This window comes from Ornithinimicrobium murale, assembly GCF_003352835.1.
Lineage (GTDB): Bacteria > Actinomycetota > Actinomycetes > Actinomycetales > Dermatophilaceae > Ornithinicoccus > Ornithinicoccus muralis.
Genome location: NZ_QLVD01000033.1, coordinates 1 through 55482, shown reverse-complemented (window position 1 = coordinate 55482; position 55482 = coordinate 1). Strand labels below are relative to the sequence as shown.

The 55482-nt window shown below is 69.9% G+C and carries 56 protein-coding genes and 2 pseudogenes (1 of these 58 only partly in view); 39 read left to right on the top strand and 19 right to left on the bottom strand.

What is annotated here, in order from left to right; genetic code table 11:
• The 4 genes from DPQ65_RS15300 to DPQ65_RS15285 all read left to right on the top strand — a co-directional run.
• A protein-coding gene (locus DPQ65_RS15300; protein WP_114908212.1) for an ROK family glucokinase crosses the window boundary here: on the top strand, positions 1-411 show its final stretch. The gene continues 621 nt to the left of window position 1, outside the view; only the last 411 of its 1032 coding nucleotides appear in the window; the start codon falls outside the window, past its left edge; it ends in the stop codon at positions 409-411.
• Positions 412-415: 4 nt separating this feature from the next.
• Positions 416-1417, top strand: a complete 1002-nt coding sequence (locus DPQ65_RS15295; protein ID WP_202863177.1) for an ROK family glucokinase — start codon at positions 416-418, stop codon at positions 1415-1417.
• The gene (locus DPQ65_RS15290) at positions 1414-2112 is read left to right on the top strand and encodes an endonuclease/exonuclease/phosphatase family protein (RefSeq protein ID WP_114908211.1); all 699 of its coding nucleotides are present in this window, start codon (positions 1414-1416) and stop codon (positions 2110-2112) included. The genes DPQ65_RS15295 and DPQ65_RS15290 overlap by 4 nt, the downstream gene beginning before the upstream one ends.
• A 90-nt stretch (positions 2113-2202) precedes the next feature.
• Positions 2203-2751, top strand: a complete 549-nt coding sequence (locus DPQ65_RS15285; RefSeq protein ID WP_114908210.1) for a hypothetical protein — start codon at positions 2203-2205, stop codon at positions 2749-2751.
• Between the two features lie 33 nt (positions 2752-2784).
• Here DPQ65_RS15285 and DPQ65_RS15280 read toward each other — a convergent pair whose 3' ends face one another.
• Positions 2785-3870 carry an FUSC family protein gene (locus DPQ65_RS15280; RefSeq protein ID WP_114908209.1) on the bottom strand — a complete coding sequence of 362 codons (1086 nt, stop codon included), beginning with the start codon at positions 3868-3870 and terminating at the stop codon, positions 2785-2787.
• 161 nt (positions 3871-4031) lie between these two features.
• Between DPQ65_RS15280 and DPQ65_RS16375 the strand changes: the two genes are divergently transcribed.
• From DPQ65_RS16375 to DPQ65_RS15255, 6 genes are read left to right on the top strand one after another with little or no spacing between them, the layout of a single operon-like run.
• The gene (locus DPQ65_RS16375; RefSeq protein ID WP_272947655.1) at positions 4032-4157 is read left to right on the top strand and encodes a hypothetical protein; all 126 of its coding nucleotides are present in this window, start codon (positions 4032-4034) and stop codon (positions 4155-4157) included.
• 5 nt (positions 4158-4162) lie between these two features.
• Complete coding sequence (locus DPQ65_RS15275; RefSeq protein WP_114908208.1) at positions 4163-4438, top strand: DUF6343 family protein; 276 nt, start codon at positions 4163-4165, stop codon at positions 4436-4438.
• The gene (locus tag DPQ65_RS15270; RefSeq protein ID WP_238146900.1) at positions 4435-5106 is read left to right on the top strand and encodes a nucleotidyltransferase; all 672 of its coding nucleotides are present in this window, start codon (positions 4435-4437) and stop codon (positions 5104-5106) included. The genes DPQ65_RS15275 and DPQ65_RS15270 overlap by 4 nt, the downstream gene beginning before the upstream one ends.
• Before the next feature lie 5 nt (positions 5107-5111).
• Positions 5112-5366, top strand: a complete 255-nt coding sequence (locus tag DPQ65_RS15265) for a BON domain-containing protein (RefSeq protein WP_114908207.1) — start codon at positions 5112-5114, stop codon at positions 5364-5366.
• Complete coding sequence (locus tag DPQ65_RS15260; protein WP_114908206.1) at positions 5363-6151, top strand: metallophosphoesterase family protein; 789 nt, start codon at positions 5363-5365, stop codon at positions 6149-6151. The genes DPQ65_RS15265 and DPQ65_RS15260 overlap by 4 nt, the downstream gene beginning before the upstream one ends.
• Entirely contained in the window at positions 6148-6834 is a 687-nt protein-coding gene (locus DPQ65_RS15255) for a methyltransferase (protein WP_238146899.1), read from the top strand. The genes DPQ65_RS15260 and DPQ65_RS15255 overlap by 4 nt, the downstream gene beginning before the upstream one ends.
• Before the next feature lie 53 nt (positions 6835-6887).
• On the opposite strand, the gene DPQ65_RS15250 is transcribed toward DPQ65_RS15255, so the two are convergent.
• From DPQ65_RS15250 to DPQ65_RS15235, 4 genes are all read right to left on the bottom strand, one after another.
• Positions 6888-7109, bottom strand: a complete 222-nt coding sequence (locus DPQ65_RS15250; RefSeq protein WP_114908205.1) for a CDGSH iron-sulfur domain-containing protein — start codon at positions 7107-7109, stop codon at positions 6888-6890.
• Complete coding sequence (locus DPQ65_RS15245) at positions 7106-8011, bottom strand: iron-containing redox enzyme family protein (RefSeq protein WP_202863175.1); 906 nt, start codon at positions 8009-8011, stop codon at positions 7106-7108. The genes DPQ65_RS15250 and DPQ65_RS15245 overlap by 4 nt, the downstream gene beginning before the upstream one ends.
• Before the next feature lie 68 nt (positions 8012-8079).
• Positions 8080-8586 (bottom strand): hypothetical protein, encoded by a 507-nt coding sequence (locus tag DPQ65_RS15240; RefSeq protein WP_114908204.1) that lies wholly within the window; start codon positions 8584-8586, stop codon positions 8080-8082.
• 69 nt (positions 8587-8655) lie between these two features.
• Complete coding sequence (locus tag DPQ65_RS15235; protein ID WP_114908203.1) at positions 8656-9840, bottom strand: zinc-dependent alcohol dehydrogenase; 1185 nt, start codon at positions 9838-9840, stop codon at positions 8656-8658.
• 105 nt (positions 9841-9945) lie between these two features.
• Between DPQ65_RS15235 and DPQ65_RS15230 the strand changes: the two genes are divergently transcribed.
• Together DPQ65_RS15230 and DPQ65_RS15225 are read left to right on the top strand one after the other, a co-directional pair.
• Positions 9946-10917, top strand: coding sequence for an SDR family NAD(P)-dependent oxidoreductase (locus DPQ65_RS15230; protein WP_114908202.1), 972 nt, complete (start codon positions 9946-9948; stop codon positions 10915-10917).
• 146 nt (positions 10918-11063) lie between these two features.
• Positions 11064-11807, top strand: coding sequence for a GAF and ANTAR domain-containing protein (locus tag DPQ65_RS15225; RefSeq protein WP_114908201.1), 744 nt, complete (start codon positions 11064-11066; stop codon positions 11805-11807).
• Here DPQ65_RS15225 and DPQ65_RS15220 read toward each other — a convergent pair.
• Positions 11804-12457 (bottom strand): hypothetical protein, encoded by a 654-nt coding sequence (locus DPQ65_RS15220; protein ID WP_114908200.1) that lies wholly within the window; start codon positions 12455-12457, stop codon positions 11804-11806. The two genes, DPQ65_RS15225 and DPQ65_RS15220, sit on opposite strands and share 4 nt — an antisense overlap.
• The gene (locus DPQ65_RS15215; RefSeq protein WP_114908199.1) at positions 12447-13214 is read right to left on the bottom strand and encodes an alpha/beta hydrolase; all 768 of its coding nucleotides are present in this window, start codon (positions 13212-13214) and stop codon (positions 12447-12449) included. The genes DPQ65_RS15220 and DPQ65_RS15215 overlap by 11 nt, the downstream gene beginning before the upstream one ends.
• A gap of 108 nt (positions 13215-13322) precedes the next feature.
• On the opposite strand from DPQ65_RS15215, the gene DPQ65_RS15210 reads away from it, so the two are divergent.
• The 3 genes from DPQ65_RS15210 to DPQ65_RS15200 are packed head-to-tail and all read left to right on the top strand — an operon-like array spanning position 13323 to position 16847.
• Positions 13323-14387, top strand: coding sequence for a lysophospholipid acyltransferase family protein (locus tag DPQ65_RS15210; protein WP_114908198.1), 1065 nt, complete (start codon positions 13323-13325; stop codon positions 14385-14387).
• A 34-nt stretch (positions 14388-14421) separates the two neighbouring features.
• The gene (locus DPQ65_RS15205; protein ID WP_238146898.1) at positions 14422-15783 is read left to right on the top strand and encodes a class II 3-deoxy-7-phosphoheptulonate synthase; all 1362 of its coding nucleotides are present in this window, start codon (positions 14422-14424) and stop codon (positions 15781-15783) included.
• Positions 15780-16847 (top strand): threonine aldolase family protein, encoded by a 1068-nt coding sequence (locus tag DPQ65_RS15200; RefSeq protein WP_202863174.1) that lies wholly within the window; start codon positions 15780-15782, stop codon positions 16845-16847. The genes DPQ65_RS15205 and DPQ65_RS15200 overlap by 4 nt, the downstream gene beginning before the upstream one ends.
• A gap of 135 nt (positions 16848-16982) precedes the next feature.
• Here DPQ65_RS15200 and pknB read toward each other — a convergent pair whose 3' ends face one another.
• Both pknB and DPQ65_RS15190 read right to left on the bottom strand, forming a co-directional pair.
• On the bottom strand, positions 16983-18941 hold the full coding sequence (gene pknB / locus DPQ65_RS15195; RefSeq protein WP_114908196.1) for a Stk1 family PASTA domain-containing Ser/Thr kinase: 1959 nt from the start codon (positions 18939-18941) through the stop codon (positions 16983-16985).
• A 58-nt stretch (positions 18942-18999) separates the two neighbouring features.
• Positions 19000-20169: a LysM peptidoglycan-binding domain-containing protein gene (locus tag DPQ65_RS15190; protein ID WP_114908195.1), complete on the bottom strand. Its 1170-nt coding sequence runs from the start codon at positions 20167-20169 to the stop codon at positions 19000-19002.
• Between the two features lie 178 nt (positions 20170-20347).
• Here DPQ65_RS15190 and DPQ65_RS15185 point away from each other — a divergent pair, with 178 nt between their 5' ends.
• Positions 20348-20728 carry an Rv2175c family DNA-binding protein gene (locus tag DPQ65_RS15185; protein ID WP_238146897.1) on the top strand — a complete coding sequence of 127 codons (381 nt, stop codon included), beginning with the start codon at positions 20348-20350 and terminating at the stop codon, positions 20726-20728.
• Here the strand turns inward: DPQ65_RS15185 and DPQ65_RS15180 are convergent.
• The 4 genes from DPQ65_RS15180 to DPQ65_RS15165 form a co-directional block, all read right to left on the bottom strand.
• Positions 20725-20916: a Rid family hydrolase gene (locus DPQ65_RS15180; protein ID WP_238146896.1), complete on the bottom strand. Its 192-nt coding sequence runs from the start codon at positions 20914-20916 to the stop codon at positions 20725-20727. The genes DPQ65_RS15185 and DPQ65_RS15180 overlap by 4 nt on opposite strands.
• A gap of 84 nt (positions 20917-21000) precedes the next feature.
• Positions 21001-21624 (bottom strand): hypothetical protein, encoded by a 624-nt coding sequence (locus DPQ65_RS15175; RefSeq protein WP_162802296.1) that lies wholly within the window; start codon positions 21622-21624, stop codon positions 21001-21003.
• A 139-nt stretch (positions 21625-21763) separates the two neighbouring features.
• Positions 21764-22309 (bottom strand): SigE family RNA polymerase sigma factor, encoded by a 546-nt coding sequence (locus DPQ65_RS15170; protein ID WP_162802295.1) that lies wholly within the window; start codon positions 22307-22309, stop codon positions 21764-21766.
• Positions 22310-22400: 91 nt separating this feature from the next.
• Complete coding sequence (locus DPQ65_RS15165; RefSeq protein ID WP_162802294.1) at positions 22401-22961, bottom strand: hypothetical protein; 561 nt, start codon at positions 22959-22961, stop codon at positions 22401-22403.
• A 158-nt stretch (positions 22962-23119) separates the two neighbouring features.
• Here DPQ65_RS15165 and DPQ65_RS15160 point away from each other — a divergent pair, with 158 nt between their 5' ends.
• The 4 genes from DPQ65_RS15160 to DPQ65_RS15145 all read left to right on the top strand — a co-directional run bounded on the left by DPQ65_RS15160 (position 23120) and on the right by DPQ65_RS15145 (position 26655).
• Positions 23120-23656, top strand: a complete 537-nt coding sequence (locus DPQ65_RS15160; RefSeq protein ID WP_114908190.1) for a SigE family RNA polymerase sigma factor — start codon at positions 23120-23122, stop codon at positions 23654-23656.
• Entirely contained in the window at positions 23656-25860 is a 2205-nt protein-coding gene (locus DPQ65_RS15155; RefSeq protein WP_114908189.1) for a hypothetical protein, read from the top strand. Before DPQ65_RS15160 ends, DPQ65_RS15155 begins: the two co-directional genes overlap by 1 nt.
• A gap of 139 nt (positions 25861-25999) precedes the next feature.
• The gene (locus tag DPQ65_RS15150) at positions 26000-26320 is read left to right on the top strand and encodes a nucleotidyltransferase family protein (protein WP_114908188.1); all 321 of its coding nucleotides are present in this window, start codon (positions 26000-26002) and stop codon (positions 26318-26320) included.
• On the top strand, positions 26317-26655 hold the full coding sequence (locus DPQ65_RS15145) for a HepT-like ribonuclease domain-containing protein (protein WP_114908187.1): 339 nt from the start codon (positions 26317-26319) through the stop codon (positions 26653-26655). The genes DPQ65_RS15150 and DPQ65_RS15145 overlap by 4 nt, the downstream gene beginning before the upstream one ends.
• Before the next feature lie 12 nt (positions 26656-26667).
• On the opposite strand, the gene DPQ65_RS15140 is transcribed toward DPQ65_RS15145, so the two are convergent.
• The gene (locus tag DPQ65_RS15140) at positions 26668-27759 is read right to left on the bottom strand and encodes a polyprenyl synthetase family protein (RefSeq protein WP_114908186.1); all 1092 of its coding nucleotides are present in this window, start codon (positions 27757-27759) and stop codon (positions 26668-26670) included.
• A 190-nt stretch (positions 27760-27949) separates the two neighbouring features.
• On the opposite strand from DPQ65_RS15140, the gene DPQ65_RS15135 reads away from it, so the two are divergent.
• The 7 genes and pseudogenes from DPQ65_RS15135 to DPQ65_RS15105 all read left to right on the top strand — a co-directional run bounded on the left by DPQ65_RS15135 (position 27950) and on the right by DPQ65_RS15105 (position 38372).
• On the top strand, positions 27950-28363 hold the full coding sequence (locus DPQ65_RS15135) for a DUF6504 family protein (protein WP_114908185.1): 414 nt from the start codon (positions 27950-27952) through the stop codon (positions 28361-28363).
• A gap of 20 nt (positions 28364-28383) precedes the next feature.
• Positions 28384-28821: an SAV_6107 family HEPN domain-containing protein gene (locus DPQ65_RS15130; RefSeq protein ID WP_114908235.1), complete on the top strand. Its 438-nt coding sequence runs from the start codon at positions 28384-28386 to the stop codon at positions 28819-28821.
• Positions 28822-28826: 5 nt separating this feature from the next.
• A complete protein-coding gene (locus DPQ65_RS15125; RefSeq protein ID WP_114908184.1) occupies positions 28827-32750 on the top strand; it encodes a DNA polymerase III subunit alpha in 3924 nt (1307 codons plus the stop codon).
• 65 nt (positions 32751-32815) lie between these two features.
• Positions 32816-34129 carry a DNA polymerase IV gene (gene dinB / locus DPQ65_RS15120; RefSeq protein WP_114908234.1) on the top strand — a complete coding sequence of 438 codons (1314 nt, stop codon included), beginning with the start codon at positions 32816-32818 and terminating at the stop codon, positions 34127-34129.
• 186 nt (positions 34130-34315) lie between these two features.
• Entirely contained in the window at positions 34316-34744 is a 429-nt protein-coding gene (locus DPQ65_RS15115) for a DUF3040 domain-containing protein (protein ID WP_238146895.1), read from the top strand.
• 132 nt (positions 34745-34876) lie between these two features.
• Positions 34877-36877: pseudogene (locus DPQ65_RS15110) on the top strand (CocE/NonD family hydrolase); the annotation flags it as partial.
• Between the two features lie 61 nt (positions 36878-36938).
• The gene (locus tag DPQ65_RS15105; protein WP_114908182.1) at positions 36939-38372 is read left to right on the top strand and encodes an MFS transporter; all 1434 of its coding nucleotides are present in this window, start codon (positions 36939-36941) and stop codon (positions 38370-38372) included.
• Positions 38373-38382: 10 nt separating this feature from the next.
• Here the strand turns inward: DPQ65_RS15105 and DPQ65_RS15100 are convergent, their stop codons facing one another.
• On the bottom strand, positions 38383-38865 hold the full coding sequence (locus DPQ65_RS15100) for a DUF456 domain-containing protein (RefSeq protein WP_114908181.1): 483 nt from the start codon (positions 38863-38865) through the stop codon (positions 38383-38385).
• A gap of 115 nt (positions 38866-38980) precedes the next feature.
• A complete protein-coding gene (locus DPQ65_RS15095) occupies positions 38981-39211 on the bottom strand; it encodes a DUF7455 domain-containing protein (protein ID WP_114908180.1) in 231 nt (76 codons plus the stop codon).
• A gap of 221 nt (positions 39212-39432) precedes the next feature.
• Here DPQ65_RS15095 and DPQ65_RS15090 point away from each other — a divergent pair, with 221 nt between their 5' ends.
• Positions 39433-41511, top strand: coding sequence for a DNA gyrase/topoisomerase IV subunit B (locus DPQ65_RS15090; protein WP_114908179.1), 2079 nt, complete (start codon positions 39433-39435; stop codon positions 41509-41511).
• Positions 41512-41555: 44 nt separating this feature from the next.
• Here the strand turns inward: DPQ65_RS15090 and DPQ65_RS15085 are convergent, their stop codons facing one another.
• Complete coding sequence (locus DPQ65_RS15085) at positions 41556-42731, bottom strand: MFS transporter (RefSeq protein WP_238146894.1); 1176 nt, start codon at positions 42729-42731, stop codon at positions 41556-41558.
• Positions 42732-42948: 217 nt separating this feature from the next.
• Between DPQ65_RS15085 and DPQ65_RS15080 the strand changes: the two genes are divergently transcribed.
• From DPQ65_RS15080 to DPQ65_RS15055, 6 genes are all read left to right on the top strand, one after another.
• Positions 42949-44199, top strand: a complete 1251-nt coding sequence (locus DPQ65_RS15080) for an ABC transporter substrate-binding protein (protein ID WP_114908231.1) — start codon at positions 42949-42951, stop codon at positions 44197-44199.
• Between the two features lie 22 nt (positions 44200-44221).
• The gene (locus tag DPQ65_RS15075; protein WP_114908178.1) at positions 44222-45193 is read left to right on the top strand and encodes a carbohydrate ABC transporter permease; all 972 of its coding nucleotides are present in this window, start codon (positions 44222-44224) and stop codon (positions 45191-45193) included.
• Entirely contained in the window at positions 45190-46089 is a 900-nt protein-coding gene (locus DPQ65_RS15070) for a carbohydrate ABC transporter permease (protein WP_114908177.1), read from the top strand. Before DPQ65_RS15075 ends, DPQ65_RS15070 begins: the two co-directional genes overlap by 4 nt.
• Entirely contained in the window at positions 46086-47498 is a 1413-nt protein-coding gene (locus tag DPQ65_RS15065) for a GH1 family beta-glucosidase (protein ID WP_114908176.1), read from the top strand. Before DPQ65_RS15070 ends, DPQ65_RS15065 begins: the two co-directional genes overlap by 4 nt.
• A gap of 13 nt (positions 47499-47511) precedes the next feature.
• Entirely contained in the window at positions 47512-48519 is a 1008-nt protein-coding gene (locus DPQ65_RS15060) for a LacI family DNA-binding transcriptional regulator (protein WP_114908175.1), read from the top strand.
• Between the two features lie 91 nt (positions 48520-48610).
• Entirely contained in the window at positions 48611-49138 is a 528-nt protein-coding gene (locus DPQ65_RS15055) for a dihydrofolate reductase family protein (RefSeq protein WP_114908174.1), read from the top strand.
• An 86-nt stretch (positions 49139-49224) separates the two neighbouring features.
• On the opposite strand, the gene DPQ65_RS15050 is transcribed toward DPQ65_RS15055, so the two are convergent.
• Positions 49225-50070 carry a DUF4352 domain-containing protein gene (locus tag DPQ65_RS15050; RefSeq protein WP_238146893.1) on the bottom strand — a complete coding sequence of 282 codons (846 nt, stop codon included), beginning with the start codon at positions 50068-50070 and terminating at the stop codon, positions 49225-49227.
• A 170-nt stretch (positions 50071-50240) separates the two neighbouring features.
• Between DPQ65_RS15050 and DPQ65_RS15045 the strand changes: the two genes are divergently transcribed.
• The 3 genes from DPQ65_RS15045 (at position 50241) to gdhA (ending at position 53757) form a co-directional block, all read left to right on the top strand.
• A complete protein-coding gene (locus DPQ65_RS15045) occupies positions 50241-51569 on the top strand; it encodes a sensor histidine kinase (protein WP_114908173.1) in 1329 nt (442 codons plus the stop codon).
• Positions 51566-52258, top strand: a complete 693-nt coding sequence (locus DPQ65_RS15040) for a response regulator (protein WP_238146892.1) — start codon at positions 51566-51568, stop codon at positions 52256-52258. Before DPQ65_RS15045 ends, DPQ65_RS15040 begins: the two co-directional genes overlap by 4 nt.
• A gap of 155 nt (positions 52259-52413) precedes the next feature.
• Positions 52414-53757, top strand: coding sequence for an NADP-specific glutamate dehydrogenase (gene gdhA / locus DPQ65_RS15035; RefSeq protein ID WP_114908172.1), 1344 nt, complete (start codon positions 52414-52416; stop codon positions 53755-53757).
• Here gdhA and DPQ65_RS15030 read toward each other — a convergent pair.
• Complete coding sequence (locus tag DPQ65_RS15030) at positions 53742-54377, bottom strand: DedA family protein (protein ID WP_114908171.1); 636 nt, start codon at positions 54375-54377, stop codon at positions 53742-53744. The genes gdhA and DPQ65_RS15030 overlap by 16 nt on opposite strands.
• A 204-nt stretch (positions 54378-54581) precedes the next feature.
• Here DPQ65_RS15030 and DPQ65_RS15025 point away from each other — a divergent pair.
• Both DPQ65_RS15025 and DPQ65_RS15020 read left to right on the top strand, forming a co-directional pair.
• Positions 54582-54965, top strand: a pseudogene (locus DPQ65_RS15025) (amino acid permease); the annotation flags it as partial.
• A 62-nt stretch (positions 54966-55027) separates the two neighbouring features.
• Positions 55028-55482 (top strand): IS607 family transposase (locus tag DPQ65_RS15020; protein WP_114908170.1); only part of this gene is annotated, 455 nt, incomplete at its 3' end.

Below are 55482 nucleotides of genomic sequence, written 5' to 3'. Positions count from 1 at the left end.
CTGAGCGACCTGTGCGGTGGTGACCCCGAGCAGCTGACCGGACTCTTGATCACGCAGGCGGCGACCGACGGCGACGCGGCCGCCACCGAGCTGTTCGCCGATCTCGGCCGCTGGCTGGGGGAGGGCGTGGCCAGCCTAGTGGCGGTCCTGGACCCCGAGCTGATCGTCATCGGAGGCGGCGTCAGCGCAGCCGGTGACCTGCTCCTTGAACCCACCCGTGCCGCGTTCGCACGCCAGCTGACGGGGCGTGGCCACCGGCGACAGGCGGAGATCGTCCTGGCGCGGTTGGGCAACGATGCCGGCATGATCGGCGCCGCCGACCTGGCCGCGCGTCGTGCCGGAGTCACACCGGTCCCCGCCACCCAGCCGGCCACCGACCGCCCCGCAGGCTCCGCGCCGGCCGGCGACTGACGGCATACCCGTGCCTGTCGAGCAGTCCCTGGCGATCGGTGTCGACGTCGGTGGCACCAAGGTCGTCGCCGGCCTGGTCGACTCCTCGGGATCGGTTCTGGCGCAGGCCCGTCGGAGCACTCCGGGAAGCACGACGAGGCCGTCGGTCGTCGAGGACGTCATCGTGGACGCTGTCGCGGAGATGCAAGAGGCCGCCGGTGCGCCGGTCCTGGGCGTCGGTCTGGGCGCAGCGGGCTTCGTGTCCGCCGATCGCCGCACGGTCGTCTTCGCCCCGCACCTGGCCTGGCGGGACGAGCCGATCCGGGACCGACTCGGGGAGCGGCTCGGTCTGCCGGTCGTGCTGGACAACGACGCCAAGGCCGCGGCCTGGGCGGAGTTCCGCTTCGGTGCCGGACGGGAGGAGCCGCGGCTGCTGCTGGTGACACTGGGCACTGGCATCGGTGGGGCGCTGGTGCTGGACGGCCGGGTGGAGCGGGGCCGGCACGGGCTGGCGGGGGAGTACGGCCACATGCAGGTCGTCCCCGACGGAGAGCGCTGCGAGTGCGGCAACCGCGGCTGCTGGGAGCAGTACTCCTCGGGGCGGGCGATGCAGCGCGAGGCACGGGAGATGCTCGAGCAGGACAGCCCGTATGCCGCGGGGCTGGCTGCCTACTGCGACGGTGACCCGACGCGGGTCGAGGGACATCACGTGACGCAGGCCGCGCGGGCCGGTGACGTCGCCGCCCTGGAGCTGCTGGGCGATGTGGGGCGGTGGCTCGGACTGGGCCTGGCCAACCTCGCCGCTGCGCTCGACCCGGGGCGGATCGTGGTCGGTGGCGGGGTCAGCGAGGCCGGTGACCTGCTGCTCGAACCGGCCCGGGAGATGTTCGGTCGGCGGCTCACGGGTCGCGGGCACCGGCCGGTCGCGCCGATCCTGGCCGCCGAGCTGGGCCCGTCTGCCGGGATGATCGGGGCCGCCGACCTGGTGCGGGTGGAGGCGGGACGCGCAGGGTCGGGACCGGCATGACACCAGGGATCAGGGTCGTCAGCTACAACCTGCGCGGGCTCAAGGACGACTCCGCGGCCGTCGCCGAGGTGGTCCGGCGCCTCGACCCCGACGTGCTGCTGCTCCAGGAGGTGCCCCGTCACCTGTTCTCGGGCTGGCGGATCGCGGCGTTCGCGCGGTCCTGTGGGCTGCGGTGGTCAGGGCGGACCAGGCGGCTCTCCGGCACCGGGATGATGACCAGCCACCGGATCCGGGCGACCGACTCCGTCGACCGCAAGCTCCCGGTGGCGCGGTGGGCCAACCCGCGCAGCTACACCGCCGCACAGGTGACCGGCCCGAGCGGGCACGATCTCACCGTGGTCTCGGTGCACCTGTCCCTCCTGGCCGACGAGCGGGTCGCGCACGCCCGGCAGATCCTGGACGAGCTCACCGCCGACCCGAGCCTGGCCGACGGGCCGTTCGTGGTGGGTGGTGACCTCAACGAGAACGACACGGGCACGGCATGGCAGCTGCTGGGGGAACGATTGAGCCTCGCCTCCCCGGACCGGCCGACCTTCCCCTCGGCCGCCCCGAAGAGCTGGATCGATGCGATCTTCGCCAGCTCGGAGCTGTCCGTCCTGCCACATGAGGACGTCGCGCTCGAGCGGGAGCTGCTCGCGGCAGCGACCGACCACCTGCCGGTGTGGGTCGACGTCGCCCTGCCCGCTCACGAATAGAGGTGTCGCCCACCGGCCCATCGCTCTGGCCTCGCCTGCCCGGGGGAGTGCTCCTACCGTGGGAGGGGACCCCGACACAAGGAGGCCACCGTGACGTTCACGATCTCGCAGGACTGGCCGCAGGAGTCCCGGGAGGCCGCACAACTGGTCCTCGACGCACACGGCGACCCGGACGAGGTCACCGAGACCCAGCTGGTGTGGCACCGCCCCGGTGCCTGGAAACGGATCATCGCCGCCAAGGAGTTCCACCAGCACGACTTCCCGGCACCCCACATCGACTGTGTCGAGTCGGTGCTGGACTACCAGGTGCCACCGGAGAAGGCCACCGAGCTCGCTCTCTTCGACGGAAGCGTGATGATCGACCGGACGGCGGGCGAGATCTCGGCCCGGTGCCACGACGAGCAGGCGAACTTCCTGGCGCTCAACCTGTCCCATGACATCGTCACCGGGTCCCGGACGGCCAGGGAGGCCCGTGCGTACTACGCCGAGGAGTTTCTCAACGCCCGTCGCAAGGGACCGACGCCCTACATGGAGGGGCTGCGCTTCACCCCCAAGAACGACACACAGGACCCCGACGAGCGGGTGCTCTCCGACGAGCAACTGGAGCAGGCGGTCGAGCAGGGGAAGCAACAGGGCTGAGGCGAGCGGACGCCAGAGCCTGGCACGGAGGCCTCACTCCACCCCCACCACCCGATGGGCGAAGACGTCCAGACAGCGCCGGACCGAGAGCGTGAGGGCACCGAACAGCAGGTTGTCCAGGCCATTCTCGGCGCCGGTCGAGCGCAGTTGCTCGGTGAGCCGGTCGAGGCGGGCGGTGATCTGCCTCACCGTGTCCCGTGACGCCGTCTGGGGGTGGTCGAAGATCTCCGCCGCGCCACGGAGGACGTCGGCAGTGTGTTCACGGATGCGCAGCTCATCGTCGTGTTCGGGCCGGCTCCCGTTCGGGTCCGCTTCACCGAGCAGCACGGCCACTGCTCCCAGGGCAGCGGCGCAGCGGCTGATGGCCTCGGCCTGGTCCTGCAGCAGTTGCTCGGACTGTGCCGTGATGCGGGCTCGTGGGTTGGCTCGCTGTCCCCGCTGGTGCGCGCTCATGCTGGACAGCAGATGGGCCTGTGCATGTTCGATCTCGTGCATCCCTGAGGTGAAGGTCGCAGTTCGTTGCTCGACCGCTGCCTCCTCCGCCGGCTCCTCCAGCTGGTTCTCGAGCAGGTCGGCATAGGTGCGCAGGTGTTCGGCGATCAGGAGCCGCACACGGGTCGTTGACCGGCGCAGGTCCTGCTCACCGAGGGGCGCCAGCAGGACGAGGTTGATGATGATGCCGATGGCAGCCCCCAACGGGATCTGGACGATATAGGCCAGCGCCATCGGCGCAGGGTCGGCGCCACCGGTGGCCAGCACGAACAACGCAGCCAGCGGTGCCCACGTGCGCTGCTCGCCGAGAAAGGGCAGCGCCGAGAGCACGACGCAGACCGCGATGGTTGACCCCACGGACCAGGAGTTGGTCCACGAGATGCTCTGCACCAGCACCGCGATGCCCACCCCGACCCCGACGGCCGCGAGCACCCGCAGGGACTCCTTGACGGAGTCGACCACGATGAGCCCCATGACGATGTAGGCGCCCAGGGCCGCGTAGTACTTGTAGTCATCCAGAGGCGACGGCAGGAGCGAGCCCACCCAGAAAGCCAGACCCGCCGCCACGCCCGCCTTCACGGCCAGGTGGACTGTGGGATGACGCACGAGCCAGCCGAGCACAGACACACTTTGACAGTACGTGAACCACGCCGACCCGGCTCCTGGAACGGGCACCCACGAGCGGCATCCTCGGCATCACCCAGCACCCGGCCTCTGGGCAGGACAGTCACTCCCCGCGTGCCTACGGTGGAAGGACAGTTCATCGCCAACGAACAGGGAGGATTGACATGACGCACGACACCGAGACCGGCGGCGACAGTGAGTTGGTGGACCTGTTCACCAAGGCCCAGGCTGACTCACGGAAGGGCGCGGAGATCGGCAAGGCACTGTTGGGCGCCCGACTCTCGGACTGAGCACGATGTCGCGCGAGGAGCGGGACGCCCGGTCCCGGGCCTACCCGGACCACCACGACCCCACGGGTGGGATCGGTGGTGCCGCACCGGCGCACAGTGCGCTGACACTCCGTCTCGTGCTGGCGGTCTTCGGGCTGCTGGTGTGCACCGTGGGAGCGATCTGGACGCTCGTGGTGGGTGGCCCGCTCTGGCTCGTGATCGTGCTGGTCGTGCTCGCCGTGGTGGCCGTCGTTGACCTGGTCGTCATTGCGCGACGCAAGGGACGCGGGGAGCCAGGGTGAGCACGGTCCCGCCTCCGGTCCGGCCCCCGGCCCAGGGAGTCGGCGGCTCCGGGGGCTGGGGCGGCGGGGAGCACATTCGCGCGCTGCTCGAGGCGCTGAAGACGGTCGCGGTGGCGCTGAAGGAGCAGTCAGTTCCGTTCGCGCTCGCCGGCGGCTATGCCGTCTACGCCCGTGGCGGACCGGACAGCCGGCACGACGTGGACTTCGTGATCACCGAGGAGGACGCCCCACGCGTGCTGCAGGGCTTCACGCGGCGCGGCCTGAACGTGCTGGAACCACCGGAGGACTGGTTGTTCAAGGTGGACCACGGCGGCGTCCAGGTGGATCTCATCTATCGCCTGGCGCACCACCCCGTGGATGCCGATCTGCTGGAGCGGGCGGAGGAACTCTCCGTGGACTCCGTGCACATGCCCGTGCTCTCGGCCACCGACCTGCTCCAGTCGAAACTGTGGGCACTCGGCGAGCACAAGTGCGACCTGGCGCCGGTGCTGACCATCGTCCGGAGTCTGCGAGAGCAGATTGACGTCGACCTGGTCACCCGTGGATCCACCGGCCACGCGTATGCCGAGGCGGCCCTGTTCCTGGCCCGTTCCCTCGACCTGTTGCCGGCCGCGTCCACGGACAGTGGTGCCGTGACCCGTGCACAGGAACTCGGACAGGACGGTTGACATCGATGGACACCAGTTATCAGTTGCGTGAGCTCGAGCGTCGCCTGGCCGAGGACCGCAGCATCCACGAGTTGGGTGTGCATCTGCAGCAGCGAGGAGGCAGGGTGTTCGTGTCCGGCACCGTCGCCAGCGAGGAGTCCCGCTCGTTGGTGCTCGCGGTCGTCCGCGAGGCCTGCCCCGGACACGAGGTCGTCGACGACCTCGCGTGTGATCAGGGCGGTCTCGGGCAGCCTCCGGAGTCGAGTGAGGCGATCCGATGATCCGGGTCGCCGCGGTCGGTGACATCCACCTCGGACCGGACCTGGCAGGGCAGCACCGGGCTGGCCTGATGGATCTCGACCAGCACGCGGACCTGCTGCTGCTGGCTGGCGACCTCACCCGTCACGGCACGGTCGAGGAGGGCTTCATCGTGGCGCAGGAGTATCGCGACCTACCGGTCCCAGTGGTCGCGGTGCTGGGCAACCACGACTACCAGAACGACCGCCAGTGCGAGATCACCCAGGTGCTGGAGGACGCGGGCATCCGGGTGCTGGAGGGCGAGGCCGAGGTGCTGCACCTGCCGCAGGGGTGCGTCGGCGTCGCGGGAGCGAAAGGCTTCGGCCTGGGCTTCGCGGGACGGTGTGCCAGTGAGTTCGGCGAGCCAGAGATGAAGGCCTTCACCCGACACGGACGGCAGAGCAGTGAGCAGCTGGCCGGTGCCCTGCAGGTCGCTGCGGAGGCCGAGGTCGTGCTCGCCCTGACGCACTACGCCCCGGTGGACCAGACGCTCGTGGGTGAGCCGCCGGAGATCTGGCCGTTCCTCGGGAACTATCTGCTCGGGCAGGTGATCGACGAGGCCGGCGTCCACCTCGCGCTGCACGGACACGCCCACGCAGGCACGGAGAAGGGCGCCACCGAGGCCGGGGTGCCCGTGCGCAATGTCGCACAGCCAGTGATCCACACTGCCTACGCCGTCTACGAGATCGGGGACTCTCCACACGGCGAGTCGGCTGATGGGGCGCGGATCCGGCAGTCACCCACTCTCGCGCGCACCGCACGACCGTGACGCAGTCGTCCCAGCCCGCCGGACCGGGCACCAGGCGCGGGCCGGAACCGGCGAGCGCGGTCTCGGTCATGACCTTCGGGGGACTACGGATCGCCTATGACCACCGAGTCCTGACACCCCGCCCCTGGACGGCACAGCAGTCCCGGTGGGCGGCGCAACTGATGGCCGGTGCGCCCCCGGGTGGGGTGCTGGAGCTGTGCTGCGGCGCTGGCCACATCGGTCTGCTGGCCACGGCGCTCACTCCCGAGCCGGCCCGACGGCACCTGGTCGCCGTCGACATCAACCCAGCTGCGATGGCCTTCACTGTCAGCAACGCACAGAACGCGGGGCTGTCGCCCTGGGTGGAGGTCCGCCACGGGGACCTGACGGCCGTGCTGGGCACCGAGGAGTCCTTCGCCCTGATCATTGCCGACCCACCGTGGGTGCCCGAGGCCGAGACCACCCGGTTTCCGCAGGACCCGCTGCAGGCCATCGACGGCGGCGTCGACGGCCTGGAGGTGGCACGACGCTGTCTGGAGGTGGCCCAGCGTCACCTGGCACCCGACGGGGCGCTCCTGCTCCAGCTCGGCACCAGGGAGCAGGTGGCGCAGCTCGATCCGGCGTCGTATGGGCTCACCCCGCTCGAGGTCCGGACCGGGGAGCGGGGTGTCCTCGTGGACCTGCGCCAGGCACGGCCAGCCTGACCGGAGCCAAGCGCGCGGATACGGGGCTCAGCTGGAGCTGGGGCGCCTGTCGCTCAGCTGGGGCGCCTGTCCGGCGGCAACCGCTTGTGCGTGCTGTCGCACCACGGCAGGGAGCCCGAGTACCCGCACCGGCACACGGCGACGACCGGGCGCTCGACGCGGTGCGCGATGCCCGCCTCGTCGGTGTAGCTGCTGACCCCGCGCAGGAGCAGGGGACCACCAGGGCAGACCATCGTCTCGCCGGAGTCATCGAGAGTGACGTCGTCCGCGATCATGCTGCCACGCCCCAGCGGCCCAGCAGGGTCCTGGCACAACGCGCCTCCTGGTCCAGGCAGGTGAAGGCCCCGAAGAAGATGTCCTCGGCCTGCTCGGGCTCGTCCTCGGCAAGGACTGCGCAGATCAGTCGGGTGGCGAGCTGGTCGTGCACGGAGTCGGCGATGACGTGCTCGGCATAGTATTCGACGATCTCCTCGGCCAGGCCCAGTCGTCGTAGTCCCCGCACCAGGTGTCCACTGGGGACCGAGCTGGTCACCTCGAACGCGGCGAGGTGCCCCATGGAGGCGCCCCGGAGCCGGCCATCCAGCCCGAAGAGCGACATGGCGTTGTTCATCTCGAGCACCTCCAGCGGACACTCATCCAGATAGGCACCTGGGCGGGTGCTCAGCCCCAGGGCCGCCATGGCCTCGGCGAACAGGTGTGCGTGCAACCGGTCGGGGCGGCCCGCGCCGTACTCGTCATACTGCAGCTCGGCCAACGCTGCCTTGGGACCGCGGGTGAGCCGTGGGAGGGTCCACGTGGAGGGATCTGCCTCCTTGAGGTGGTAGATCGAGCGCCAGCGCAGGAGCTCCAACACCTGTTCCTCTGTTGCATGCGTGTGCACGTAGGAGGCCACCGACGGTCCGTCGTCGTCCTGGATGAACTGCAGCAACGCCTCTGCGAAGTCGCTCTCCGGGACCTGGTGGCCGGGCCAGCGACTCCGCAGGCGCGCCTCCAGGTCCACCTGCAGGTGCCTACGCACGGCCAGAACGGGCGGTTCCCACTCCGCGGTCTCCGGCACGTCCTGGAAACCCCGGTAGGACAGCTCCTGCAGCACCCACAAGGTGAGGGCAGCATCCTCGGGCTCGGCCAGCGCCACCGCGGCGGCGTCCGTGACGAGGCCGCCGGGATCTGTCCGCAACGCCTGGAGGATGCGCTCACTGAGCGACCCCCGTGGGCTCGGCAAGGTCGGTCGAGAGTCCGTCGTGCTCACTGGCGCGCAAACGTCTGGGTCCGCAGCTGCGCGTGCAGACTGCGCAGGAGGGTGTCCTGGTCCTGCGCCTGGCCGGCGAGGGTCTGCCACTCGGCGGCGTCCAGGCCCAGGGCGGGTGACAGGTCGTGCAAGGTCTCCCACAGGCCCGACTTCGCGTTCACCGCGCCGCGCAGCAGTTCGATCTCCAGGAACGGGGACATGGGCGAGCGGCCAAGCAACCGGTTGTTCAGCTTGAGCCGACCCAGCCGCTCCCCGATCTCGGCGGGGATCTGCCGGTAGCGTTTCACCGCCAGACCTAAATCAGTGATCACAGTGCGCAGGCGTCGGTGCTCCTCCTCAAGCTCGTCGGCCAACCGACACAGGGCTTCATGGATCGGCAGGTCCGCGTAGGCCTGCACCATGTGGCGGACGCGCGCCCGGCCTGCAGTGGCACCGGTGAGGTGGTCGTTCAGGTAGAGCTCCAGCAGGTCAAGATCCAACTCGGACAACGGATGTGAGGCCATACCCAATCGTGCGTCGACTGGCGGTCACCCGCACCCCGGAAGCGAACCCCCTCGAGCGCCCAGATCGACTCAGGGCCGCAGCACGACCTTGACACAGCTGTCGGACTTGGCCCGGAACATCCGGTAGGCCTCGGGTGCCTCGTCCAGGGAGAGGCGGTGCGTGGCCAACGACTCCACCGCGAGAAGGTCGTCCACCTCACTCACGATCCGGTGCAGCTCCGGGGTCCAGCGCCGCACATGACACTGCCCCATCCGCAGCTGGACCCCCTTGTCAAACAGCTGCATCATGGGCATCGGATCGGCCATCCCGCCGTAGACGCCCGACAAGGAGACGGTCCCTCCGCGCCGGACGGCGTCGATGCTCGTGTGCAGGGCGTCCAACCGGTCCACCCCCACGTGCTCCATCGCGGCGCGGGCCACGGGCTTCGGCGCTCGGACCGTGGCCGCCGCGGCCGCCTGGGCGACCGGACTGCCGTGGGCCTCCATGCCGACGGCGTCCAGGACACTGTCCGGTCCCCGGCCACCGGTCAGCTCCCGCAGCGCCTCGGCCACATCGGAGACCTGGCGACGGTCCACCACCTCCGCGCCCCGCAGACGTGCTGCCGCGAGCCGTTCGTCGACCAGGTCGACGCCGATCACCTGCTCGATCCCGAGGTGTCGGGCCACCTGCACCGCCAGCAGCCCCACCGGACCCAGTCCGAGAACCGCCAGTGACCCGCCCTCCGGCACCTCGGCATACTGCACGCCCTGCCACGCCGTCGGGAGGATGTCGGACAGGTAGAGGTAGCGCTCGTCGGGATGGTCGGGCTCCAACCAGATGGGGCCGAAGTCGGCGTGGGGGACCCGGACGTACTCAGCCTGTCCTCCGGGCACCGAGCCGTAGAGCGAGGTGTAACCGAACAGGGCCGCCCCCTTGCCCTGCGCGCGGACCTGGGTGGTCTCGCACTGCGCGTAGAGCGCTCGCGAGCACATCCAGCACGTGCCGCACGAGATGTTGAAGGGCACGACGACCCGGTCCCCAACGTGCAGCCGCCCCACCTCGGGGCCGACCTCCTCGACGATCCCCATGAACTCGTGCCCGAGGATGTCGCCGGGGGTGAGATACGGAGCGAGGACGTTGTAGAGGTGCAGGTCGGAGCCACAGATCGCGGTCGAGGTGACCCGCACGATCGCATCGGTGGGCTCCTGGATGCGGGGGTCGGGGACCTGCTCCACCGACACCTTGCCGAGTCCCTGCCAGGTGAGTGCTCTCATCCTTCGACGCTACGGGCGACGGCTGCTGCTCGCCTCTCCGGAGGCCACCCGACGGAGGCATGACTTCAGGGAGCGCGTGGCAGCGCCGGGGCCTACCGTCGGAGGATGACCTCTGCACCCGTCGCCCTGGTGGCCGGGGCCTCCCGGGGGCTCGGCCTGGTCATCGCCCGCGAGCTGTTGCGCCGCGGGCACCAGGTGGCCATCTGCGCCAGGACACCGGCGGACCTGGCACGTGCCGAGGACCTGCTGCGAGCCGAGGGCCCGGTCCGTGCGTTCCCGTGTGATGTCCGCGATCCTGACCAGGTGCTGGCGCTGGTGCGCCAGGTGCGCGACGCGCTGGGCCCGGTCGAGGTGCTGGTCAGCGTTGCCGGGGTCATCCAGGTCGGCCCGGCCGACTCGATGACCGAGGAGCACTACGAGCAGGCCATCGACACCATGCTCTGGGGCCCCATCAGGCTGACCCGCGCAGTCCTGCCCGACATGCGCGAGCGGGGCCATGGACGGATCGGGACCGTGACCTCGATCGGCGGCAAGGTCGCCCCACCGCACCTGCTGCCGTATGCCGTGGCAAAGTTCGGCGCGGTCGGGTTCAGCGAGGGCCTGGCCGCCGAGCTGGCGGGCACCGGGGTGAGCGCCACGACCATCGTGCCCGGGCTGATGCGCACCGGGTCCCACGAGCGTGCGCACTTCACCGGGGACCACGACGCCGAGTTCGCCTGGTTCGGCCCGGCCGCCTCGCTCCCGCTGCTGACCATGTCGGTCGACCGTGCGGCGCGCAAGATCGTCGAGGGCGTGCTGGACGGCCGCCCTCTGGTGACCCTGACCCCACTGGCCAAGATCGGCTCCCGGGTGCACGGCATCGCGCCGGCGACCACGGTGCGCGCGCTGGGACTGGCCTCCCGGCTGCTGCCCACGATGTCGACCCCGTCCCGGAGCACGGTCTCACCGCACGCGGCGGTCCCGGGGAGGCAGGCCCGCGCCGGTCTGTCCCGGGGAGCCCGGGCTGCGGTCGACACGCTGACCCTGCTCGGCAGCCGGGCAGCGCGGCGCACCAACCAGCGGGGCGGGGCCGCCTGACGGGGCGCCCGCCACTCCAGGCCGCGCTGGATCTCGCACGGCCAGTTCTGTGACCAGACCCGGGGCACCCGCGCCGGACCGCTAGAGTGCAGGCCAACCCCGTCCCGACGTGTCGCGACCGGCGAACTGACAGCCAGGAGGCTCGGATGGACGAACATGAGTTGGCCGCTCTCGTGGAGCGGTTGAACGCCGAGCCGGAGCTGGACTACACCCTCGACCAGGTGGTCCAGGAGGCGCAGCACAACGTCCCGGGGTGTGACTTCTGCGCCGTGTCCGTGATCCGGCGTGGCCGGATCGAGGAGTCGTCGGCGACGCATGACCTCGCCGGCCAGCTGGACGCCCTGCAGGTGGAGATGGGGGAGGGACCGTCTCTGGATACGGAGTGGGACCACGAGATCGTCCGCGTGCCGGACTTTGCCACCGAGCGCCGCTGGCCCCGGTGGGTGGCCCAGGCACGGGCGCTGGGGGTCGGCTCGTCCCTGACGCTCCTGCTACCCGTGGATGGGGCCTCGACCACGCTCACCATGTACTCCCGGGACGTCGGCATGTTCGACCAGAGCGCCATCGACCTGGCCGCCGTCTACGCCCGCCTCTCCGGGGTGGCCGTCCAGCAGGCCTACCAGTTCGATGGCCTGCGCACCGCGATGCAGAGCCGACTGACCATCGGCGCTGCGCAGGGCATTCTGATGGAGCGCTATGCCATCTCGCTGGACCGGGCCTTTGAGGTGCTGCGCCGCCGGTCGAACGAGACCAACACCAAGCTGCGGGACGTGGCTCTGGCGATCGTGCAGCAGACCGACCCGCGCCCGCTCACGGACGCCGCCCGGGGCGAGACCGACCTGAGGGTGGAGGTCGGCGCCGCGCCGACGGCCCCGGCGGCCACCGGCTAGACCTGGGCGCCGCCGGAGGAGTCGGTGTCGTCCCGGTGCTTGGGCAGTCGCAGGAACAGCAGGACGACGCCGCCGACGGACAGCAGGATGCCGAGCGTGGTCCACCAGCCGCTGTCGAGCACGCGGAAGACCGAGCTGAGGATCAGCAGGATGGGCCCACCCAGCAGTCCGACGACGATCGCCCACAGGTGCAGGTCACCGGCGGGCAGGGGCGGGGTCGGCGGGATGAAGTGCTCCTCCTCGTCCGACTCCTCCCAGCCGCGCCAGGCAGGCTCGGCTGGCTCAGGCGTATGCGGAGGCTCGCCTCCGCGGGCAGCCGGCGGCTGCCCGGTGGGAGGCTCGGGTGAGGGGGTGGAGGGATCTGACCACGGTGGGTTCGTGCCGTCTGCGGCGGGGGCGTTCGTCGGCTCCTCGGTGGGGGTTGCGTCGGAGCGGCGCGAGCCGGGAGGCCACGGGTTCGGGTCATCGAAGCCCTCGAGCGGCCGGTTGGCAGTGCGGCGTTGTTGCTGGGCCCGGCGGAGGGCCTCGCGGCGCTGCTGCTGGGTCGCCTGCTGCTCGGCCCGCAGACCGGAGACGATCTCCTCGAAGCGGGCATCGATGTCGTCCGCGTCGTCGGGGCGGTCCTCCCGCCCGGATCCCTCAGTGGCCATGCCCCATCCTGCCCACGAACTCGCTCGTGATCGCAATCAGCTCCTCGGCGTCGTGGTCCAAGGGCGCGACATGGCCGGAGTCCTCCAGCCAGCGGACGGTGACGTCCTGGCTGCCGACGGCTCCCAGGAAGGTCTCCGCGGACACCGGTGGCACCACCTGGTCGTGCCGGGAGCGCACCAACAGCACCGGCTGGTGGACGTCAGGGAGCTGGCGGACCAGTCGGGGCCACTGCTCGACGAAGGAGTCAAAGGCCTTGAGCGGTGTCCACCGGTAGGCCAGCTCGCGCGGGGGTCCATCCCGCCGGATGTCGTCGGCGATGCCCTGTGCGACGGGCACCACGTGCTTGAGGTGAGGGATGACCCGCAGGCGCCAGTCGGTCGCGCCGAAGGCAGGGTTGACCAGAACGAGGCCGTCCACCAGCTCCGGACGTCGCGCCGCGACATCGGTGACCAGCGCCCCACCCATGCTGACCCCGAAGGTGACCACCGTGCTGTGCTCGGCCCGCAACGCCTCCAGGGAGGCGACGACGGCCGCCAGCCAGTCCGCATACCGGGTCGTGGCCAGGTCCTGCCAGGTGGTGCCGTGCCCGGGCAGCAGCGGCGCCGAGACGGCGAAGCCCTCCTCGGCGAGGTGCTCGGCCACGGGACGCACCATCTGCGGGGTGGAGGTGATGCCGTGCAGCACCAGGACCGCGGTGTCGGCGTGCTCGCCGGCACCCGAGGACCGGTGGGGCTGCGCGCCCTGAAGGATCTGCACAACACGATCTTGTCATGACAGACTGCCCCTGCGGTTGTCCGAGTCCCCGGGCGGCGACAACGCTCGCGGCCATGAGGTGAGACCGGGCGATGAACGAGGAGGTCCCTGGTGCTCTACTGGCTGATGAAACACGTGCTGATCGGCCCCGTGGTCAAGACGCTCTTCAAGCCGTGGGTCGAGGGCGTGGAGCACGTGCCCGAGAGCGGCGGCGCCATCTTTGCCAGCAACCACCTGAGCTTCTCTGACTCGATCTTCCTGCCCCTGGTGGTGGACCGTCGGATGACCTTCCCGGCGAAGAACGAATACTTCACCGGCACCGGGGTGAAGGGCTGGTTGACCAAGAACTTCTTCAAGGGCCTGGGCCAGATCCCGATCGACCGCTCTGGCGGCTCGGCCAGCATGGCTGCCCTCAACTCCGGTCTGCGGGTGCTGAACAGGGGCGAGCTGTTCGGCATCTATCCCGAGGGCACCCGCAGCCCGGACGGCAAGCTCTACAAGGGCAAGACCGGGGTCGCGCGGCTGGCCCTGGAGGCCAGGGTGCCGGTGATTCCGGTGGCCATGATCAACACCGAGAAGGCCCAGCCCACCGGTCAGGTCATCCCGAACATCGAACGCGGGCAGGTCGGTGTCCGGTTCGGCAGGCCGCTGGACTTCTCCCGTTATGAGGGCATGGAGGACGACCGGACCGTCCTGCGCTCGATCACCGACGAGATCATGTACGAGCTGATGCAGCTCTCCGGCCAGGAGTACGTCGACGACTACGCCGCCTCGGTGAAGGAGCGGATCGCCGCCCGTGCCAAGGCCGCCGTCGAGGGTGCCCGGGTCGCCGTGGACAAGGCGGTCGACCAGACCAGGGTCACGGCCGAGCAGGTGCGCCTCCAGGTCGAGGAGCGGGCAGCGACGGCGCGCACCCAGATCGAGGGACAGTTCGAGACGGCACGCACCCAGCTGGAGCAGGTGGGCGAGCAGCTGCGGTCCCGCCAGGGCCGGGCTGAGGACGCGGACGCAGGCGAGGACACGGACGAGGACACGAACGCGGTCGATTCGGCGGACGAAGCCGAGGAGGCGCGCGCGCCCGAGGACACCGGCGCTGAGGGGACCCCCGCGGCAGCGAGCGGGGACGATGAGGCGAGCCTCGGCATACCGGAGGACGGCGAGCAGCAGCACCGGTGAGGGTTGCTGGCGCCGGGGCTCCTACGATGTTCGGGTGACCACGGACGTGACCGGACCCCCAGCCCTCGGGCAGCACTTCGACTGGGCCGACCTGCCGGCCAGGCAGCAGCCCACCTGGGAGGACGCCGGGGCGCTCGAGCGGGCCGTCGCGACCCTGCAGGGCTTCCCCCCGCTGGTCTTCGCCGGGGAGTGTGACCAGCTTCGCGACAAGCTCGGCGCCGTGACCCGTGGCGAGGCCTTCCTGCTGCAGGGCGGTGACTGCGCCGAGACGCTCGAGGGAGTGACCGGCCCCAACATCCGGGAACGCATCAAGACCATCCTGCAGATGGCCGTCGTGCTCACCTATGGCGCGGGGATGCCCGTGGTGAAGGTCGGCCGGCTCGCCGGGCAGTTCGCCAAGCCGCGGTCCTCGGACCTGGAGACGCGCGACGGGGTGACGCTGCCGGCCTACCGCGGCGACATGGTCAACGGCTTCGAGTTCACGCCCGAGGCCCGTGCGCACGACCCGAACCGGATGGTCAGCGTCTACCACGCCAGCGCCTCGACGCTGAACCTCGTGCGGGCCTTCACGACCGGTGGCTATGCGGACCTGCGCAGCGTGCACACCTGGAACAAGGGCTTCCTGGCCGGCCCGGCGCAGGCCCGTTATGAGCAGATGGCCGCCGAGATCGACCGTGCCGTGCGGTTCCTGGAGGCCTCCGGGGTCGCCGACGCCGAGGAGTTGCGCCGGGTGGAGTTCTACTCCAGCCACGAGGCGTTGGTGCTGGACTACGAGCGGGCGCTGACCCGGCGGGACTCGCGCACCGGGCTCGCCTACAACACCTCCGGCCACTTCATCTGGGTGGGCGAGCGCACCCGCGGCCTGGACGACGCACACATCGACTTCGTCTCCCAGGTGCACAACCCGGTCGGGGTGAAACTGGGCCCGACCGCGACGCGGGACGACGTGCTGCGGCTGGTCGAGAAGCTCGATCCCGAGGGGAGGCCGGGCCGGTTGACCTTCATCACCCGGATGGGCGCCGGCACGATCCGCGACCTGCTGCCCTCGCTGCTGGAGAGCCTCGGCGAGGTGGCGCACCAGGTCGCCTGGGTCTGTGACCCGATGCACGGCAACACCTTCACCTCGCCCAGCGGGCACAAGACCCGCCGGTTCGAGGACGTCATCGACGAGGTCGCCGGCTTCTTCGAGGCGCACCGCACGGTCGGCACCTGGCCCGGGGGCATCCACGTCGAGCTGACCGGCAACGACGTCACCGAGTGTGTGGGTGGCTCCGGTGCCCTGGACGTGCAGGACCTGGGCCTGCGCTATGAGACCCTCTGCGACCCGCGGCTGAACCACCAGCAGAGTCTGGAGATGGCCTTCCAGGTCGCCTCGATGCTGGAGGCTGGACGATGAGCGTGACCGATCTGACCGCAGACCTTCGCTCGGACACGCTCACCCGCCCGACGCCGGAGATGCGGGAGGCCATGGCCGGGGCTCCGGTCGGCGACGACGTCTATGGCGAGGATCCCACGGTGATGGCCCTGCAACGCCGGGTCGCCGACCTGCTCGGTCACGAGGACGCGCTGTTCACCCCCACCGGCTCGATGGCCAACCAGCTCGGCGTGCGACTGCATGTGGCGCCCGGCCAGGAGTTGGTCACCGACGACCTGGCGCACGTGCTGCGCGCGGAGATGGGCGCCGCGGCGGTGTTGAGCGGCATCTCCGCCCGCAGCTATCCAGCCGTCGGTGGGCTGCTCGACGTGGACGCCGCGATGGCGTTGGCGGTCACCGAGGGTGGCGCCTATCAGGTCGGCACAGCCTGCGTGGTGGTCGAGAACACGCATAACTTCGGCGGCGGCACCGTCCAGCCCCTGGAGGCGATGCAGGACCTGCACCACCGTGCTCACGAGCGGGGGATGGCGGTCCACCTGGACGGCGCGCGGCTGTGGAACGCGCACGTGGCCACGGGCGTGCCGCTGGCGGACTACGGTGCCTGCGCCGACACCGTCTCGGTGTGCCTGAGCAAGGGGCTGGGTGCTCCGGTCGGCTCCCTCCTGGTGGGTTCCCGGGACCGGATGGCAGAAGCGCGGGTCTGGCGCAAGAGGTTCGGCGGCGGCATGCGGCAGGTCGGCATCCTCGCAGCGGCCGGCCGGCATGCCCTCGAGCACCAGCTGGACCGGTTGGCGCAGGACCACGCCCGCTGCCAGCGCGTCGCCGCGGCCGTGGCCGGCGCGGTGCCGGAGGCCGTTGACCCCGCGGCCGTGCACACCAACATCCTGGTCCTGCACGTGGCGCCGGCCGGGTGGGCGGCCAGCGACTTCATCGAGGCGGCGGGGGAGCGGGGTGTGCTGGGTTACGCGACCGGCCCGGAGCACGTCCGATTCGTGTGGCACCTGGACGTCGACGACGCCCAGACCGACCACACTGCGGCCGTCCTCACGGAGCTGCTGACCTCGCGGGAGCCGGCCCGCGGCTGACTCGGCTGGCACGGGCCAGCACGTGCACGACTACTACCCCGGAAGTGCCGCCGACATCGTGGGTAGAACCCATGCACGTGCCTGGCGGGTCGCGCCCCGGGAGAGCCGGCCGAGCGGCATACCGGCCCGGAGCCCTCAGACCACCTCGAGCACGATCTCGGTGTCTTTCTCGACCATCTCCCCGGCGTCGATGCTCTGGGTGCGCACCGTGCCGAAGTAGCCGCCGAGCACGTCCTTGCGGGACACCTTGAAACCGGCGTCCTTGAGGGTCTGCTCGGCCTCGCCCCACTGCTTGCCGATCACCGAGGGCACCTCGATCAGTTCGGGCCCCTTGGAGATCGTCAGCGTCACCGTGTCGCCGCGGAAGCCGGTCCCGTTGGCGGGGGTCTGGGAGACCACGTCACCATCCTCGACCGAGTCGCTGAAGACCCGGTCGGGGTTGACGACGACCTCGAAGCCGGCCTCGGTCAGGGTCTCCTCGGCGTCGCCCTGCGACTCCCCGGTCACGTCCGAGATCTCGATTGGCTCGCGGCCCTGGCTGACCGTCAGGGTGACCTCGGCGTCCGGCTTGAGCTCGGTGCCCTCCTCGGGCTCGACGGAGATGACCTGCCCCTCGGGGATCGTCTCGTCATAGACCAGCTCCGGCTCGCCGACCGTCAGGTTGGCGTCCTCGATCATGGGTTCCGCCTGGTCGAGCGTGCGACCAATCACCAGGGGCACGGCATACCGCTCCGGTCCCTGCGAGACGGTGAGGGTGACGTCCGTCCCGTGCCGCAGGGAGGTGCCCGGTGCGTGCGAGGCGGCCATGACCACGTCGGGGGCAATCGTCTCGGAGTACTCCACCTCCACGACGGTGTCCAATGACTCTGCGTCCAGCGCGGCGCGCGCGTCGGTCTCGGTGAGCCCCTCCAGGGTCGGGACGGGGGAGTGCACGCCCGGTCCCTCGGTGAAATACCAGGCCGCACCGGCGCCGGTGGCACCGATCAGGACCAGCAGTATGCCGAGGAGCCAGCCCGCGACCTTCATCCGTCGGCGGCGGCGAGGGGGAGCAGACGCCGGGGGAGGCTGGGGTGTGGGCCGCGCCTTGGTCTTGCGGGGTTTGTTGCCGCTCGTCTTGGCGTAGTGGCCCGGCACCTGGCGGGGCACGGCCACCGTGTCGGTGGGACGCAACGGTCGGGTGTGGTCGAAGGCCTGCGTCAGGTCGGGGTCGGCGGCCTGCTGACCCGGCAGGGCATCGAGCTCGCCGTCGGAGAGCTGCTGGATCGAGTGGCGCAGCTCGGTGAGGGCGGCGCTGCCGTCGGTGGGTCGGCGCTCGGGGTCGGTGGCTGAGGCCCACTGGATGAAGGCGTCGATCTCCGCCGGCACGGTGCGGATGGTGTCGGCGGCCCGGGGGACCTCGCCGTGCACGTGGGCGTAGGCGACCTGGACGGGACTGTCGCCCGGGAAGGCCTTGACGCCGGTGAGCAGCTCGTAGAACAGCAACCCGGCGGAGTAGATGTCGCTGCGCTCGTCGGTGCGGCCCCGCTCCACCTGCTCGGGTGCCAGGTAGGCCGCCGTGCCCCAGACCAGCTCGTTGCTGTGGCTGGAGGTGGCGGCGGTGACCGCCCGGGCCAGGCCGAAGTCGGCGACCTTGACCGTGCCGTCGGCGCGGATCAGGACGTTCTCGGGCTTGACGTCGCGGTGGGCCAACCCGGCCTCGTGGGCGGCCGAGAGCGCCTGGAGGACCGGGTCGAGGTAGGCGACGGCGTCGCGGACGCTGTGCGCGCCGTGCTCGGTGATCACCTCACGCAGCGTGCGGCCCTCGACAAGCTCCATCGCGAGGAAGACGAGGTCGTCGTCCTCGCCCTGGTCGAAGACCGAGACCACGTGCGGGTGGGACAGCCGGGCCGCCGTGCGGGCCTCCTGCCGGAACCGGGAGACGAACTCCTCGTCGCGGGCCAGGTGGGCGTGCATGATCTTCAGCGCCACCCGCCGATCCAGCCGCAGGTCGGTGGCGCTGTAGACAGCCGCCATGCCGCCCTGGGCGAGCACGGACTCAACACGGTATCGACCGTCCAGGACACGGTCGATCACGGCGGAGGTCGCGGTGCTCACCCCTCGAGGATACGGAGACTCCTGGTGAAAACCTCGGAGGCGGGGTGGCGGCGCCCCTCTACATACGGTCGCGCAGGCCCTGGATCGCCTTCACGTAGTTCTTGGTGTCCGGGTACATCCCGTTGTTCTGCACCCCGGCCAGACCCTGGTAGTAGCCAGCGATCGCCTGGTCCTCGTTGTCGGCCGAGCGCAGCAGGGCGCGCATGACGACGACACCGGCGGTGGCGTTGTCGTGCGGGTCGAGCAGGTTGAGCTCGCGCCCGACCATCGCCGAGGCCCAGTCCCCGGTGCTCGGGATCACCTGCATGGCGCCGATGGCGTTGGCGGGGGAGACGCTGCGGTGGTTCCAGCCCGACTCCATGTAGCTCAGGGCCAGCATCAGGTCGGGGGAGACTCCGTGGCGCTTGGCGGTCTCGCGGATGATCTGGGACATCTCGTCGCGGCTGGGGACCGGCGCCTGGGCCAGGTGCTCCCGGTTGGCCGCCGCGGAGCCGGCGACCTCGTCGCTGTAGGTGTAGTGCAGGAAGGTGTTGGGTGCCCCCTCCTTCGCGCCCTCTCCGTCGCGGTATGCCGAGGTGCGGGTCGCGCTCGCCGGCAGGCTGACCTTCTGGCCCACCTGGAGACCGCGGGCGTTGACGCCCGGGTTGGCGTTGAGCAGCGCGCTCAGGGAGATGTCGTGGCGGGCCGAGATCCCGGAGAGGGTGTCACCCGAGCGCACCGTGACCGTGGCGCCGGTGGCGCTGCTCGAGGAGTCGGAGCCGTTGTCCGCCTTCGGGGCCGAGGCGCTCTTCGAGCCGGGCACGCTGAGCCGCTGACCCGGGTAGATCATCGCCGAGGGCAGCTTGTTGGCCTTGATGATGGCTGACACCGAGACGTCGTGCCGGGCCGAGATGTGGGAGAGCGTGTCGCCGGGGCGCACGGTCACCTTCGCGGACGGGGTGCTGGAGCTGCTCGACCCGGAGCCGGATCCCGAGGACGCGGCCTTGCGCGGGACCTCGATCACGGCGCCGGCGTGGAGATAGCCGGTGATCCCGTTGCGCTTGGCCAGCGCGGAGACGGTGGTGTCGTAGGTGTCCGCCAGGTCATAGAGCGTGTCCCCGGACTTGACCCGGTAGTCCTGCCAGGCCTTCTTCGAGGTGGCCAGGCGACCCAGTGGGGCGCGGTTGGCGAGGTCGACGACCGGTGTCTGGACGTGGAGGACGGGGGGCAGGTCCGCGACGGGGCTCATCAATGGGCCTTTCGGTGGGGCCAGCGCTCAGGGAGTGGCCTGTGTTGTGGTTGTGGTGACTGATGGTGCTGTGCAGTTTGTGGGCAGTGATGATGTTGTGACCCACGTGGAAAGTACCCGAGAAAACGCGATCCCGCCAGATTTACGGCGTGTCGCTCCATGTGGCAGACTGGAGTATGTGGTAAACGACAACGCTGTAACTCCCGCATCCGACGAGAACGACACGAGCGGCTGGCTGGCCGTGCCCGAGATCATGGAGCTCACCGGCGCCTCGCTGGCGCAGGTGAAGACCTGGCTCCAGGACCGTGATCTCATCGGTGCCCGCAAGGGGCCCAACAGGGCGACCTACGTGCCGGCGACGTTCCTCACCGAGGAGGGGCCGCTGGTGCCGCTACGCGGCACGGTCACGGTCCTGAACGACGGGGGCTACACCGATGAGGAGATCATCGACTGGCTGCACGAGGCCGACGACACCCTGCAGGGCGGCAGTGCGATCGCCTCGCTGCGCGAGGGCAACAAGACCGAGGTGCGCCGCCGGGCGCAGGAGATGGCTCTCTAGCGGGCGACCAGCTCGTTCTCGACGCGGGCACCCAGGGGCAACTCGGCGACAGCGACCGTGGTGCGGGCAGGGTAGGGCGTCTCGAACACGGTGGCGCAGACCTCGTTCATGGCCGCGAAGTCGGCCATCGAGGTCAGGTAGACATTCAGCCCGCAGGATCCCCGCAAAAATATAGAGGTCTCGTACACCCCGCCCGGAAGAATATAGAGGTCTCGTACGCGAGCGCCTCGTCCGTGCATCTTCCATGCGCGATCTTCTCCGCTGGAGGCTCCCTATCCGACTCCAAGGGTGGGTACGTCCTCAGGCTCGAGGAGTTCGACCTTTACCTTGACGCCCTGGTCGGCGATGCCCATCAGTGCCGCGGGGTCGGTGGCGGTGTGGAGCGGACTCTCGGGCAGCGCCTGAACGGTGATCTGTCCGATCAGGTAGTTCGGTTCCATGCTCATGATCAGGAGTTCGTCGCTGGTGTGATCGCTGACCATATCCATGATCGCCATCAGCTCGGTGCGTGAGAAGCGTGCCGTGGGGTCGACGACGAGCTCAGACGAAGCAGCCAGCTCACGTGCCTGGGTGAGGACACTCTCGGGTGCTGGCCCTGCCCAGTGCAAGATGATGGCCTGGCTCTGTGGGTCGACGTGCAATCCCGCATAGCCCGCTTCGGCCCGCACGGCGTCGATGATGTTGCTGGCCCGATCACCGACCAGCGCCTGGTCGTAGGGCTGGCCGTCAGGAAGCGTTGTCGGGATGGTCTGGTCCTGCGGTGGGGTCGACCGTCCGGCCGGACTCACCGACTCTGAGGGCTGGGCGGTGGCAGCTACCTGGTCGAGAGCTGGCTTCCCCGAGGGCCACCACAGCGGACCCGACACACCCACTGCCGCGACGGCAAGGACCGCCACGCTCACCCCGCGCCGTCGTGTCCGGCGTCGGCGGGCAGTCGTCCACAGGTCGTGGGCGCTTGCTCGACCGGCTCGGTGCTGGTGCAGGGCGCCGTGGTGTGCCTCCGTGAGAGCAGCCCTGGCAAGGTTCTCGAGATCTTCAGGCGTCTGGCGTGCCACTGTGTGCCTCCCGCAGGTGTGTCTGCTCATAGAGCGCGCGCAGTCGGGCAAGGCCCAGGTGCGCGTGCCGTTTGACTGAGCCGGTGCTGATGCCGAGCGTGTCGGCCGTCGCGCGTTCGGTGAGGTCCTCGAAGTAGCGCAGGTAGAGCACCGCCCGTTGCCGCGGCGAGAGCTCCCCGAGCTGGTCCAGCAGCTCTGCTCGCTGCGCGTGGGCGTCGGTGTGGTCCGGCCCGGGCGCGGCTTCGATCTGTCCTTCGGCAGAGTGCATCAGGTGCACCCGCTTGCCCCGCCGGCTCCATCCTCGCCAGGCGCTGCGAAAGATGATCCGGCGGGCGTAGGAGGCCGGCAGTTCGTCGTGCAGGCGGTGCCACCTCATGGCGACCTTGATGAGTGCCTCCTGGACGAGGTCCTCGGCCTCCTGCGCATCACCACAGGCCACGACCGCAGCGGCCACAAGCTCTGGTCGTCGGGCCGTCACGAAGGCCGCGAAGCCCTGCTCGTCACGGGCTGCCCATGCATCGCCCACCGTGCCTCCTCTCACACCCATAAGGCCACTGACCCCCGGAAAGGTTGAAGTCGGCAGTGTTCAACCCGGCCACGAAGCCAGCCCGGCAACATCAATGATCCAGGGCCCCGGGACGCGAAGAGAACCAGTCGAGCGGAATTTCGCCGCGATGCAGCACGTGCGGCACGTCCACCCACGGCAACCACGGGTCGCCGGGTCGCAGGGACTCCAACCGCTGCACGGCATCCACCGTCACCCGATTAACGGCTCGCAGACTGGCCGTCGTGAAGGGCAGGTAGTCATACGAGTCGTGCGGGTCCGGGTGGTGCCCGGTGGTGCCCGCCCGCATCAGCCGGATCACCGTTCGGGCCGGATTCAACCGGCGGGCCGGGATGACCCATGGTTCGGATTCAGGAACGATTCTGCCCGCTCGTGCCAGGGCGGCGAACAGCGGTGCCGGGTGGACTGGCGAGAGGAAGACGACGTCACCCCAGGTGCAGCCCAGCGGCTCGATCACCTGACCAAGCACCCCCGGCTGAGCGGCGTACTTGGCCGCGTGTAGGTCATAGAGGTCCGGATGGGCGCGGCGGAGTGCCGTGAGAGGAAGGATTGAGTCCCCGCGCACGGATGAGGCTGGGCGGTGGTAGAGCGTGCCGCTGATGGTAGGAGTCATGAAAATACCCTCGACGGCGCGCACGCCACGAGGGATTGAACTCAGTTTAGTCGCACCAGGCGTCATGCAACCTTTCGAGCGCGATCTGGCGTTCAATACTCGGAGGTTGTCTGTCGGGGCCCGGCAGACCCGTGCTGGTGGTCAGGACCAGAGGTGTCGTGGATCCGCTCGAGGAGGAGTTCGTCGCCTTCGTGCGTGCGCGGCAGCGTGCCCTGGTGCGGGCCGCCTTCCTGATCTGCGGCGACCACCACGTCGCCCAGGACCTCGTGCAGGAGGCGCTGACCAAGTTGGCCCACCACTGGGAGCGGGTCCGCACCGGTTCACCGGAGGGCTTCGTGCGACGGATCGTCTATCGGGACGCAGTCTCGCGGTGGCGCAAGGTCGGCCGTGAGCGGCCCCACGACATACGCGATGACGTGCTCACCCGAGTCCACGACGCCAAGCACGGGCAAGACCCGGTGGAGTCGTGGATCTCCGGTGCCGACATGCGCGACGCCCTGGCGCAACTGCCTCCACGTCAGCGTGCGGTGTTGGTCCTGCGCTACTACGAGGACCAGTCCGAAGTGCAGATCGCTGACTATCTGGGCATCAGCACCGGCACGGTCAAGAGCCAGGCCCACCGTGCGCTGGTCACGATGGGCGGTCTGGTGGCTAACCTGGCGCCCGCAACACCTGGTGAGGGAGATGAGCGCTGATGTCCGACAACGAGTTTCGTGATGCCTTGGAGCGTGCCGCCGACGTGGTCCCCGACCAGGACCTGGCCCAGACAACCTGGTATGCCGGACGGTCCCGCAAGCGACGGACCTCCCGTGCGTGGTGGGGGGCCGGGGTAGCGGCAGCCGCGGCCACCGTCGTCGGGGTGATCGCCTGGAACGGGGGCGGCCTGTCGCTGCCCGACGCCGGACCCGCTGGCACAGCGGGTGACGACGCGGCGCGCACCTCTGATGCTGCACCGACCGGGACGGAGGAACCGACCAGGAGCGGGCAGCCGACCATATTGACCTTCACCAGGGAGAAGGGTGAGTTCGAGCTCTCCGGTGGGGTCCTGGAGCTGTGGACCCCCGACGACGGGTTGACGACGACCTGGCACCTCACCGATGAACTCATGGCCATGGGGGGCCCTGAACAGGCCAAAAAACTCGACCCGAACATCACCCTGACCCTCGAGCAGGGCACGTGGTCGGTGCGTGGCTGCGGGTTGGCGATGCAGGCCCTAGGGACGGTCGAAGAGGGCCGTGTCCAGATCACTGGCCACTGGGATGTGGATGTGGACCCTGACCCGGGGGCTGCCTGTGAGTCCCACCCGAGCGCCTGGCTGGACTCGGAACGGTGGGAGTCCCTGCTGAGTGGATCACCGCTGGTCGCGCAGGACGGCACCACCCTGATCCTGAGTGGCACCGTCGGTGAGCAGCCCCTTCTCGAGCCGGTCTCCGTCGGCTTTGCACGCTCCGATGTCACAGATCCGAAAGCCGGGGCCGCGCGGGCAGCAACGTGGGAGGACCTGGCCCAGGGTTGGGTGGAGGTCCCTGTAGAGGACCTCATGGCCCAGATCCCGGGCCATGACTTCGTCGACACCGAGCTCGACCCAGAGACAGCTGTGCAGATCACTTCGGCCGGGGTCGGTGATCTTGCGGTCTCCGGCTGCCAGGAGATCGGCTTCAGGAATTCCTGGCTCCTCGACGTCGAGGGGTCGTCGCTGTTCCTGGATCAGCAAGAGGTGCGGGCCCTGGCTGGCTGTAGCGGGCCTGGAGAACACCAGGGACCCCTGGTGACGGGGATGCTGAGCCAGGGCGCGCAGATCAGCGTCCACGGCGACTATCTGGTCATCGACGGCTGGGCCGACCCCGCAGTCCTCGATCCGCAACCCATCGTGGACACCCGTCCTGAGCTGCTGAGCCCGGCGATGCAACTGCCCGATCTCAAGCAGCTGAGCCCAGCCGACACCCTCCTACCGGAGGTCATCGAGTTGCCAGCCGACGGCATACCCACCCTCGTCGAGGACCCCACCGATCGATTCGTCGCCGCCGTCGTGTCCGAGGACTCCGGGGACCTCATGGTCCTGGGGTCTGACCAGCGGTGGCGCATCGCGGCAACCGGCGCGGGCGGGGTCTCCCGGGACGGGCTGTTCGCCCTTCTGCCGTCCCTGCTGGAAACGTCCATCGCACCCCAGGGGGACCAGATCGCCTATCGCACCACGGGCCGTCTGGACGCGAGCATCGTCATCGTCACCTCGACCGGCGAGGTCGTCGAGCACCCGACCGACGGCGGCTACCCCAACAACTTCCCCAACGACTTCCGCTGGCTCGACGACGACCGTCTCGCGGTCGACCTGCGCGAGGACGACGCGATGATCATCGACACCTCCACCGGCCAGGTCACCCACGATGCATCGTGGAACCAACTCCGGCAGGTCACCCCCTGGCGGATCATCGTGCAGGCCGGCGAGGACGAGGAGTCCGGCGAGGTCGAGCAGTCCGGCCCGGTCGTGCTACAGCAACTGGACGCAGGTGGTGAGGTGACCGAGGAGACCCCGCTGGGCTTCACCAGCCAGCCTGGCTATCAGTCAGCACTGGCCGAGGACCGCGTCGCGACCGTCATCACCACGCAGGACCCGACCGTGATCGAACCCGAGGGATGGCAGGGCGAAGTGCCGGAGTCGGTGAGCCTGGTGCTGGCCAAGGACGGCACGCTGGACTCTCTCAGCGTCCTGCAGGCCGAGGCCCACACCGTGACACCGGTGCGCTGGGTCGACCGCGGCACCCTCGTCGTGCGGGTCGCTGGCGACGGACTCACCCACTACGTCCTCTGGGACACCCAGAACGGCGGTATCACGCACCTCACCCAGACCGACCCGACCCACGTCCGGGCCGGCCCCGTGTTCGCTCAATCGCACCGATAGAGCCAGCAGCCACGCGCAAGACTCGCGTCCTCTCCGCAATACTGCGATACTCCGACCGAGAATCGGGGACGAGTCCGGACTGTCCGCTCGTGCCGCTGCTCAAGTGCATGGTGTCGTCCCTTGCCACTACTCTGATGGCATGAGCACCGTGTCGTCCGAGAGCCGCGCCATCTTTGAGGGCGTGATGGCGCGACGCGACGTCGTGCACGAGATCCTGGGCCGCTACGGGGCGACAAATCCCCGACTGTTCGGCTCGGTCGCGCGGGGGGAGGCCAGCGACCGCAGTGACCTTGACCTCCTTGTCGACCTGGTCCCCGCAGGCGGCAACGAACTCTTGCGTGTATCCGGTATCGCCGAGGAACTGAGTGAGTTGCTCGATCGACGTGTTGACGTGGTCACCCAGTCCTTGTTGCGTGACGAGGTCTCGGCGACTGCACTGGCGGACGCAGTAGCGGTGTGAGCCGGCCCGACCAAGAGCGGTTCGACGACATTCTGCGTGCCATCGAACGCTGCCAGCACTATGCACCCTTCCTGCAGACGGGCGAGCTGGCGGACATGGCTTATGACGCGGTACTCCGAAACCTTGCCGTCATCGGAGAGGCTGTCCGTGCACTCAGCGAGCAGACGCGTGCTGAGATGCCAGAGATCCCCTGGCCAGCGATCGCCGGGCTGCGCAATGTCGTGATCCACGAGTACTTCCGCGTCGATCGCGCACTCATCCTCGATATCGTCGAGAACCAACTGGGGCCCATGGCGGACAGGCTGAAATGCCGCGTCGATCAACCGGACGTTTGACGCTTCGTCACCTCAGGTGGTGCGCGCCGTGCTGATCGCGACCAGGTCGGCCAGGGCAGCGCGTCCCTCATCGGTCAGCCCGGGGGTGGCCCCGAGGGCCTTCAGCGCGGCGCCGGCGGTGGCGGAGATCATCTCCTCGGTTGCGCTGACCGCACCGACCCGCTCGAGGAGGTCACGGCATACAGTCACCTGCTCGTCGGTCAGGTCCGGCCGTCCAAGCAGGTCCAGCAGAGTGGCGCGGTCCTGCTCGGTGCCCAGGACGAGCGCGTGCGCGATCAGGACGGTGCGCTTGCCCTCGCGCAGGTCGTCGCCTGCCGGTTTGCCGGTGGTCTGTGGGTCGCCGTAGACGCCCAGGACGTCGTCGCGGATCTGGAAGGCCTCACCCAGAGAGATGCCGTATGCCGACAGGCCAGTGAGCGTGTCCGTCCCCGCCCCCGCGGCGCGGGCTCCGATCAGGAGAGGCTGCTCGACGCTGTATTTCGCACTCTTGTAACGGATCACGGTGCGGGAGCGCTCGAGCCGCTCGGCGTGGTCCAGCCCCTCCCAGCCCTGGGCGGCGTCCAGGACGTCGAGATACTGCCCACCCATGAGCTGAGTGCGCATCGTGTCGAACTCACCTCTGGCAGAAGCGATCTCATCCGCAGGAAGGCCAGAGGTGGAGAAGGTGCTGTCACACCAGGTGAGGCAGAGGTTGCCGGCCAGGATCGCCGCGGCGTGGCCGAAGCGCGCGGACTCGCCGGACCAGGCGTGCTCGCGGTGGCTCGCGGCGAAGGTGCGGTGTGCGGTGGGGCGGCCGCGGCGCAGGTCGGAGTCGTCCATGACGTCGTCGTGGAGCAGGGCGGCGGCCTGGAAGAGCTCCATCGAGCTGGCGGCCCGGATCAGCGCGGGGGAGTCCTGGCCGCCGAGAGCCCGGTAGCCCCAGTAGAGGAAGGCGGCCCGCAGTCGCTTGCCGCCGGTGAGCAGCGCACCCACCTCGTCGACCAGGTGGGCGACCTGCCCGCCGAGCTCGTGCAGGACCTCCCGCTGGTGGGCGAGGTTCTCATCGAGCGCGGTCTGCACGCGCTCGCGCAACTGCGGGGTGTCGATGGGGTGGGGAGTGGGCACGGGATGAGCCTACGGCGTTTGTCCACAGCGATCGGCCGGGGGTTGACAGGCTGTCAGTGGGGTGTCGTACATTTGTCCTATCGAACAAAATTTCGATCTGAGGTGAGGGTCCGCCTCGTGAGTTGCCCTTGTGAGGCGTTCGCGGAGCAGTCCACCACCCCGGTCTGACAGTGCGAGCCAGGGAGGCGTGATGAGCCGGAGGTATTCCGACCCGGTCGAGGTGCGGGTGGGTGTCCCACAGATCGGACGGCGGCTGGTGCTCCCGGCCGGGTTGGACGGTGCCTCCGTGCCGACGGCGTTCCTCTGGCGGGGGCGGCTGCACGTGGTCCAGGCGGTGCTCGAGCACTGGACCCAACGACTGCCCTGGTGGCGTATGCCGTGGAGCGAGCAGTCCTCGGAGGTCACCTCTGCCGGCGCTTCCGAGAGCGGAGCGACCGGTGGGCAGAGCGAGGAGACACCGGGAGCCCTGCGGGTCCGCACCAGCTTCCCGGAGCTGGAGCGGGAGGTCTGGCGGGTGGAGGCCAGCGCCGGGCGGCTGATGCAGACAGGGGTCTATGACCTGACCAAGGACGACCGGTGGCGCCTGGTGCGCGTCGCCGACTGAGGAGGAGCGCGATGACCATCATGAGCACACAGGAGGCCCCGACAGGGGCGTCGGCGGGCACGGTGCTGGACCTGCTCGACCGCTCCCGCGCCGGCCTGGTCCAGGCCTGTCAGAGCCAGACCGCCAGCCAGCGCTACACCGAGGCCCACCTCGCGGCGCTCCGGGCCGCGGCCGCCCTGGTCGCGGCGCGCACCGCCGCCACCGGGCGGTCCCGACCCCGCAGCGTGTGGGAGGTGCTGCCCGGTCTCGCGCCGGAGCTCGGGGAGTGGGCGGCCTTCTTCGCCGCGACCGGCCGACGGCGACTGGCGCTGGAGCGGGGCGCTGGTGGTGTCAGTGCGCGGGAGGCCGATGACCTGGTGCGGCAGAGCGAGTCCTTCCTGGAGCTGGTCCGTCGCACCCTGCACCTGCCGTTCGCCGAGCCGCTGCCCGGTGAGCTCGCGCCGACCGCCCCCTGGTGAGCGCGGTGACGCAGGATTTCGCGCACCTGCACGTCGCCTCCAGCTTCTCGATGCGTTATGGAGCCTCGACCCCGGAGGCGCTGGTGGAGCGTGCCGTCGAGCTCGGGCAGTCGACGCTCGGGCTGACCGACCGGGACGGCGCCTATGGCGCGGTGCGCTTCGTGCAGGCGTGTGCCCGGGCCGAGATCTCCCCGGTGCTCGGGGTCGACCTGGCCGTCGAGGAGTCCGCGACCGCCTCGGCGGGCTCGCCCGCGCGTCCGCAGGCCGACAAGGTGCAGCAGGCCGGCATCCGCTGGACCGGCGCCGACGCGCTCGGGGCGGGCCGCCTGACGCGGGCACAGCCGGTCAAGGGCGGCGCGCTGGTCGATGACCAGCACCCGCGGGTGACGGTGCTGGCCCGAGGTCAGGCAGCCGGCCTGGAGCCCGGGACCGGGTGGTCCCGCCTGTGCCGGCTGATCACCCAGACCCACCTGGCCGGTGAAAGAGGCAGCCCCCGGACCACCCGCGAGCTGCTGGCGCGTGCGGCCGCTCCCGTGGGCGACCGCGGCGAGCAGGTCGCCCCCGTGGTGGTGCTGCTCGGGCCCGACTCCGATGTCGGGCGGGCGCTGCTGCGCCGCCGGGTCGGCCTGGCCCGTGACCTGCTGCGTCGGTGGCAGCTCGCGCTCCCGCCCGGTGCGCTGTCCATCGAGGTGGTGTGCCACGGCGGGCCGGAGGACAGCCCGGCCAGCCTGCAGCACGCCGCGCGGCTGTGGTCGCTGGCGCTGGAGGCCGAGTTGCCCGCCGTGCTCACCACTGCGGTGCGGCACGCCGCGCCCGAGCAGGCCCGGGTGGTCGACATCCTCGACGCCGCCCGACGCATGGTCGCCCTCGACGAACGGCACCTGGACCGGGTCAGCACCGCCGGTCACCTCGCGGGCACGGGCCAGATGCAGGCGGTGGCCGAGCGGGTCGCCGACGCTGTCGGACCGTCCGTCCGCGCAGCCGACCTGCTGACCGCCACGGCGTCACTGGCCCGGCAGTGCGTGCAGAGTCCCCGCAGCGACCTGGGCATCGGCGAGGTCCACCTGCCCGAGCCCGAGGTGGTCGGGGTCAGCGGCACCGGTCACGCCCAGCAGGTGCTCACCGAGCGAGTCCGCGCGGCGGTGACCGATCGCTACGCGGGCCAGCCCTCGGCATACCTCTCGCGGGTGCATGACCGACTCGATGATGAGCTGCGGGTCATTGCGGGGCTGGGCTACCCCACCTACTTCCTGACTGTCTCCACCGTCTGCGACCTGATCCGGGAGATGGGCGTGCGGGTCGCCGCCCGAGGCTCCGGGGCGGGCAGCCTGGTCAACTACCTGCTGGGCATCAGTGGTGTCGACCCGATCCGGCACGACCTGTTGATGGAGCGGTTCTGCTCCCCGCTGCGGGCCGAGCTGCCCGACATCGACATCGACGTGGAGTCTGCCCGGCGCACCGAGATCTACGAGCGGATCCTGGAGCGGTTCGGGTCCGACCGGGTGACGTGTGTGTCGATGATGGAGACCTATCGGGTGCGGCACGCGATCCGCGACGTCGCCGCCACGCTGGGGCTGCCGCCGGGGGAGATCGACGTGATCGCCAAGGCCTTCCCCCACATCCGGGCCAAGGACGCCCGCGCGGCGGTGCGCGACCTCCCCGAGCTGCGGCGGCACGGGTTCGACGCACCGCGGATGCAGACCATGTTCGAGATGGTCGAGAGCCTGGACGGGCTGCCCCGGCACATCGCGCTGCACCCGTGCGGGGTGATCCTGTCCAACACCGGGCTGCTGGACCGCACCCCGGTGGAGGCCAGCTGGCTGGGGTTCCCGATGAGCCAGTTCGACAAGGACGACGTCGAGGACCTGGGCCTGCTCAAGCTCGACGTGCTCGGCATCCGGATGCAGTCGGCGATGGCGCACGCGGTCGCCGAGGTGGAGCGGGTCGACGACGTGCAGGTCGACCTGGACGACCAGACCCAGGTCCCCTACGACGACACGGAGACGTTCTCGCTGATCAAGTCTGCCCGCACGCTGGGCTGCTTCCAGATCGAGTCTCCCGGTCAGCGTGAGCTGCTCGGCAAGTTCGGCCCGGAGACCTTCGGCGACATCATCATCGACATCTCGCTGTTCCGGCCCGGCCCGGTGAAGTCCGACATGGTCCGCCCCTTCCTCAACGCCCGGCAGGGCTGGGCCGAGCCGGAGTACCTCCACCCCTCGCTGATCCCCTACCTGGAGGACACCGGAGGCGTCGTGGTCTTCCACGAGCAGGTGCTGCAGCTGGTCGCCGAGACCACCGGTGTCACCCTCGCGCAGGCAGACGAGGTGCGGCGGGCACTGGGCACCCCCCAGGGACAGGCCGAGGTCGAGTCCTGGTGGCGTCCCGCGGCAGCGGCCCGGGGCTACTCGCCGCAAGACGTCGACGCGATCTGGGAGGTGCTGGCGGCGTTCGCCTCGTTCGGCTTCTGCAAGGCGCACGCGGCGGCGTTCGCGGTGCCGACCTTCCACTCCGCGTGGCTCAAGACCCACCACACCGCGGCCTTCCTGGCCGGCGTGCTGACCCACGACCCGGGGATGTATCCCAAGCGCCTGATCCTGGAGGAGGCCCGCGCGATGGGCGTGCACGTTCTCGGGCTGGACGTCAACGCCTCGGGGGAGACCTACCGGGTGGAGCGGGTGGAGCGGGTGGAGTCGGGGGAAGGTCTGGAGCGGCTGGAGCCCGACGGTGGTGTCGTGCCGGCTCGGGCACCGGTGACCGCTGCGGCACGACAGCGGCACGGGCAGCCAGCGGACACCGTCGATGAGCACCTGACGGCGGTGGAGGAGCGGGCCTCCGGCTACGGCATCCGACTGTCGCTGGCCGAGGTCAAGGGGATCAGTGCCGACGAGGTCACCCGGGTCGTGTCCGGGCAGCCCTACCACTCGTTGGCTGACCTGTGGCAGCGTGCCCGGGTCAGTCGTCCGGTCGTGGAGCGGTTGGTGCTGGCCGGCGGGTTCGACCAGTTGCACGGCGTGGGCACCGCGCGCTCCAGCACGCTGCGGCAGGGGCCGACCCGCCGCGACCTGCTGCTGCACGTTGCCGAGCTCGAGCGATGGAGCGCGCCCACGGTGTCCCGGAGTCGGGCCCGGGCGCGGAAGGTCGCCCCCACCCTGCCTGCGGCGGGGGAGGTCGCCGCCCGGGCAGGGGCACAGGCCCGAGGGCACCGGAGCTGGCACCCGAGGCAGGTCGACCCGACCCAGCTGACCCTCGACCTGGGCGATGAGCCGGTGCTACTTTCCGGCAGCGGGTTGCCGGAGATGACGCCACAGGAGCAGATGCTGGCCGAGCTGGAGGTGCTCGGGATGGACGTCAGCTCCCACGTGACCACCACCTTCCAGCCGATGCTGCAGGCGCTCGGGGTGGTCCCGGCCAACCAGCTGCTCGGGCAGCGCAACGCCACCGAGGTGCTGGTCGCCGGCGCGAAGGTCGCGACGCAGACACCGCCGATCCGCTCCGGGCGCCGGGTGGTCTTCCTGACTCTGGAGGACGGGACCGGCCCGAGCGACTCCACCTTCTTCGAGGACGTGCAGGGCCCGTATGCCGAGACGGTCTTCCACTCCTTCCTGCTGGTCGTGCGCGGCGTCACCCGGCGCACCGGCCCGCGCGGCATCTCGCTGCGCGCGACCGGAGCCTGGGAGATGACCGCGCTCGGCCGGGCCTACGACACCGGCGGCATCGGGGCGGTCCGCGAGCTGATGGACTCCGTGGAGCAGGACGCGGTGAGCGGCGCCGTGGCGGCCGAGGAGCAGGCCCGCCGGGCCGACCAGCAGCAGGGCCGCCGGGTGCTGCTGCACGCCTCGGGCTTCAAGCAGTCCCCCTACGCCGACACCAAGCCGGCGGGTCCGGGCAGCAAGCTGTGGCACTCCAGCCCGGGGAGCCCAGGATGGTGAACGGGACGGCGGGGCGCCAGGTGCTCGCCGCGGAGCCCGATGCCACGCTGGTGGGGCCGCACGAGATGGCGGGTGTCCCAGCCGCAGGCGTGGACGACCGCGGCTGCACGATCCTGCACGTCGACATGGATGCCTTCTATGCCTCGGCGTCGCTGATCGCCCGGCCCGAGCTGGTCGGCACCCCGGTCGTGATCGGTGGTGGGATGCGCAGCGTGGTGCTGTCGGCCACCTACGAGGCGCGCGCCTACGGCATACGGTCCGGGATGCCGATGGCCAGGGCGCGCCGTCTCTGCCCCCAGGCCGAGGTCGTGCGGCCTGACTATGACCTCTACAGCGCGATCTCCGCGGCGGTGATGGCCGTCTTCTCCGAGGTGACCCACCAGGTCGAGCCGGTCTCCATGGAGGAGGCCTTCCTCGACGTCTCCACCGCCCAGCGGCGGCTGGGCGGCCCGGCGCAGATCGGCCAGTGGATCCGCGACACCATCGCCGACGAGCAGCAGATCACCTGCTCGGTGGGTGGCGCCCCCACCAAGGTGGTGGCCAAGATGGCCTCGAGCGCGGCCAAACCGGACGGGATGCTGATGATCCCGCCGCACCGGGTGATCGACTTCCTGCACCCGCTGCCGGTCAGTGCGCTGTGGGGGGTGGGGGAGAGCACCGAGGCCGCACTGCACCGGTTGGGGCTGCGCACCGTGGCTGACATCGCGCACCTGCCCCACGCGACCCTGAGCCGGGCGATGGGGCCGGGCAGCGCGACTCACCTGCAGGCCCTGGCCTGGGGACAGGACACGGGGCGGGTCAGCACGGCCCGGGTCGAGCGCAGCGTCGGCTCCTCCGAGACCTTCCACCAGGACGTCGACGACCCAGCGGTCATCCGGCGCCAGCTCCTCCGGCTCAGCGACCGCAGCGCCACCCGGATGCGGCACTCCGGCCTGCTGGCCCGCACCGTGGTGCTGACCGTCCGGTTCTCCGACTTCACCACCATCACCCGCTCCCGCACGATGCGGCAGAGCACCGACGTCACCCGTGACATCTTCGGGACCGCGACGGCCCTGTATGCCGCACTCGGGCTCCAACGCGCCCGCATCCGGCTGCTCGGGATCCGGCTGGAGGCCCTCACCGACGCCGCGGAGACCCCGGTGCAGGGCACCTTGGACGAGCCGGAGCACGGGTGGCGGGACGCCGAGCGGGCCATGGACCGGGCCGTGGAGAAGTTCGGCAGCGGGATCGTGCGGCCGGCCAGTCTGGTCGTTCGGGACGAGGCACGGGGGGACCACGAGGACGGCCCACCACGGCGCGAGCGGTCGGCAGGGCAGGCCCCGCGCCGGTGGGGAGCCGCCGCCTGGTCGCCGCGCGGCACGACCTCATCCGGGCCGTGAGGGACGGGCACGATCGCCTGCGGGAAACCTTTTTCACCTGCCGCGCGTCTAGCAGGTATACGCCCGGCTACCGTTGTGGCGCTTCCGGGCATATCCTTAGAGGAAGACGTCGTCGTCCCCCGGCGAGGGCGTCCCACCGTCACCCCAACAGGTGACGGCCAGAAGTCGACCGTCAGGGAGGTCACCGTGCCGCTCTCGGAGCACGAGCAGCGAGTTCTTGAGCAGATGGAGCAGGCGCTCTACGCCGAGGACCCACGTTTCGCCACGTCCCTGGTTGGCAAGAGTGAGGCCCGTGCCCGACGGCGCCGCGCCGCGCTCGGCCTCGTGATCGCCCTCGTCGGCCTGGGCATGGTCGTCCTCGCGGTCACCATGCACCAGATCTGGGTCGGTGGCCTCGGTTTCGCCGCCATGGTTTTCGGTGGTGTCTGGGCCATGACCTCCCCCCGCACCAAGGGGGCAACCCTGGGCACGGTGGACGCCCAGGGCAACGTCACTCTGCACGCCAAGTCCGGCGGCGCCTCCCGCAAGCAGGCCAGTGGCAAGGGCCCCAAGCCGGGCCTGATGGACCGCTTCGAGGAGCGCTGGGACAAGCGCCGCGAAGAGGGCCCGTTCTGACCTGAACAGCCCAGCCCCCAGAACCTACCGACTGTCCCCAACGCCCTGAAGCTCGCACGAGCTGTGGGGCGTGATGTTTGAGGACGACCTGGCCACCTCGCCCCAGGGCCTACGACGACGCAGGAGCTTGATCACGTGACCGAGCGTGTGGACCTCGACCCCTCGGCGGTCGAGGTGCGGGACCTGTGGATCCCGATGGCGGACGGGGTGCGGCTGCGCGGCCGGGCCTGGCTGCCCAGCACTGCCGACCGGGAGCCGGTGCCGGTGCTGCTGGAGTACCTGCCCTACCGCCTCGATGACTGGACGTCCGTGCGCGACTCCGAGCGGCACCCGTACTACGCCGCACACGGCTACGCGTCGGTGCGGGTCGACATCCGTGGCAGCGGCAACTCCGACGGCCTGTTCGAGGACGAGTACTCCGCGGTCGAGCTCGACGACGGGGTCGCCGTCGTCGAGTGGCTCGCCGCCCAGCCGTGGTCCACGGGCGCGGTCGGCATGTTCGGCATCTCCTGGGGTGGGTTCAACTCCCTGCAGATCGCGGAGCGCGCACCGGAGGCCCTCAAGGCGATCGTCACGGTCTGCTCGACCGATGACCGCTACGACAACGACGTGCACTACACGGGCGGTGCCGTGCTGGCCGTCGACATGGCCGGGTGGGCCGGGACCATGCTGGCCTTCGCCTCCCGGCCACCACGTCCCGAGGTCGTCGGCCCCGGATGGGTGGAGCGCTGGCGCGAGCGGTTGGAGCACCAACGCCCACTGGGGCCGGTGTGGTTGGCACACCAGGAGCGCGACGACTACTGGCGGCGCGGCAGTGTGTGCGAGAACTACCCGGGCATCCGCGCTGCCGTGCTGGCCGTCGGTGGTTGGGCTGATCCCTACCGGGACGCCGTCCTGCGGCTCCTGCACCACCTGGAGGCGCCGGTCAAGGGGATCATCGGGCCGTGGTCGCACCAGTATCCGGACCGCGGCCTGGCGCCCGGACCGGGCATCGACTTCCTCGGCGAGACCCTGCGCTGGTGGGACCGCTGGCTCAAGGACATCGACACGGGCGTGGAGGACGACCCCGATCTGCGGGCCTGGGTCAACGACCCGGTGGCGCCTGCCCCGTATGTCGAGGAGCAGACCGGACGCTGGGTCGGTGTGGCGTGGCCGGGGGAGGCCCCTGCCCACCGGGTGTCGCTCGGCGCTGACCGGGTGCTGGTGCGCTCGCCATGGGCGACGGGGCAGGACGCGGGCCGCTACTTCCCGTTCGGGAATGCGGCGGACCTGCCACCGGACCAGCGGGCCGAGGACGGCCGGTCGGTCTGCGTCGACGTCCCGGTTGGCGAGGTGCCGCTCGACCTGCTCGGTCGGGCGGTCGCCCGGCTGAGGCTGAACTCCACGCACGACCGGGGACACGTGATCGTGCGCCTGTGCGACGTCGCGCCCGACGGCTCCTCCACGCTGGTGAGCCGCGGCGTCCTCAACCTGGTCAAGCGGGACGGGATGGACACGACCACGCCACTGGTGCCGGGGGAGGACGTCGACGTCGAGGTGTCACTTGTCGCCGCCGGCTACCGGTTCGGGCCGGGCCACCGGATCCGGGTCGCGCTGAGCAACCACTACTGGCCCTGGGTGTGGCCGCACCCGGTCCAGGACGCCCTGGAGGTCGACCTGGCCGCGAGCTCGGTGACGCTGCCACTCCTCACCCCGGGCGCGGTCCCGGTCGAGTTCGCGTCAGCGGTTCATGCCCGGCCGATCACGATCACCGTCCCGGGTGGCGCGCAGGCAGGAAGGCCTCCCCGGGTCGTTCGCCACGACGTGGCCCGCGGGGAGACCACGATGGAGGTGGATCCTGGTTACGGCGGCACCCGCCGCTATCCGGATGGCCTGCAGTTCCTGGAGTCGGCTCGCGAGGTGTGCCAGGTGCGGGAAGCGGACCCGACCTCGCCCCGCACGGAGTCACACTGGCGGCTGCGGCTCGCCAACGACGGCTGGGCCGCCGACGTGCAGACCCGGTCGGTGATCACCTGCGATGACGACACCTTCATTGTGGAGAACTCGGTCCGGGCGACGGCCGAGCGGGCCGGCGTCGAGGAGGTCATCTTCGACCGCACCTACCGGGACCGGGTGCCCAGGACATCAGCGTGAGGCCCACCACACTTCCGCCGTAACCCTGCTGGACGGGCGTCTCCTGCGCTTGACTGATCGAATGACCGCACCGCCACACTCGGCACCTGACACCTCACTGACCCGCCCCGAACGCCTGGATCGGCTCCCCTTCACCCGCAAGCACGGCCGGTTGTTGACCGGCTCCGGCATCGGCTGGGCACTGGATGCCATGGACGTCGGCCTCATCTCCTTCGTGATGGCCGCGCTGGCCGCCCAGTGGCAACTCACCCAGACCGAGCAGAGCTGGCTCGGCTCCATCGGCTTTGTCGGCATGGCGCTGGGCGCCTCACTCGGCGGACTGCTCGCCGACAAGGTCGGTCGCCGATCTGTCTTCGCCCTCACGCTGCTGGTCTACGGGCTGGCCACCGGCGCCTCGGCGCTCGCAGGGGGACTGGCCGTCCTGCTGATCCTGCGCTTCGTCGTCGGCCTCGGACTGGGAGCCGAGCTGCCGGTCGCCTCCACGCTGGTCAGCGAGTTCGCACCCTCGAAGATCCGCGGTCGCATGGTCGTCATCCTCGAGGCCTTCTGGGCCGTCGGGTGGCTGCTGGCAGCGCTGACCGCCTACTACATCATCCCGCTCTCCGATGACGGCTGGCGCTGGGCCTTCGCGCTCGGCCTGGTGCCCGCCGCCTATGCCATCGTGATCCGCCGCGGCCTCCCCGAATCAGTTCGCTTCCTAGAGTCCAAAGGCCGCACCGCCGAGGCAGAGCAGGTCGTCCGTCAGTTCGAGGAGTCGGCCGGCGTCCGGCCGGCTGCGACCGCCACCGACGTCTCCTCGACCGCCACCGACGTCTCATCGCCCGCCACCGACGTCCAGCCGACGGTCTCCGAGGAGTCGGCCACCACTGCACCTGCGACCGGCGGCACGGCGGTCCGGGCCCCCGGCCTGTCCGATCTGTTCGGCCCCGTGCTGCGCCGACGGACGGCTGCCCTGTGGCTCACCTGGTTCGGCGTCAACTTCGCCTACTACGGCGCCTTCATCTGGATCCCGTCCCTGCTCCACGACGGCGGCTTCACCCTGGTGAAGTCCTTTCAGTTCACGCTGATCATCACCCTCGCCCAGCTGCCCGGCTATGCGCTCGCCGCGGTGCTGATCGAGATCTGGGGACGCCGCGCGACCCTGGCGACCTTCCTGGCCGGATCGGCCGTGTCCGCCGTGCTGTTCGGGCAGGCTGAGTCGGACACGATGATCCTGGTCACCGGGTGCGCGCTCTCGATGTTCAACCTGGGTGCGTGGGGTGCGCTGTATGCCGTCACTCCCGAGGTCTATCCCACCCAGGTCCGCGCCACCGGGGCGGGCTGGGCCGCCGCGTTCGGCCGGATCGCCTCGATCGTGGCACCACTCAGCGTGCCGCTGCTCTACAGCGGCGGGGGACTGGCGTTGGTGTTCGCCGTCCTCGGTGGTGCGTTCGTGCTGGCCATGTTGGCCGCCCTGTTCCTGCCGGAGATGGCAGGGGAGGAGCTGGCCGACTAGCCCTGCCGGCTCAGGTCCAGAAGATCAGGGCGGCGACCCACAGCCCGATGATGAGCACGGCGGTGAGGAACTCGATCAGGATGTTCAGCCCGACGGCCTTGAGGGCGTGCTTGGTCGCCGCCCACGCCTGAGCCCGACCACCCCGGCGGGACAGCTCGACCAGGAAGATGCCGAGTGGGAACCCTATGAAGGCACCCAGCACGGGGATCACGATCGCGCACGGGATGGCGACCAGCACGCCGATGAGCAGCGTCGAGGTCTTCACTCCCGCCTTCCTCATCCGTTTGCCCGGGATGAGGAACTCCAGGACCAGGCACGCGGCATACAGGGCCACGGTCAGGCCGAGCACCCACCACCCGGCCGGCGACTGCTGCTCCGTGGCCCAGAGCGCCACCCCTCCCACGATGAGGAGCAGACCGGGTAGGACCGGGATGACGATGCCGATCAGGCCGACCAGCATGACGGCGACGACGATCCATTCCACGACTGACATAGGGGCCCTTCGGGGTGGCGGGACAACAGACGACCGGCAGCCCCGAGGGGCTACCGGTCGTCAGTGTCTCAGGTGGTGGGCCGGAGGGCCCGCTTCCTGAACGTGTGCCGTGCGATCACTCCGCGCCCAGGGGCTCCGGGGTCGCCTCACTCTCGTGCAGTCGGTGGGTCTCGTCCTGGATCTTCACGTCGTCCAGGTCCCGGAGCTTGTCGTCATACTTGCGCCCGTGGTGGGCGCAGAACAGGAGCTCGAGACCCTCGCCGAGCGTCACCCGGACGTAGGCCTGTGCGCCGCAGCGGTCGCAGCGATCGGCTACTGTCAGGTCTGGTGCAAGGGTGGTGTTCACGTCGATCTCCCTACTCTCGTCGCAACGCCTCAATCTGTCACTGTGCATAACAGTCAAGCACGTCCCCCTGTTCCACAGTCGCTCAAACGCCGTCCTTCGGCGCATTTTCCGCTCTCGGCACAACGACCGGCAGAGGCCCCACTCGCCGCGCCTACGGCCACCTGGCCGAGCACGGGTTAACCTGCTGGCGACGATCCCGGCAGTGAAGGAGCACCCCACCCGTGGCGCAGGACTACTCGGCCAGACACCTGCAGGTTCTCGAGGGGCTGGAGGCCGTTCGCAAGCGCCCTGGCATGTATATCGGCTCGACCGACTCACGCGGGCTGATGCACTGTCTGTGGGAGATCATCGACAACTCCGTCGATGAGGCCCTCGGCGGCTTCGGTGACCGCATCGAGATCATCCTGCTGGCCGACGGCTCTGTCGAGGTCCGGGACAACGGGCGTGGCATCCCGGTGGACGTGGAGCCGCGCACCGGGCTGACCGGGGTCGAGGTGGTCTTCACCAAGCTGCACGCCGGGGGCAAGTTCGGTGGCGGGTCCTACACCGCCTCAGGTGGTCTGCACGGCGTCGGTGCCTCCGTGGTCAACGCGCTGTCCTCCCGCCTGGATGTCGAGGTCGACCGCGCCGGCAAGACCCACCTGATGAGTTTCCGCCGTGGCGAGCCGGGAGTCTTCACCGACCAGGGTGAGCCCAGCCCGGAGGCGCCCTTCGAGGCGTTCCAGCGGACCTCGGAGCTACGGACCAAGGGCAGACTCAAGCGCGGGGTGAGCGGGTCGCGCATCCGCTACTGGGCAGACCCACAGATCTTCCTGAAGTCGGCGCAGTTCGCCTACGACGAGCTGGTGTCCCGCGCCCGGCAGACCGCCTTCCTGGTGCCCGGGCTCACCCTGGTGGTCCGCGACGAGCGCGGGGAGGAGACCTCCGAGGAGGTGTTCTCCTACGACGGCGGCATCACCGAGTTCGCCGAGTTCCTGGCCGCCGACCCGGCCCTCACCGACACCTGGCGGCTGCAGGGCAGCGGCAGCTTCACCGAGACCGTGCCGGTGCTGGACTCCAAGGGGCACATGTCGCCCAAGGAGGTCGAGCGGGACTGTGCTGTGGACATCGCGGTGCGGTGGGGGACCGGCTATGAGACAACCGCCCGCAGCTTCGTCAACATCATCGCCACCCCCAAGGGCGGCACCCACGTCGCCGGCTTTGAGCAGTCGGTGCTCAAGGTGTTCAAGAAGCAGCTGGAGACCAACTCCCGGCGCCTGAAGGTCGGCAACGACAAGGTCGAGAAGGATGACATCCTGGCCGGCCTGACAGCCGTGGTCACGGTCCGGCTGGCCGAGCCGCAGTTCGAGGGACAGACCAAGGAGGTCCTGGGCACCAGCGCCGTCCGCTCGATCGTCTCGCGGGTGGTGGAGCAGGAGCTGACCGCGCTGCTGACCTCGACCAAGCGGGACCAGAAGGCCCAGGCCAGCCAGCTGCTGGAGAAGGTCGTCGCCGAGATGAAGACGCGCATCTCGGCACGGATGCACAAGGAGACCCAGCGGCGCAAGAACGCTCTGGAGTCCTCGTCGCTGCCGGCCAAACTGGCCGACTGCCGCTCCAGTGACCCGGACAAGACCGAGCTGTTCATCGTGGAGGGAGACAGCGCCCTGGGGACCGCCAAGCTGGCGCGCACCTCGGACTACCAGGCGCTGCTGCCCATCCGCGGCAAGATCCTCAACGTCCAGAAGGCCTCGGTCTCGGACATGCTCAACAACGCCGAGTGCGGGGCCATCATCCAGGTGGTCGGTGCTGGCTCCGGTCGCACCTTCGACCTGGACATGGCCCGCTACGGCAAGGTCATCATCATGACCGATGCCGATGTCGACGGCGCCCACATCCGCACCCTGCTGCTGACTCTCTTCTTCCGCTACATGCGGCCGCTGGTCGCGGAGGGCCGGGTCTTCGCCGCGATGCCGCCGCTGCACCGCATCGAGGTCAACGCGTCCGGGCGCCGACCCAAGGAGATGTTCTACACCTACTCCGAGCAGGAGATGCGCAAGAAGGTCGCGGCCCTGACCAAGGCCGGTCGCACCATCAAGCAGCCGATGCAGCGATACAAGGGCCTGGGCGAGATGGATGCCGACCAGCTCGCCGAGACCACGATGGACCCGCGCCACCGCACGCTGCGCCGGGTCACCCTGGACGACGCGGCCGTTGCCGAGCAGGTCTTCGACCTGTTGATGGGTTCGGATGTCGCGCCACGCAAGGACTTCATCATCGCCTCCTCCGACGACCTGGACCGCGAGCGCATCGACGCCTGAGGATCCGACGGCCGCCGGAGGGCGTGGTCACGACCGGTCGACGGTCAGCCGGACCGGCCGTCCGCCGGCGAACGCTGTGGTCGGCTCCGGACCAGCGCCAGCGGCAGGGTCGCCAAGCACGTCCCGGCGACCACGACCAGGGCGGTGCTGAACGAGCTCCCGGCGGCGACCAGCCCCACCACCACCGACCCCAGCCCGGTGCCCGCGTCAAAGCCGATGTTCCACACGGCACTGGCCTGACTGAAGTGGCGGCGGGTCACGGCGGAGAAGGTGATGAGCATGGTCAGGTTCTGCAGCCCGCCGTAGCAGGTCCCCACGATCGCCATACCCACCAGCAGGGCGAGGGCCGCGGTGGCCGCCTGGTCGCGCACCGACCAGGCGATGACGAGCATCCCCACGGCGCTGAGCACGACCAGCGGCCAGACGAACCGGTGCGCTCCGGCCCGATCGGCGAGGGCGCCCACCTGCCAGCGGGAGGCGGCCGCCATCAGCGAGAACACCATGAGCCCGACGACGGTCAGCGTGGAGCTGCTGCTCATCTGCGCGGTGAACGTGATCAGGGCGCCGCCGGCGAGGGTCACCGCCAGGAGCAGGACCATCGGCCGGATCAGGCGCACATAGGGAGGGCGCTCGCCGGTGTCCTCGGGGCCCGGCTGGCCATGCAGAACCCTGGCGAGAGTGGGGGCGGCCGGGGCCCCGAGGACCGGGAGTGCCCCCAGAGCGAAAACGACCCAGTAGCCGGCGTTGTCGGCCAGCCACGGCGCGGCCGGCAGCAGGAAGACCTGGGTGGAGGCGATGGCCAGTCCGTAGACGCCGACCGCTCGGCCGCGCTGTCCGGCGGGCACCAGGTCCGCGACCACGGCGCTGCCGGTCACGGTCAGGACACCGAACCCCATGCCGCGCACCACGGCCAGGCCGAGGATCACCCAGAGCTCGTCACTGAGCAGGTGAAACAGCGAGGGCACCCCGAGCAGCAGCATGCCCGCCGCCATCACCGGACCCCACCCGAATCGGCGCAGTGCCGTCGGGACCACCAGCTGGGTGAGGACGGTCAGGGCCATGAACACCCCGTTGACCAGCCCGGACCCGGCCTCGTCGGCGCCACCGTGCACCGCCCAGAGCGGAGCCACCGGGAGCAGCGCGGCATAGCCGCAGAAGCCCAGGAAGCTCATGATCAGCAGCGGCCGCATCCCGGCGGCGCGCCAGACGGACGTGTTCACAGTCCGGACCCTACGCCGCCACTGGCCGGCCCGGCACGCACGGATCGTGGGTGGTGCTTGACAACCCGAGAGCTGTGCGTCAGTCTCTTTGTGAGAGCGCTCTCACAGAATGCTCTCGACCACACTGGACCGGCGGGAGAAGCCCGCCATGTGACAAGGGAGTTACACAGTGCAACCCACCCGGCGCACGATCACCGCCGCGGTCGCCACGACCGCGATGACCCTCAGCCTCGCCGCCTGCGGTGGGGACGGGGACGACGGGGACAGCAACCAGGACGGCTCGACCGAGGCGGACGGGCAGATCACGTTGTCGGTCGCGACCTTCAACGAGTTCGGCTACGAGGAGCTGTTCACCGAGTACGAGTCGCTCCACGACAACATCACCATCGAGCACGTCAAGGCCGACACCGCAGACAACGCCCGCGACGCTCTGCGCAACAGCCTCGGCGCCGACTCCGGAGCGGCGGACATCGAGGCCATCGAGATCGACTGGCTCGTGGAGTTCATGCAGTATCCCGACAAGTTCGAGGACCTCGCCCACGCCGAGGTCGAGGGGCGTTGGCAGGACTGGAAGGTCGAGGCCGCCACCACCGAGGACGGCAAGCTCATCGGCTACGGCACGGACAACGGGCCACAGGCCATCTGCTACCGCGCTGATCTCTTTGAGGAGGCCGGGCTTCCGTCGGACCGCGAGAAGGTCGCCGAGCTGCTCGAGGGCGACTGGCAGCACTACTTCGACGTCGGCAAGGAGTTCGTGGCCGCGTCCGACGCCGCCTGGTTCGACTCCGCCAACGCCACCTGGCAGGGCATGATCAACCAGGTGGAGGTCGCCTACCAGGACCCCAGCGGCGAGATCATCGCCACCACCAACCCCGAGGTGAAGGCGCTGTATGACGCGGTGCTGGCTGCCGCGGTCGACGACGAGCTGTCCGCGGGGCTGGGTCAGTGGAGCGCCGACTGGAACGACGGCTTCCAGCAGTCCTCCTTCGCGACCATGCTCTGCCCGGGCTGGATGCTCGGCGTCGTCGAGGGCGCGGCCGAGGGCGTCGACGGCTGGGACGTGGCCAACGTCTTTCCCGGTGGCGCCGGCAACTGGGGTGGGTCCTACCTGACGGTGCCCGCCCAGGGCGAGCACCTCGAGGAGGCCACCGCCCTGGCGACCTGGTTGACCGACCCCGAGCAGCAGATCAAGGCCTTCGAGGCCAAGGGCACCTTCCCGAGCCAGGTCGAGGCACTGGAGTCCGAGACGCTGCTCGGCTCGACCAACGCCTTCTTCAACGAGGCCCCGACCGGCCAGATCTTCGTCGACCGGGCCAAGGCGATCACCTTCCAGCCCTACAAGGGACCGGACTATTTCTCGATCAACACCGCCCTCCAGGACGCGCTGACCCGCGTCGACGTGGACGGCACCGACGACGCCCAGACCTCCTGGGACAAGTTCGTCTCCGACGTGGAGGCCCTGGGCTGAGTCGGCCGCCGGGAGCTGATCAGTGAGCGCCACGTCAACCCTCCGTCGTCCGACGGACGCCACTGAGCCGCCCCCGAAGCGCATCGGCTTCGGGGGCCGGCTCAGCCGGTGGGACCTACGACTGAGTCCCTACCTCTACATCTCCCCGTTCTTCATCCTGTTCTTCGTGACCGGGCTGTTCCCGCTGGTCTACACCGGCTGGGTCGCCCTGCACGACTGGGACCTGATCATGGGTCAGGGTGAGTTCGTCGGTGCCAAGAACTTCACCGATGTCCTCGGTGGTCGCGACTTCTGGAAGGCGTTGGGCAACACCTTCAGCATCTTCCTGCTGTCCTCGGTGCCCCAGGTCATCTGCGCGATCACCATCGCGGCCCTGCTCGATGCGAACCTGCGGGCCAAGACGTTCTGGCGGATGGGTGTCCTGCTGCCCTACGTGGTGGCCCCGGTGGCGGTCTCGCTGATCTTCTCCAACCTGTTTGCCGACAAGTACGGCCTGATCAACAGCATGCTCGGGCTCGTCGGCATCGACCCCATCGGCTGGCACGCCCAGCGGCTGCCCAGTCACATCGCGATCGCCACCATGGTGAACTTCCGCTGGACCGGCTACAACGCGCTCATCTTTCTTGCCGCGATGCAGGCCATCCCGCGGGATCTGTATGAGCAGGCCTCGATCGACGGGGCGGGCAAGGTCCGACAGTTCCTCTCGGTCACCATCCCGATGCTGCGCCCCACGATCATCTTCATCGTCATCACCAGCACCATCGGTGGTCTGCAGATCTTCGACGAGGCCCGGCTCTATGACCAGTTCGGACGCGGTGGGGCGGACGGGCAGTGGCAGACCCTGACGATCCTGCTCTACGAGCAGGGCTGGACCCGGTCCAACTTCGGACGTGCCTCGGCCATCGCGGTCCTGCTCTTCCTGATCATCGTGGTCATCGGCCTGATCAACTTCCTGGTCACCCGACTGATCTCCAGTGCGGAGGTGAAGCGATGAGTGCTGTCCCACCGGTGCCCGGCGAGCCCCTGATCGCCGAGACGCCCGAGAAGGGGCGGCGGACCACGGGCCGTTCCTACACCGACCGACCGGGCAAGGTGGTCTACGGCCTGCTGGCCGCGGTGGTCCTCGGCGGGCTGTTCCCGCTCTGGTGGTCCTTCCTGGTCGCCAGCCACGACTCCACGATCCTGTCCCGGGATGCCTTCCCGCTGATCCCGGGCGGCAACTTCCTGGCGAACGCCGCGACCGTCATCGACACCGTCGACTTCTGGCAGGCGACGCTCAACTCGATCATCGTCTCCACGGTGGTGTCGGCCTCGGTGGTCTTCTTCGCCACCCTCGCCGGCTACGCCTTCGCCAAGCTCCGGTTCCGCGGGCGGACGCCACTGCTGGTCTTCGTCATCGCGACCATGGCTGTCCCCACCCAACTCGGGGTCATCCCGCTCTACCAGGTGATGGCCCGGTTCGGCTGGACCGGTGAGCTGCAGGCGGTGATCGTGCCCGCCCTGGTGACTGCCTTCGGTGTGTTCTGGATGACGCAGTACCTCTCGTCCGCGGTGCCGGACGAGCTCATCGAGGCGGCGCGCATCGATGGCTGCAGCATGATCCGCACCTTCTGGCACGTCGGGCTGGTGGCCGCCCGCCCGGCCGCCTCGATGCTCGGTCTGTTCACCTTCGTGGCCACCTGGACCAACTTCTTCTGGCCGTTCATCGTGCTCCGGTCCAGCAACCCGACCCTGCCCGTGGCCCTGCAACAGCTGCAGGCCGCCCACTGGGTGGACTACTCACTCGTCCTGGCCGGCGCGCTGCTGGCCACCATCCCGCTGTTGATCCTGTTCGTCGTCGCCGGTCGCCAACTGGTCTCCGGCATCATGCAAGGAGCCGTGAAGCAATGAACGCACCCAAGCTCTTCCCCGACGGGTTCCTCTGGGGGTCGGCGACCGCCGCCTACCAGGTGGAGGGGGCCGCGTGGGAGGACGGCCGCGGCGCCAGCATCTGGGACACCTACGCGCGCACCCCCGGCAAGGTGCACGAGGGGCACAACGGTGACGTGGCCTGCGACCACTACCACCGGTATGCCGAGGACGTCGCCCTGATGGAGAAGCTCAACCTCGGCGCCTACCGCTTCTCGGTCTCCATGGCCCGGGTCATGCCGGACGGGCGGGCCGTCAACCAGGCGGGCCTGGACTTCTACCGCCGCCTGACCGATGAGCTCCTCGCCCGGGACGTGGTGCCCTGGCTGACCCTCTATCACTGGGACCTCCCCCAGGCCCTGCAGGAGGCGGGGGGCTGGCCGAGCCGGGACACGGCATACCGCTTCACCGACTATGCCGCCGCCGTCCACGACGCGCTGGGAGACCGGATCCGGTTCTGGACCACGCTCAACGAGCCCTGGTGCAGCTCCTTCCTGGGGTATGCCGAGGGGCGCCATGCCCCGGGCCTCACCGACCCGGTGGCCGGGGTCCGCGCCGCCCACCACCTGCTGCTGGCTCACGGACTGGCGACCCACGAGCTGCGCTCGCGGGACGCCGACCTGAGCCTGGGGCTCACCCTGAACTTCGCCGACGTGACACCGGCCGACCCCGACAGTCCGGGGGACCGGGACGCCGCGCGCCGCATCGACGGGCTGAGCAACCGCTACTTCCTGGACCCGCTGTTCCGGGGCCGCTACAGCCCCGACGTCCTGGAGGACCTGGCCTCGGTGTGGCCAGAGGACCTGGTCGTCGACGGTGACCTGTCCCTGATCAGCGCCCCGATGGACGTCCTGGGAGTGAACTACTACAGCGGCAACACGGTCCGCGGCGTCCCGCCCGAGGACGCCCACGCGGCCGCTGACCGGGCCCGGGTGGCAGGCGGGCCGAGCGCCAACGTGGGTTCCGAGCACGTCGAGTTCGTCCCCCAGGACGTGCCACGCACCGCGATGGGCTGGGAGGTGCGGCCCCAGGGGCTCACCGACCTGCTGCTCCGCCTGCAGCGGGACTACTCCGGGCCGGCCGGCACCCAGCTCTACGTCACCGAGAACGGTGCGGCCTATGACGACCAGCCCGACGCGGACGGGTTCGTGCAGGACGACGACAGGCTCGGTTATGTGCGCACCCACCTGGGGGCGGTGCACGACGCGATGGCGCAGGGCGTGCAGGTCGAGGGCTACTTCCTGTGGTCGCTGTTGGACAACTTCGAGTGGGCCTACGGCTACGACAAGCGGTTCGGGATCGTGCGGGTGGACTACGACACGCTGGTGCGGGTGCCCAAGGCGAGCGCGCGGTGGTACGCGACGGTGGCAGGATCGAACCGCGTCGACTGAGAGGAGTCCTGCTGTGTCCACCCGCAACGCGCCGACCCTGGAGGACGTCGCGGCCCGCGCCGGTGTCTCCCGGGCGACCGCGTCCCGGGTGATCAACGCCGACCCGCGGGTGCGCGACGCGGCCCGGGCGGCGGTCAGCGCCGCGGTCTCCGAGCTGGGCTATCGACCCAACCGGGCCGCCCGCCGGCTGGTGACCCGCGCCGCCGACTCGATCGCCGTGGTGGTGCCCGAGTCCGACGAACGGGTCTTCTCCGACCCCTTCTTCTCGGGCACTCTCAAAGGCGTCACCCGCGCGATCGGCAGTCTGCCGATGCAGGTGGTCCTGGTGATGGGCAACCCCGATGACGGTGACCACCGGATGGAGCGCTACCTGCGGGGCGGGCACACCGACGGGGCGATCGTGGTCAGCCACCACCAGAACGACAACCTGTGGCGGGTGCTCGCCGAGACCCGGCTGCCCTCGGTCTTCCTCGGGCGGCCGTATGCCGAGGAGGCCCGGGTCCCGTACGTGGATGTCGACAACGCCGCAGGCGCCGCGCTCGCTGCCGAACACCTAGTGGCGCGGGGCTGCCGCCGGATCGGGACGGTCACCGGACCGATGGACATGAGTGCCGGTCAGGACCGGCTGGCGGGCTGGAAGCAGGCGGTGGAGCAGGCCGGACTCGAGGTGACCCTGGTCGAGCACGGTGACTTCACGGCAGCCGGGGGAGCGGCAGCGACCCGGCGCCTGCTGGAGGGGTGCCCTGACCTCGACGGACTGTTCGTCGCCTCCGACCAGATGGCGGTCTCGGCGATCGGTGAGCTCGGCGTGGCCGGGCGGCGGGTGCCCGACGACGTCGCGGTGGTCGGCTATGACGACTCGCCGGCCGCGACGATGAGCCGCCCGGCGCTGACGACCGTGGTCAACCCGATCGCCGAGATGGCCTCCTGCGCAGTCGATCTGCTGCTCCGGGTGATGGACGGGGAGACTGTTGAGCCCGAGATCCTGACGACCTCACTCGTCGTGCGCGAGTCGGCCTGACCGGAGATGACCCTCCCGATGAGTTCCGGAACCAGTCCGGGTCGGTAGTGGCATCGCCAACCGTTTTTCGCGCACCCTTGAAGGAAATCTGATGGCCACGCTGCTCTACTCCGCCTCCATGTCGCTCGACGGGTTCATCGCCGGCCCCGGCGGGGACATGTCCTGGCTCACCCGGCACCCGGGTGACCCGAGCCCCACAGTCGAGACACTGCATACCAGGACTGGGTGCCTGCTGGTGGGCGGACGCACCTTCCGTGGGGACGACCCGAACAGGGGCACCGAGTCCGAGGGAGCCTTCGGCGGACGGTACGACGGGGGCACCGTCGTGCTGACGCGCACCCCGGCCACTGAGCCGGTGCCCGGCGTGGAGTTCGAGACCGACCTGGTGCGGGCCGTCGAGCGGTCCCGGGAACTGGCCGGTGACCGCTATGTCAACGTGCTCGGGGCAGCCACTGCGCAGGCCTGTCTGCGGGCCGGCCTGCTCGAGGAGATCCTGCTGTTCGTCTGCCCGGTCCTGCTGGGTGGTGGCACCCGGGCGTTCGAGCCCAGCGACCTCGGCGAGATCGGGCTCGAGCTCCTCCCGGAGACCGGCGAGCTCTGGTATCGCGTCGTCCGCTGAGTGAAGCAGCCGCGCCGACCAGGAGTTCCCTGCTCTGCGCGGCTGTCAGGTGGGCCGCTACCCAGCGGCCGGTCTGCGAACCCGGCCTACTGCAGTGCCACCGTCACCCCGCCGGAGAACATCGAGTCGTGCAGCTCGACGGAGGTGGGCACGGCGTCGGCGGGGATGTCATAGAGCAGGACGCCGCTGACCGAGTTGCCCGGATTGATGTCATCCAGCGAGATGGCCTCGTCGAGCCAGATGCTGGAGCTGGAGGTCTCGTGCTGGCGGCCCTGGTCGTCGATCAGGAGCTGGTTGTTGTCGAACAGGGCGGTCCCCTTGTCGCCGATGTTGGTGACCGTGACGTCGACCAGGACGAACTGGCCCTGCGGGCTCTCCTGGGTGAAGCCCTCGCCGATCGTGGTCAGACCGGTCTGCACCTCGTTCACGGTGAACTCGAAGTTGCCGTCGCGGACCGCGTCGCCCAGGCCGGGGGAGTCCGCCGCCGGGGCTTCCTCCTCGACAGGATCCTCGCTCACCTGCTCCGGAGCGGGCTCCTGGGCGGGTGCCTCCTCATCGACGGGCTCCGCCTCGTCCTCGGCGGCGGCCTGCCCACTCGCCGGCTCCGGCGCGGCGGGCTCCTCGGCCGCGCCGTCGGCGGGTGCCTCCTCGGCGGCGGCGGGCTCCTCACTCGCGGCGGGCGTCTCCTCCTCGCCACCACCGGCGAGGTTGACCACCACGATCAGGGCCACGATCGCCAGCAGGGCGGTCAGGATCTTGTGCCTGCGGAACCAGGACCGCTTCGGGGCCTCCGGCTGGGGTGGGACCGGCGGTGCGGAGGGGTGACCTGATCCCCATCCCTGGTGCATCGGGTGCTGGTCACGGCCGGGCTGCGGGTCCTCCCAGGTGAGGTGAGGCTGCTGTCCGGGCGGGGGTGGCGGCGTGGTGTTCACGGTGACTCCTTGTGGTCTCGGGATGTGATGGGTTCAGCACACCCCGGGCCCGGGCCCCGCCACATCGTCCGACCGGGGACACCCGGCTAGCCGATCGGCTAACCATCCGACGACTGCCCTAGCCGATCGGAGGTGTCGCAGTGTCAGTGCCCCCTCCTACGCTCTGGGCTATGTCCACCATGTCGCCTGACGCCGAGCCGATCTCGCGTCCGTTTGTGCTCGGCACCGGCACGGCTCGCCTACGGCCGGTGGGCCGGGCCGCCCGCTTCGGGCTGATGGTTCTGGTGTGCCTGACCGGGTCCCTGCTCGCACTGGGCGCGGCTCTCTCCAGGTGGGCGGAGGACTCCCCGACGGGCGAGGTCACCGGCATCCGGAACCTCCTGGTCCTTGCTGCCCTGGTCGGCGCCATCGTCGTCGTGGTGGCACTGCGCCGCCGGCACACTGCGCCGTATGCCGTCACCCTGCTGAGTGCCTCACTGCCCCTGCTCCTCCCGCTGGATGCCACGGCGGCCCTGTTCGCGCTGGCCGCCCTGGTGCGGGCCCGCTCCGGGCGGCTGGTGTGGGCGTGCGTGGCCCTCGTGGGCCTGGCAACAGCGGTTGCCCTCGTCCGGGACGCCAGCGGGCGCACCACCGACTCCTCCCTGCTCAAGTCGATGACCACAACCCATCCCGCGGGTCAGGCGGTGCCAGCTGACCTGTCCATGTGGGTGCCACTCATCGTGGCGATGGCGCTGCTCGGTGCGGCCGTCGGGGCCGGGATGTTCATGCGCAACCGGGTGGCCCTGGCCGTCACCCAGGGGCGGGCCGACGCCGCCCAGCAGAGCAGCGAGGTCCTCAGCGACCGGCTGGGGCGGCAGGCCGAGCGCGACCTGATCGCCCGGGAGGTGCACGACGTCATCGGCCACCGGCTCTCCTTGTTGTCGTTGCACGCTGGTGGTCTGCAGGTCGCCGCTGGCCAGGACCCTCGGCTGGCTCACAGTGCTGCGCTGATCCGGGAGAGCGCCCAGCAGGCGATGAACGACCTGCAGTCTCTGCTCCGGGTGCTGCGGGAGCCGGAGGAGACGGCCCTCAACCACACGACGACACCCTCCCTGAGCGACCTGCCGACCGTGATCGACGAGACCGTGGATGGTGGCATGCCGGTCATCTCCACGGTCTACCTGTCCGAGGCCGAGGCCGCCGACCCGGCGCTGGCCCGTGCGGTCTATCGCATCGTCCAGGAGCTGCTGACCAATGCTCGCCGGCACGCCCCCGGAGCGCCGGTGCGGCTCGTGGTCCAGGGTGGGCCAGAGGTGGGAGTCCGCATCGAAACGGCCAACCACCTGACCACCCAGCACCCGGGGCCGGTGGGCAACGGGCTGACCGGAGTCTCCGAGCGCGTTGGCCTGCTGGGCGGGACCGTGCGACACGGTCTCGACGACGAGCAGATCTTCCGGGTGGCGGTCCAGTTGCCCTGGATCCCTGCCCCGCAGGCCGAGCGACAGGAGGTGCGCCAGTGAGTGCGGACGGCCGCGGGGTGCGGGTCTTGCTCGTGGACGATGACCCCCTGGTGTGTGCGGGGCTGGAGCTCATGTTGTCCACGTCCGCTGACATCACGGTGGTGGGCTCGGTCGGCGACGGAGACCTGGTGGTGACGGCCGTCCAGCGGCACCATCCCGACGTGGTGCTGATGGACGTGCGGATGCCGCGGGTCGACGGCATCACGGCCACGCGAGAGGTGCTGGCCGGAGCCAACCCTCCGCGGGTGATCGTGTTGACCACGTTCGCCGAGGACTCTGCCGCCATGCGGGCGGTCGAGGCCGGTGCGGCGGGCTTCCTGCTCAAGACGGCCGGACCGACCGAGATCATCGACGCCATCCGGCGGGTGGCCGCGGGGGAGGGGGTCCTCTCGCCCGCCAGCGTCCCCGAGCTGTTCCAGCACGTCGTTGCCCATCCGGTGGTGACGCAACGCCGGGAGGCCGCCGCGCAACTCGCCGGGCTCACCGAGCGGGAGCGGCAGATCGTCATCCGGGTGGGGCGCGGACTGTCCAACGCCGACGTGGCACGCGAGCTGTTCGTCAGTGAGGCCACCGTCAAGAGTCATCTGCGCGCGGTCCTGGCCCGCCTGAGCTGCACGAGTCGCGTCGAGGTGGCCGTCCTGGCCGAGCGGGCCGGGTGGTTGCAGCACCCTGCGCCCACCACGACCTGAGGTCCGGAGGACTCCCCGCGCCCCAACGTCAGGGCCGGAAGAGTTCCGCTCTCACCCGGTCTGTTGTGAGCGGTTCCACAGCCCAGATGTGCATGACTATGCGGATATCCGTATATTCTGGCCCCTCCGCCCCCACCCGGAACGGGAGTTGTTGCATGCACTCACTAGATCCTGCCCTTGCCCCCCTCTACGAGCAGGTCTTGCAGCGCAATCCCGGAGAGACCGAGTTCCACCAGGCGGTGCTGGAGGTCCTGGACAGCCTGGGCACGGTGGTGCGCAAGCACCCCAGTTATGCCGAGGCCCGGGTCATCCCGCGGGTGTGTGAGCCTGAGCGTCAGATTATCTTCCGGGTCCCGTGGGTTGATGACAAGGGCAAGATCGAGATTCACCGCGGATTCCGGGTGGAGTTCAACTCGGCTCTGGGCCCGTACAAGGGTGGGCTGCGTTTCCACCCCAGCGTGCTGCTGGGCACGGTCAAGTTCCTCGGCTTTGAGCAGATCTTCAAGAACGCGCTGACCGGCCTGCCGATCGGTGGTGCCAAGGGCGGGTCGGACTTCGACCCCAAGGGTCGCTCCGACATGGAGATCATGCGGTTCTGCCAGTCCTTCATGACCGAGCTCTATCGGCACATCGGGGAGTACACCGACGTCCCCGCCGGCGACATCGGTGTCGGTGGCCGGGAGATCGGCTATCTGTTCGGGCAGTACAAGCGGATCACCAATCGCTACGAGTCGGCCGTCCTCACCGGCAAGGGCCTGGGCTGGGGCGGTTCCCAGGTCCGCAAGGAGGCCACCGGCTTCGGGCTGGTCTACTTCGTCGAGGAGATGCTGCACACCAAGGGCGCCTCCCTGGACGGCCAGCGCGTCATCGTGTCGGGGTCGGGCAATGTCGCGATCTACGCCATCGAGAAGGTGCACCAGCTCGGTGGCAAGGTCGTCGCCTGTTCGGACTCGAGCGGCTATGTCGTCGACGAGAAGGGCATCGACCTGGAGCTGCTCAAGGACATCAAGGAGGTCCGCCGGGAACGGATCTCGGTGTATGCCGAGCAGCGGGGCGCGCAATATGTCGCCGGCGGCTCCATCTGGGACGTCCCCTGCCGGGTCGCTCTGCCGTGCGCCACCCAGAACGAGCTGGACGAGGACGGGGCGCTCGCCCTGGTCAGGAACGGCTGCCTGGCCGTGGGAGAGGGCGCCAACATGCCGGCCACCCCGGCCGCGGTCCGGACTCTCCGCGAGGCGGGGGTGTTGTTCGCACCCGGCAAGGCCGCCAACGCCGGTGGGGTGGCGACCAGCGCGCTGGAGATGCAGCAGAACGCCTCCCGCGACTCCTGGAGCTTCGAGCACACGGAGGGGCGACTGGCCGAGATCATGCGCGGCATCCATGAACGGTGCGCGGCAACCGCTGAGGAGTATGACGTGCCGGGCAACTACGTGCTCGGTGCCAACGCCGCGGCCTTCGTGCAGGTGGCGGACGCGATGATTGCTCAAGGAGTGATCTGAGGGAAGGGCACCTTGGCCCTCACCCGCCGGGCCCGATGCCACCGGATGACCAGATCGGCCCCGGCACCCAGCATCAGCGACAGCCCGGCCCCGACCACGGCGCTGAACAGCGGGTTGCCCTCGACCCAAGCCGCCGCCAGCAGCCCCAGGGCGAGCATGTAGACCGCCCACACCGTGCCACCCAGGATGCTGATCGGCAGGAAGCGGCGGTGCGGGAAACCACTGGCCCCGGCGGCCAGGTAGACGGCGACACGGCCCACCGGCACGAAGCGACCGGTGAGGATCACCGTGGCCGGGCGGTGCTCCAGCTGACGCCGTCCGGCGTCCAGGGCCCTGGCCACCCGGCCCGCCCGCAGCCGCTCGAAACGTCCAGGTCCCAGCAGGCGACCGATCGCGAAGCTCAGGTTGTCCCCGGTGATGGCACCGAGGGCGGCCACCGCGATGAGCAGGGGCAGCGCCGGCGGCCCGTCCAGCGCGGCGAGTGCCATGACCAGGGCCTCGCTCGGGATGATCGGCAGGATGCCGTCCAGGACGATCATCAGATAGGTCGCAGGCAGTAGCCAGGGCTGCTCGACGGCAGCCACCAGCGCGGCGTTGACTGCGTCGAGGAAGCCGGACATCGCTGGCCTGTCGCTCGTGCTGGGGTATGCCGGGTGGTCGGGTTCGCCGACCGGTCACCGAAGACTACGGTCACCCCGCGTCGGGACCGAACCATCATTGGGTCAAGAAGTTGCCCAGATGCTTGCCAAGCCCCCGGACGTGCGTCACTCTGACGGCTAGCCCGGTGTGGCTGGCGGGTGGGACCTCAGCGAGGAGGCAGCAGCATGAGCGAGCAGGTGCTGGACACCGAGGGCGGCGAGCAGGAGACCGAACTGAAGCGGGTGCTCGGGCCCAAGCTGCTCCTGCTGTTCATCGTCGGCGACATCCTCGGCACGGGCATCTATGCCCTGACGGGCAAGGTCGCCGGTGAGGTCGGAGGCGCCGTCTGGCTGCCGTTCATCGTGGCTTTCGCGATCGCGATCATCACGGCCTTCAGCTATCTGGAGCTGGTCACCAAGTACCCACGGGCCGGTGGTGCCGCGTCCTTCGTGCACCGGGCGTTCGAGGTCCACTTCATCACCTTCCTGGTGACGTTCACGGTCATGGCCAGCGGCATCACGTCCGCCTCGACCGCCTCCCGTGCCTTCGCGGAGAACATGTTCAAGGGGTTAGTAGCAGTTCCTCGGATAGTGAGTAATACCGCGCGTACAGACGCTCTAGTGATGAATGTATGAATCTGACCGAGTGGGCACGTCAGCAGGGCGTCCATCCGCAGACTGCCTATCGGTGGTTTCGGGAGGGGACGCTGCCGGTGCCTGCTGTGCGGATCAACTCTCGCTCGGTGCTTGTCTCCCCGGATGCGCCGGCCCAGGCTCGGACTGTGTTCGGGTTGTATGCGCGGGTGTCCTCGCATGATCAGAAGGATGACCTGGGCCGTCAGGTAGCCCGACTCACTTCGTGGGCTGCTGATGCTGGTGGCCTGGTGGTGCGTGTGGAGGCCGAGGTTGGGTCCGGGATGAACGGCTCTCGTACCAAGGTTCGCAGGATGCTCGCGGACCCCAAAGTCACTGCTGTCGTGGTCGAGCACCGAGACCGGCTCGGACGGGTGAACACCGAACTCATCGAGGCTGCGCTGTCGGCCCACGGCCGCAGGCTGGTGGTGCTCGATGATGGTGAGGTTGAGGG

What these genes read in the sequence shown, in the direction of transcription:
- DPQ65_RS15290 (WP_114908211.1), top strand. Translation starts at nt 1,414, where the DNA reads ATGACACCAGGGATCAGGGTCGTCAGCTACAACCTGCGCGGGCTCAAG.
- DPQ65_RS16375 (WP_272947655.1), top strand. Translation starts at nt 4,032, where the DNA reads ATGACGCACGACACCGAGACCGGCGGCGACAGTGAGTTGGTGGACCTG.
- DPQ65_RS15275 (WP_114908208.1), top strand. Translation starts at nt 4,163, where the DNA reads ATGTCGCGCGAGGAGCGGGACGCCCGGTCCCGGGCCTACCCGGACCAC.
- DPQ65_RS15265 (WP_114908207.1), top strand. Translation starts at nt 5,112, where the DNA reads ATGGACACCAGTTATCAGTTGCGTGAGCTCGAGCGTCGCCTGGCCGAG.
- DPQ65_RS15260 (WP_114908206.1), top strand. Translation starts at nt 5,363, where the DNA reads ATGATCCGGGTCGCCGCGGTCGGTGACATCCACCTCGGACCGGACCTG.
- DPQ65_RS15250 (WP_114908205.1), bottom strand. Translation starts at nt 7,109, where the DNA reads ATGATCGCGGACGACGTCACTCTCGATGACTCCGGCGAGACGATGGTC.
- DPQ65_RS15240 (WP_114908204.1), bottom strand. Translation starts at nt 8,586, where the DNA reads ATGGCCTCACATCCGTTGTCCGAGTTGGATCTTGACCTGCTGGAGCTC.
- DPQ65_RS15235 (WP_114908203.1), bottom strand. Translation starts at nt 9,840, where the DNA reads ATGAGAGCACTCACCTGGCAGGGACTCGGCAAGGTGTCGGTGGAGCAG.
- DPQ65_RS15230 (WP_114908202.1), top strand. Translation starts at nt 9,946, where the DNA reads ATGACCTCTGCACCCGTCGCCCTGGTGGCCGGGGCCTCCCGGGGGCTC.
- DPQ65_RS15225 (WP_114908201.1), top strand. Translation starts at nt 11,064, where the DNA reads ATGGACGAACATGAGTTGGCCGCTCTCGTGGAGCGGTTGAACGCCGAG.
- DPQ65_RS15220 (WP_114908200.1), bottom strand. Translation starts at nt 12,457, where the DNA reads ATGGCCACTGAGGGATCCGGGCGGGAGGACCGCCCCGACGACGCGGAC.
- DPQ65_RS15200 (WP_202863174.1), top strand. Translation starts at nt 15,780, where the DNA reads ATGAGCGTGACCGATCTGACCGCAGACCTTCGCTCGGACACGCTCACC.
- DPQ65_RS15190 (WP_114908195.1), bottom strand. Translation starts at nt 20,169, where the DNA reads ATGAGCCCCGTCGCGGACCTGCCCCCCGTCCTCCACGTCCAGACACCG.
- DPQ65_RS15165 (WP_162802294.1), bottom strand. Translation starts at nt 22,961, where the DNA reads ATGACTCCTACCATCAGCGGCACGCTCTACCACCGCCCAGCCTCATCC.
- DPQ65_RS15155 (WP_114908189.1), top strand. Translation starts at nt 23,656, where the DNA reads ATGTCCGACAACGAGTTTCGTGATGCCTTGGAGCGTGCCGCCGACGTG.
- DPQ65_RS15150 (WP_114908188.1), top strand. Translation starts at nt 26,000, where the DNA reads ATGAGCACCGTGTCGTCCGAGAGCCGCGCCATCTTTGAGGGCGTGATG.
- DPQ65_RS15135 (WP_114908185.1), top strand. Translation starts at nt 27,950, where the DNA reads ATGAGCCGGAGGTATTCCGACCCGGTCGAGGTGCGGGTGGGTGTCCCA.
- DPQ65_RS15130 (WP_114908235.1), top strand. Translation starts at nt 28,384, where the DNA reads ATGAGCACACAGGAGGCCCCGACAGGGGCGTCGGCGGGCACGGTGCTG.
- dinB (WP_114908234.1), top strand. Translation starts at nt 32,816, where the DNA reads ATGGCGGGTGTCCCAGCCGCAGGCGTGGACGACCGCGGCTGCACGATC.
- DPQ65_RS15105 (WP_114908182.1), top strand. Translation starts at nt 36,939, where the DNA reads ATGACCGCACCGCCACACTCGGCACCTGACACCTCACTGACCCGCCCC.
- DPQ65_RS15100 (WP_114908181.1), bottom strand. Translation starts at nt 38,865, where the DNA reads ATGTCAGTCGTGGAATGGATCGTCGTCGCCGTCATGCTGGTCGGCCTG.
- DPQ65_RS15080 (WP_114908231.1), top strand. Translation starts at nt 42,949, where the DNA reads ATGACCCTCAGCCTCGCCGCCTGCGGTGGGGACGGGGACGACGGGGAC.
- DPQ65_RS15070 (WP_114908177.1), top strand. Translation starts at nt 45,190, where the DNA reads ATGAGTGCTGTCCCACCGGTGCCCGGCGAGCCCCTGATCGCCGAGACG.
- DPQ65_RS15065 (WP_114908176.1), top strand. Translation starts at nt 46,086, where the DNA reads ATGAACGCACCCAAGCTCTTCCCCGACGGGTTCCTCTGGGGGTCGGCG.
- DPQ65_RS15055 (WP_114908174.1), top strand. Translation starts at nt 48,611, where the DNA reads ATGGCCACGCTGCTCTACTCCGCCTCCATGTCGCTCGACGGGTTCATC.
- DPQ65_RS15045 (WP_114908173.1), top strand. Translation starts at nt 50,241, where the DNA reads ATGTCCACCATGTCGCCTGACGCCGAGCCGATCTCGCGTCCGTTTGTG.
- gdhA (WP_114908172.1), top strand. Translation starts at nt 52,414, where the DNA reads ATGCACTCACTAGATCCTGCCCTTGCCCCCCTCTACGAGCAGGTCTTG.
- DPQ65_RS15030 (WP_114908171.1), bottom strand. Translation starts at nt 54,377, where the DNA reads ATGTCCGGCTTCCTCGACGCAGTCAACGCCGCGCTGGTGGCTGCCGTC.